This is a genomic window from Pontibacter russatus (assembly GCF_009931655.1).
In the GTDB taxonomy this organism is placed as follows: Bacteria; Bacteroidota; Bacteroidia; order Cytophagales; family Hymenobacteraceae; genus Pontibacter; species Pontibacter russatus.
The window spans coordinates 3182942-3240612 of sequence record NZ_CP047984.1; the positions used below are offsets into that span (position 1 = coordinate 3182942).

Sequence of the window (57671 nt, forward strand, 5' to 3'; positions counted from 1 at the left end):
AAGTCGAACCAGTTGCGGTTGGTGGTGTTGCTGCTGCCCGCATGCACCTCCAGCACATCCGACAGCGAAGAGCCGACGCCACTGTAGCCGTAGCGGGCGTTGAGGTACAGTTTGGGCAGGTAACCGGATTTTTTGTTGCGCAGGTCCAACTCCGCCAGGTCGCGCTGCGTCTCCAGCAGCGAAAACTCGATGCGGTTGCTGTAGCTGAAGCCCTGCGGGTTTACCTTGTTCATATCCACCTCTATCTCCGCCAGCTCGTCTGTCAGCAGGAGGGGCTGGTTCTGGTCCAGTCCCATCTGGAACTTGAGCAGGCTCTCGCTCAGCTGCATCAGGCGCTGGGCTTTCTGGCGCTCTACCTGCAGGTTGTTCAGCTGCACCCGCAGGCGGTCCACGTCCAGCTTCTCGGCCACGCCGTTTTCGAACATCACGCCCGTCTGGTACAGCAGGGTGTCGAGGCGCACCAGGTTCTGGTTGAGCAGTTCCATGCGCTCGCTGTTCACCAATACGCTGTAGTAGGCCTTGCTCACCTGCTCGGCCACCTCAATCTCGCTCTGCCCAGTGGTTTTGCGCGACAGTTCTGTATAGGTCTTTGCCGCTTTCAGGCCAATCAGGTACGAGCCGTCGAAAAGCAGCTGGCTGCCGGTGATGGCGGCGTTGCCCGTGTAGGGCTGCACGAAGGTGATGGCCTGCAGCCCGCCCTCGCCCGGCTGCGGCTCGGGTGTGGAGTAGGTGGGCGCCAGCGTAATGGGCTGCCCCGATGCCAGCTGTTCCGGTGTTATCACAAAGGGGTCCAGCTCGGAGGGTGGCCCGCCGAAAGAACCGGGGTCTATCAGTGTTTTCTGGAGGATGAAGTTGTTGCCGACTTCCACGGCGGCGTTTATCTGGGGCAGGCCCATCGCCCGGATCTCGCCCACCTGCGCCTCGGCTATCCGCTGTTGGTTGCGGGTGGCCTGCAGGCTGGGGCGGTGCTGCAGGGCATAAGTCACGCTTTCCTGCAGGCTGAGCCGCAGCGGCTCCTGTGCGCGGGCTGTACCCAGCAGCGTAAGCAGGGCAATAAACAGGTTTAAAATCTTTTTCATAATTTATATAGGTAGGGGGTATCGGTACTTATTCTTCTTCATTCACCTGTTTCAGCTCATTTATCAGCTTGTGCCCCTTCAGCGTGGCGATGCCCAGCATATAGTGCTCCAGCACGGCCATCTGCACGCGCCGGGCGTCGTAGTGGTGCGGCGGGAAAACTATGGGGTTGAAGGGCAGCTCTATCAGGACCAGGCGCATGCGCGCCATCACGTCCACGTCCAGATCCTGCCGAAACAACCCTTCCTTCATCCCGCGCCTGATGTTGTCCCTTACTTTTTCCAGTATATAGCCGTTCTTGTGCTGCATCCACAGGTCCCAACTGGCCGGGTGGTACTTCTGCAGGTCATGGAAAATGGAGGGGTGCATGTTGGAGAACACCCGCTTGGAGAGCGCCACCACCTGGAAAAGCTCCTCGATGGCGTTGCCGGATGTCTCGATAAAGCACTCGCAGTCCTGCTGCACGTCGGTCAGGTAGGCTTCGAGGGCCTCATATATCACCTGGTCCTTGTTCCGGAACCACTTGTACAGCGTCTTTTTCGACATAGACAGGTGCTGCGCAATGTCGTCCATCGACACGCTTTTGATGCCCCGCTGGCAGAACATGCCAAAGGCCGCCTGCAGTATCTTGTCCTTTGCTTCCGCTTTTTCTGCTAGTTCTGTGTCCATATGGGCGTAAAACTACGGAAACATTTTTCATTTCAAAAGTTTCCGTATCATGAAATCGTTAACAGAACTTCCCGCTAAAAGTTTGCTTCTGTTTAAAATACAAAGGGTTATGGAAGGGGTGGCGTGCCGAAGGAGCACTGTTGGCAGCGCATATGCTCTATCAACTGCTGTGTTATATATACAGATGGCCTTCTGTAATCGAGCAAAAGCAAGCCGGGCCGCAAGAGAAGAAATCCGGATAGATCGGCAGATTTAAATAAAAAATTTTTTGCTTTGCCAGTCTTTTTTTCTGGCGGAGGCTCCTGCTGCCAGGTCTTACTTGTGAGTCTGCTTCATCGCTGTTCAGTATATATGCTATATATGCCGGTAGCAGAACAAGGCAAGAAATATATTGCATATTATGAAAAAATGAGAAAGCCCCGCAGGCATATGGCCTACGGGGCTTTTTATATATAAAGGAATGCGCCTATGCTACCACTTCCCCATATAGGTCGAAGTCGGAGGAGGCGGTGATTCTGACGTTGGCGAAGTCTCCCAGGCGCACATAGGTGTTAGCGGCGGGCACCAGCACCTCGTTGTCTACCTCCGGGGAGTCGTATTGGGTGCGGCCCACGAAGTAACCGCTCTCCTTGCGGTCGAAGAGCACTTTGTAGGCCTTTCCTATTTTTGCCTCGTTCAGCTCCACCGAAATGCCCTGCTGCAGCTCCATGATGGCGTCGGCGCGCTCCTGTTTCACCTCCTCTGGCACGTTGTCCTCCAACGTAAACGAGTGCGTGTTGTCCTCGTGCGAGTACGTGAAGATGCCCAGGCGGTCGAATTTTGTTTCCTCCACCCAGTCATACAGCTCCCGGAAATCCTGGTCTGTCTCGCCGGGGTGGCCCGCAATCAAGGTTGTTCTCAAGGCAATGTCCGGCACGCGCTGGCGGATAGTGTCGACCAGCTCGATGGTGCGGCGCTTGCTGATGCCGCGGCGCATCGTCTTCAGCATGCTGTCGGAGATGTGCTGCAGCGGCATGTCGAGGTACTTGCAAATGTTGTCGCGCTCGTTCATCACGTCAAACGCCTCCATCGGGAACTGCGACGGGTAAGCGTACTGCATTCTGATCCACTCAATGCCCTCCACATCCGACAGGTTGCGCAGCAGGTCCGCCAGTTTGCGCTCGCCGTAGTGCTGCAGGCCGTAATAGGTCAGGTCCTGGGCAATCAGCACCAGTTCTTTCGTGCCCATGCCAGCCAGGCGCTTTGCCTCCTTCACCAGGTCTTCAATGGGGCGGTCCACGTGCTTGCCGCGCATCAGCGGAATGGCGCAGAAGGAGCAGGGGCGGTTGCAGCCTTCGGCAATCTTAAAATAGGCGAAGTGGGATGGCGTGGTGAGCAGGCGCTCCCCGATCAGCTCGTGCTTGTAATCCGCCTCCAGCGTTTTGAGCAGGCGCGGCAGTTCCAGCGTGCCGAAGTAAGCGTCCACCTGCGGTATCTCTGCTTCCAGAGAGTCTTTGTAGCGCTGCGACAGGCAGCCGGTGACATATAGCTTGTCTATCCGGCCCGCCTCTTTGGCGTCGGCGTAGCGCAGAATGGTGTCGATGGACTCCTGCTTGGCGTTGTCGATAAAGCCGCAGGTGTTCACGATGATGATGTTGGAGTCGTCCTTCTCGGACTCGTGCGCCACGTCAAAATCGTTGGCGCGCAGCTGCCCCATCAGCACTTCCGAATCCACCACATTTTTGGAGCAACCTAACGTGATGACGTTTACTTTATCTTTTTTGAGCGATCTTACTTTCACTTATATACGATTAAGGGGTATGCCATAATAGCTTAGAACCCACACAGGCTCCGATTGGTTCGTTCTGGAAACCAGCCGCAAAGGTACGATATGTTTGGCAAATAAAAGGCGGGAGCCTCCAGATACGGGCTGTACCTGAACCTGCGAATTCTTCGCGGTACAAGATATGGTGGCCTGCAAGCGTATCACGGATGGCCTTAAACGGCCTTGTCTTCCGCGCATTGGCAGCAGAGGCTGGCAATCCACTCTTTGCCGACGGCCCGGCTTGCTGCCAGTTTAACCGAAATGGGCAGTTGGAAAGTGCTGACGAGCAGCGTAATGACCTTGTATAAGTTGTCGTCCCAGAGGTAGTCCGGCGATTCTAGGATGGCAATGTGCTTAAGAGGGGTGTCAGGAATTTGCCGGATGAAGTAGTTGATTACTTCTTCGGTGAGCACGCCGCCGGACGGGATGCCCGAGCTTACGAGCAGGTTCGTCACTCTTTTTTCGTGGATGGTGGCGAACAAGGAGACGATGGTTTCAAAAAATAGGGGAGACTCTACGCTCAAATCATCCGACCATCCTACGCTTAAGGTGCTGGTGGCGGCTTCATAGGCCAGCTCCATAAAGGGGCTCTCTGTTAAACTCATGACGGGTGCAAATTTATATATGGGGGAGGTGTGGCTAACAGATAATTTAAGCTGGTGAGAGGCTTGGCGGGAATAGCGGCGCGGGCATCAGCACTTTCTGGCTCGCGGCTTTTCAGAATCAGTTTGGCTTCACTGGCATTATATCCTCTTTTTAGCTTAACCGACCACTTGTCCTTTACCTCATTTCAGCTCAGGGGCATTCCATTGTCGCATATAAATTTTTAATTTACTATATAGCTCGAGCAAGGTAAATGATAAATGACATTATTCAAATTTTTGTATCAGATGAAGGCAATTGAACGCGGGGAAAAGGCAGGTTCAGGCTCTAAGGAATTATACCTGTGTTAACCTGCATGAACGATGGATTTACCCGGAGCGAGGACAGCGGGAAGGCGCTTTATAAGCTAACGCAAAGGCAAGGATGCAAGAATCCTTCCTTCAAAGGGAGCCATAACGAAGCAACAGGCGGAGGGATCAGTAACTTGCCTCGTAATTAATCAGGAACTCGACGTGGGTCACCTGCCCCTCCTGCACCTCCACCGGGTAAATGTTGTTCTCCCCGTCGAAGAGGTTGGCGTACAGTCCTTTCTCCTCTTTGGTGAAGAGGCTATAGACGCCGGGCTCCAGGCGGACCGCGAAATTGCCGTCAGCGTCTGTTTCGACCTCGGTCACTAAATCAGTCTGGATGTTGGCGTGGAACACGCCGTCGGTGGTGGTGGCCTGGCTGCCGTTGGTGAGCTTGTATATATACACCGTGCGCTGCACGCCCCTGCCTTTGCGGGGCGGCGCATCCGGCGAGGGCATCTGGTTGCCCGCCTGCCACAGCACTTTGCCGCTTATGCCCTGTTCAATGGGAGTTTGCTGCGCCTGTGTGTCGGATTGCGCCACCTGCTCCTGGTTGCTTGTGGTTTGATGGGAGCCGTTGCAGCAAAAGAGCAGCAGCGCCAGCGGTAGCAGCAAAAGCTTCTCCATCGTTATTCGTCACTTGCGCGAGAAGAAAGACTCCACGAATTCGTGCTTGTCGAACAGCTGCAGGTCCTCGATTTTCTCGCCCACGCCGATATACTTCACCGGGATTTTAAACTCGTCGGAGATGCCGATTACCACGCCGCCTTTGGCGGTGCCGTCCAGCTTGGTGATGGCCAGGGCCGTCACGTCGGTGGCTTTGGTAAACTCGCGGGCCTGCAACAGGGCGTTCTGGCCCGTGCTGCCGTCCAGCACCAGCAGCACCTCGTGGGGTGTGTCCTCGGTTACCTTCTGCATCACGCGCTTTATTTTGGAGAGCTCGTTCATCAGCCCCACTTTGTTGTGCAGGCGGCCGGCCGTGTCGATGATCACCACATCGGCGCCCAGTTCCACGCCCTTTTTCACGGCGTCGTAGGCGACGGAGGCCGGGTCGGTGTTCATGCCATGCGATACCACCGGCACGCCCACGCGCTCGCCCCATATGATCAGTTGGTCTACGGCGGCGGCCCGGAAGGTGTCGGCGGCGCCCAGCACCACTTTCTTGCCCGCCTTGTGGAACTGTGCGGCCAGTTTGCCGATGGTGGTGGTTTTGCCCACGCCGTTTACGCCCACCACCATGATCACGTAGGGTTTGATGCCCTCGGGCAGCTCGAAGTCGGCGCCGTCGCCGGAGTTGTTTTCCTCCAGCAGCGCGGCAATCTCCTCGCGCAGGATGCGGTCCAGCTCGTCGGTGCTCACGTATTTGTCCTTCGCGACGCGCTTCTCGATGCGGTCAATGATTTTCACCGTCGTTCCCACGCCCACGTCGGCCTGCACCAGTATTTCCTCCAGCTCGTCGAGCACCTCCACGTCTACCGTCGATTTGCCGATGACCGCTTTGCTTAACTGACCAAAGAAATTGCTCTTGGTTTTCTCCAGGCCTTTGTCCAGCGACTCTTTTTTCTTCTCTTTGCTGAAAAAGTCAAAAATGCCCATACCGATGCGTTTGTGAGGGTGAAGACTTCCGGTGATACGGTAATATACTAAAAAAGTCCCGTTAAAGGGACTTCTTCGTGTAATCTATATATAGCAGAGGAGGCTGTTACTTTTTCAGGAACTCCTGCACTTTGTCTACAGGCACCATTTCTTCTTTAAAGCTATAGGCACCCGTTCTCGGGGACTTAACAGCCTTGATCACTTTAGCCCAGTCTTTGCCTGTGGCGGTTTTTAGGGTTGCTACGGTTTTCTTAGCCATGGTTATTTAATCTCCTTATGTACGGTTACTTTCTTCAGGTTCGGGTTATACTTCTTCAGCTCAAGGCGCTCGGTCGTATTCTTTCTGTTTTTGGTAGTGATGTACCTTGAAGTCCCAGGTATGTCAGTAGTCTTCTGCTCTGTACACTCCATAATAACCTGGATTCTATTACCTTTTGCTTTTTTAGCCATCTCTAATGTAATTTTTTTATTTGGGACTGCAAATATAAAATCTTAATACTCTAATTACAAACAATGTATAATTTTTATTGCGAAACCGTCTGCGGCGGCCTCCCAACAATTTATATATACCTGCAGCCCGCCAATCGCGGTGCCCTGGCCTAAGCTTTAAAAAAACAGCAACGGAGAGAGGTGCTTCGGCTGTGACTGCCGCCTCGCTCCGTTGCCGGTGGAATCTTTATATATAGCTGGTGGTGCGCGCGCTGCCCGTGCTGTGTGCAGGCGGGCGTGCTACCCGAGCCGGAAACCGGCAGCCGCTAAAATACGATATGGCCCTGCTCTACGGCTTTTTTCAGCACGGCGGAGATGCCGTTCTTGTTGATGGTCCGGAGCGCAGACGTGGAAACCTTAAGCGTTACCCAGGCGTCCTCCTCCGGGATGTAGAAACGCTTCTTCTGAAGGTTCGGGTAGAACTTACGCTTTGTCTTATTGTTAGCGTGAGATACGTTGTTACCTACGCGTGGTCTTTTTCCTGTAATGTCGCAAACTCGTGCCATCGTTCTATTCTTCTAATACATTATATCAATAGGGGTGCAAATATCTCAAAAAAGATACACAAAGCCAAAGCTATGGCGAATATTTTTCCCGGGAATATATGGAAGGGAGCTGCGGGGCTCTTTCGGGATAAGTCAATTCATTGCTTTTTCTCCTGCTTCCGGAAACCGTAGGGGCAGTGCCGGCAGCCGTTCTGGCAGCAGTAACCGCGTTTCAGGAGGTACTTCGCCGTAAACACCAGCAGTCCCTGCCCGTTCAGGTAATAGTCCTCGCCTTCTTTCAGCTGTTGGCTCACGCTTTTGTAATTAAGCCGCAAATTACGGAAACGCGCCCTCGCCTGCAAAATCTGCCCGGCCCAACACCTCGGGCCGCCACACGTACGTTATAGTTCCGGGGTTGGCGCAGCACGCACCGGCCTCTATATAAGCAAAAATGCCCATGCCAGCATACAGCACCTTCAGCGAAGCCGTCGAAGCCATGCGCGCCCGCGGATATATCCACACGTTCATCATCCAGAAGGGGGAGATTTACTGCCCGGAACTGAGCGCCGCCGTCCCGCCGGAGCAGCTGACGCTGGTGGAGCACCACCGCGTGCCCTCGCCCGACGCCATCGAGGGGCAGCGGGAAGTCTTCGGCTTCCGCACCAGCGACGGGGTGCTGGGGCTGATGACCAGCACCTATGCCGAGTACGACATGGATGGCTTCAAAAAGGTGTTCACGCGCTGCAAGCTCGGCAAAGGCGTCCAGCTTTGACAGCTGGCTCAGGCCGGCTACTTTTACAGTGCATTGTATGTATCAACCCCTGAAAAGCGGGCAGCAGGCCATATACCGGGCCGCGGCGGCCGGCGCTTCAGAAAAAACAATCCTAAAACCATGAGCACGCCAACCATTACCTCCAGCCAGCAGGCCATCGACACCGAGCACCAGTACGGGGCCCACAACTACCACCCCCTGCCGGTGGTGCTGAACCGGGGCGAGGGCGTTTACCTCTGGGATGTGGAGGGCAAGCGCTACTACGATTTCCTGTCGGCCTACAGTGCCGTGAACCAGGGCCACTGCCACCCCAAAATCGTTGGGGCGCTGACGGAGCAGGCGCAGCGGCTCACCCTTACCTCCCGCGCCTTTTACAACGACAAGCTGGGGGCCGCCGAAGAGTATATATGCGAGTACTTCGGGTACGACAAGGCGTTATATATGAACTCGGGGGCCGAGGCCGTGGAGACCGCCATCAAGCTGGCGCGCAAGTGGGGCTATATGAAAAAGGGCATCGCCCCGAACAAAGCCGAAATGGTGGTGGTGGAGCACAACTTCCACGGGCGCACCACCGGCATTATCTCCTTCTCCACCGACCCCGACTCCACCAAAGGCTTCGGGCCCTACATGCCGGGCTACAAAGTGATTCCCTACAATGATGTAGAGGCCCTGGAGCGGACGCTGCAGGAGAACCCGAACATCTGCGGTTTCCTGGTGGAGCCGATACAGGGCGAGGCGGGCGTGGTGGTGCCGGACAAAGGCTATCTGGCGGAGGCGCATGCGCTGTGCAGGCAGTACAACGTGCTGCTGCTGGCCGACGAGATACAGACGGGCATTGGGCGCACCGGCAAGCTGCTGGCCAGCGACTACGACAATGTGAAAGCCGATATACTCATCCTGGGCAAGGCGCTGTCGGGCGGGGTGCTGCCGGTGTCGTGCGTGCTGGCCGCCGACGAAATCATGCTGTGCATCCAACCCGGCGAGCACGGCTCCACTTTCGGCGGCAACCCGCTGGCGGCCGTGGTGGCCATTGCGGCGTTGGAGGTGGTCAGTGAGGAGGGCCTGACGGAAAATGCGAACAGGCTAGGGGAGATGTTCCGGGAGCGCATGCGCCGCCTGATAACCCAGCGCCCGGAGCTGGTGACGCTGGTGCGTGGCCGGGGCCTGCTAAACGCCATTGTGATCGCGCCGACGCCTGACGGGCGCACTGCCTGGGACGTGTGCGTGGCGCTGAAAGACAAGGGGCTGCTGGCCAAGCCCACCCATGGCGACATCATCCGCTTTGCGCCACCGCTGGTGATGACGGAGGAACAGTTGCACGCCTGCTGCGATATAATTGAGGAGGTGATACTGGCTTTTTAATCGGGGGCAGGCTTTCAAAACGCTTCCTGTATATAATCCTCTCTTCTCTCAGAGGCCCATGAAAAGCCCGGCTCCCGAGCTTAGGGTTATATATAGGTGTAGAGCAGGGTAGCGCCTGTTTGCAACATGGGGTTTCGGCAGGCTAAAGCATATATGGCCTCGCCGCCAACACAAAATGCCGGAAGCAAGGCCATACAACCTGTTACTTTAAAAGCAAGCGGCCGCCACCCGGGGAAGATGGAAACCACCTGCCTGTCAACAAAAACTGCCCGTCCGGCGTGGGGGCTGCACATGGAAGCAGCATCGCCATCAGTGGCAGTGAAAGATTTTCAGGAACAGTTTGTTTTCAGAAAGCTTGAAAAGGGCTTTGGTGCGATGGCTCAAAAGTGAGGTTCCTGGGCCGGTAACACAAGGTATTCTCACAGGCGCTTGTAACATGGGGAAGGCGGTGCCGCAGCGCCCACATTATGGCTAATTCCCGGTATATGGGCATATGCTTGCCGAAAAAGCCTGTCTATATAGGTGCTGTTTGTAACATCAGGTTCGGTGTTTTTTGTTGCGGAACCACTGAATTTTTTCATGCTTTTGCCCCCTTCTCCAGGGGCTGCCCATAGCATTTGTATGCCCATAAAGCTATATTTGGGCGCTGCAGCCTGCAGCAGAAAACCTATGGAGAAAAGCAGACGCAAGTATACCCAATGCCCCAACTGCGGCTACACCTTTGAGGAGGTAAACAACTATTGCCCCAACTGCGGGCAGGAGAACCACGACCTGAACGTACCGGTAAAGCACCTTGTCGCGGAGTTTTTCGAGAGTACCCTCCACTTCGACACCAAGGTGTGGCACACCCTGAAGTTCCTGGTGCTGAAGCCCGGCCTCCTGACGCAGAAGTTCATCATCGGGCAGCGTGCGTCTTATGTTGCGCCGTTCCGGCTGTACGTGTTCGTCAGCATCGTGTTCTTTTTTTTGCTGGCACTGCGGGCGGGCCGCCACGATGCCACGGCGAAAGAAGAGCAGGCGCCGGTTGAATTGTCTGTGGAAGGGCTAGGCAACCCTGTTGCCGATTCCCTGCTAAAGGCAAACGGCGCAGCCGCTGTCACCCCGGAAATAATGTCTGCCTCCGACTCTGCCGTTCAGAACATAGAGAACCCTACTTTCAAATCGGCCATCTCCAAAGTGGTTACTTTTGCCAAGGGCGGGGAGCAGTCGAAGCAAAAGCTGCTGAAGAACACCTCCTTCATGATGTTCTTCCTGATGCCCTTCTTTGGTTTCATCCTTTACCTCTTTTATTACAGGCAGCGGCGCAACTACGTGGAGCACCTCATGTTCTCGGTGCATTTCCACACCTTTTTCTTTCTGTTGACAATGCTGGCCCTGGGGGTCGAGTATATATACAGCGGGTTCGACGTGGATACCTGGGTCTTTGTTGTCTCGCTCCTGTACCTATTCCTCGCCCTGCGGCGGGTATATGGAGGCTCTCCTCTGCGCACGTTTCTGAAGTTGATTCCAATCAGCCTGGTGTACCTCGTATCGCTGACGGTCCTGTTTCTCTGCACCCTCGCCGTCAGCGTGTTGATGGGCTGAGGCTTTCATTTATTTATACTTACTTATGCCACACACTGCCACCTCCTGGGACAGACTTATATCCAAGAAGCGCTTCGAAACCACCGACCCGAAATACAGCACCGACGAATCCGTCCGGGGTGAGTTTCAGCGCGACTACGACCGCGTGGTGTTTTCCTCCGCCTTCCGCAGGCTGCAGAGCAAGACGCAGGTAATGCCCATGCCTGAGAGCGATTTTGTGCATACCCGCCTCACGCACAGCCTGGAGGCCTCGGTGGTGGGCCGCTCATTGGGGCGCATCGTGGGCAAGAGCATCCTGGAGCGGCACCCAGAACTGGCGCAGGAGAAACATATACAGGAGGCCGACTTCGGCGATGCAGTGGCCGCCGCCTGCCTCGCCCACGACATCGGCAACCCGCCCTTCGGCCACTCCGGCGAGGACGCCATCTCCGCCTACTTCCAGAGCGAGGCGGCGCAGCCATACCTCGCCACCCTCACCGACGCCGAGAAAGCCGACCTGCAGCGGTTTGAGGGCAATGCCGCCGGTTTCCGGACGCTCACCTATACCTATCCGGCGCACTGCAGCCTACCCGGCGGCCTCAGCCTGACTTACTCCACACTTGCCACTTTCACCAAATACCCGAAGGAATCGCTGCCGGTTATAGCGGGCACCAAAAACACCAGCGAGAAGAAGTACGGCTTTTTTCAGACGGAGAGGGCCTGGTTCAACACCATCGCCCAGGAACTGGGGCTGCTGAAGAAGGGTGAGACAGACGTGGTGTTCTATCACCGCCACCCGCTGGCTTTTCTGGTGGAGGCCGCCGACGATATCTGCTACCGCATCATTGATTTTGAGGACGGCCTGAAGCTGGGGCTGGTGCCGCATGCGAAAGGGATGGACCTGCTCCGCCAGATCCTCAACGACAACCCGAACCGCAAAACCAGCCTCCACTTCTACGACTGGAAGGAGGAGATCGGCTACCTGCGTGCCCGCATCATCAACAAGCTGATCGAAGAAACAACCGCCATATTTCTGCAGCACGAGCAGGAGATCTTGCAGGGCATATATGACAAGCCGCTCATCAACGAGCTGGAGTGCAAGCCGGTGCTCGACGAGATAAAAGACCTGTCGGTGAGGCTGATTTACCAGAACCGCCCGGTGCTGGAGATAGAGGCGGCGGGCTTCGAGGTGCTGGGCGGCCTGCTGGACGCCTGCGTGAAGGCTGTGTTCCACCCCGAGTCGAAGCACCACCGCAAACTGGCGGAACTCATCCCGCCGCACTACCTGCAGTTACCCGAAGGGGCCTCCGATTATGAGCGCATCATCCACATCACCGACTTCGTGGCCAGCCTCACCGACCAGGCCGCCCTGGGGCTGTACCGCAAAATCAAGGGGATTGAGCTGCCGAGGATGTATTAGCCTGTATCTGTGATGAAGTCTGTTATCAGGAGAGCGGATGTGGTGCTGCTGGCGATGTATATAGCCATCTGTGCTACAATCATATTTCGGGCATTTGCAGATGAGGCAGGCTATACTACGCTCGATTCAGCGTATTATTTAGAATTGGCGGAAAATCTTACAGAGGGCCAGGGCTTTTATATGTCAAATGAATATCCTATCCCCGAAGAGAAAACACCACAGAACCATATGCTCTTCACGGCCTGGCCTGTGGGGTATCCTTTGATGATAGCTTTCGCTTCGGCAATTACCGGGTTAGAGGTATTCTGGGCATCAAAACTCCTGAACTTGTTTCTCTTGGGCTTGAGCTTTTTACTGTTACGTTGTATCAGTAGTACGCATGCTTACCTGCTTTCCTCCGCTTACTGTACGTACACGCTGCTTGCTGTCTACTCCTACACCTGGTCTGAAGCGCCTTTTAACTTTGGGTGCTTGCTGTTAGTTTTTTTGCTCACCCAGCTCTATGCAGGCAGGTATATAAACAGAACGATAGTCTTGCTGTTCCTCTCTGGTATCTTCCTGTTTTTAACACGTTATATAGGGTTCTTCTCGTTCGGGGTTTTAGCGCTTGCAGCCATATGCTTCTGGCGCCGCAAGCAGCTAATAATTAGTTTTAAGCTTTTTACAGCAGCAACTTTGCTTTGCTTTTTGGCAACTCTTTACTTCTTTGTCAACTACTACATCACAGGCTCCTTCTCAGGCGGCGACAGGCTGGCTAACCAGGAACCCGTTGAGGAATTCCTTGTAAGCCACTCCTCTGGCATTGTAAATGAATTCTTTCTGGTGAGAAAACATTATGCTTCCGGTTCTCCTGATATGCTATTCTGGGCAACAATGGCTGTTCAGATTACTGCAATAGGAGCTGTAGTGTTTTTGTTGAGAAACGATTGGGCTAACGTGTATTTCAGAGACGAGGATAAAGTGTTCCCCAGGTTATGCTTCATTGTTGCAGGCATATACTTTGTCGTCTTATTTCTACTCAGGGTTATTTCACCTTTCGACCCACTTGACTTTAGATTGTTGTCTCCCTCTGTGCTTCTGACACTTGTTGCAATGCTGTTCTACATCATCAAATTACCCGCCTCTCATAAACATAAAGCCCCCATTCAAGCTGTTGTTGTTTGGTTTTTCTATCTTTTCTTTACTCATGAATCTCCCCAAGGAGTTTATCTTGAATCATATGGTGCAGTTCCTGCCGTAAAAGCTTGTTGCATTCTCAGAAAAGCGCTCTTAGTTTATAGAGGTGTGGGATAAACGATTAACAGGTAGTGATTGTGTTGAAGGATATAGCAAACCACTCCTGTTCGTCTACAAATATCACTGCTTCATCTGCCGCCTTGCCATCCTGGCCGAATGTAGACATATTTACTTGTACCTGGCTGGCATATTGCTCTATTTAAAGTTATATTTATAGCAGGCATATAGCGGCTCCGTGAGCAGTTGCCATATACCCGCACACGCATCTAAAGCAATCGCTACCATATGAAACGAAAGTTTGTCACCTGCCTTTTGTGGTGCGCCGCCAGCCTGGCTGCGCTGGCGCAGACCGAAGGCAACAGAATAGAATTTACAGAGTACGACCTCCCGAACGGCCTGCACGTGATCCTGCACGAAGACCACTCCACCCCGAACGTGGCCGTGTCGGTGCTGTACCATGTGGGCTCCAAAAATGAAGTGGAAGGCCGCTCCGGCTTTGCGCACTTTTTCGAGCACCTCATGTTTGAGGGCACTGAGAACATCGGCCGCGGCGAGTACAGCTCACTGGTGCAGAAGGCGGGCGGCGCCCTGAACGCCAACACCTCCTTCGACCGCACCTATTACTACGAGTTGCTGCCGTCTAACCAACTGGCGCTGGGGCTGTGGCTGGAGGCGGAGCGCATGAAGCACGCCAAGATAGACGAGATTGGGGTGGAGACGCAGCGCAAGGTAGTGCAGGAAGAGAAGCGGGAGCGCATCGACAACCAGCCCTATGGCTCCATGGGCGAGAATGTGTTTTCCCTTGCCTTCCAGGAGCATCCCTACAAAACCATGCCCATCGGCTCCTTCGAGGATTTGAATGCGGCCAGCATCGGGGAGTTCCGCGACTTCTACAAGACCTTTTACGTGCCCAACAACGCGACGCTTTCCATTGCCGGAGACATTGACACAGAAGAAACAAAGAAGCTGATAGAAGAATACTTTGGCGACATCCCGAAAGGCACCAAAGAGATACCCCGCCCCGATGTGGTGGAGCCGGAGCAGACAGCGGAGCGCCGCAAAACGGTATATGACAACATCCAACTGCCCGCCGTGATCCAGGCCTACCATATCCCGGCGCAGGGTACGGAGGATTACTACGCCCTTTCCATGCTGACTACCCTGCTATCTGGCGGGGAGAGTGCGCGGCTGCCCAAGGCGCTGGTCGACAAGCAGCAGATAGCCGTGGCCGCCGCCTCCATTCCGTTCCCGACCGAGGACCCCGGCCTTTTCCTGACCTTCGCCATTGCCAACATGGGCGTGGAGGTGGACGACCTGGAACAGGCCATGAACGCGGAGATTGAGCGCGTGAAGACGGAGTCGCTCTCGGACCGCGAGTTTCAGAAGCTGCGCAACCAGGTGGAAAGCGACTTTGTGCAGCAGAACAGCACCGTGGCGGGTATAGCCGAGAGTCTGGCCAACTACTCCGTGTACTATGGCGACGCCAACCTGATCAACACAGAACTGCAACGCTATATGAAGGTGACGAAAGAGGATATCCAGCGCGTGGCGAAAGAGTACCTCACCAAAGACAACCGCGTGGTGCTGCATTACCTGCCACAATCCGAAAAGCCGCAGCAATAGGTTTTAGATTAGGATATGAGATACAAGGCGTTAAATGTAAGATGCTGTTATATAGGCCTTTGCGCTAATTCCTGCCTGCCTTAAATCTTGGGTCCTGTGTCTTGCCTCTTGTGTCCATTATAAAAAAGAACAACCATGATAAAGAAACTATATAGCACTGCACTCCTGGCGCTGGCGCTGGTATATATAACCCCGGCCCAGGCGCAACAGACCACGCCGCCGCCGCCGGGACCAGCCCCGCAAATTGAGCTGGGCGAGTACGAGCACTTCACCCTCAAAAACGGGCTGAAAGTATATGTGGTGGAGAACCACAAACTGCCGGTGGTGTCAATGTCGCTGGTGCTGGACCGCGACCCGATTCTGGAGGGCGACAAAGCCGGATACGTGCAGGCGGCCGGGCAGATGATGCGCACGGGCACCACCACCCGCACCAAAGACCAGTTTGACGAGCAGGTGGATTTTATCGGCGCTGACCTGGGCTTCTCTTCTACCGGCTTCAGCGCCTCGTCCCTGAAAAAGCACCTGCCCACGCTGGTGGACCTGACCACCGATGCGCTGCTGCATCCGAAGTTCACACAAGAGGAACTTGACAAGATAAAGAAGCAGATGAAAGCCAGCCTGGCGCAATCGAAAGACGACCCGGATGCCATCGCCAGCCGCACGCGCAACCTGGTGCTATATGGCAAAGACCACCCTTACGGCGAACTGATGACCGAGGAGACGGTGGACAACATCACGCTGCAGGACATCCAGAAGTATTATGACACCTATTTCAAGCCAAACATCGGCTACCTGGCAGTGGTGGGCGACGTGAAGCCGAAGGAGGTGAGGAAGCTCCTGAAGAAATCATTCCGGAAGTGGGAGAAAGGCGAGGTGCCGGAGAAAGAGTATGACCTGCCAGCGCAGCCGGAGCAAACGCAGGTAGTAATTGTGGACAGGCCAAGCGCGGTGCAAAGCTCGCTGGTCCTCACCAACTCCGCCGACCTGGAGCCGGGTGCGCCCGATGCCGTGGCCGCTTCGCTGATGAACAGCATCCTGGGCGGCGGCATGGACTCGCGCCTGTTCCAGAACCTGCGCGAAACCCACGGCTACACCTACGGCGCCTACTCCTCCATTAACAGCGATGAGATACTGGGCCGGTTCAATGCTGGTGCCAACGTGCGAAATGCCGTGACAGACAGTGCCGTGACGGAGTTTATAGATGAACTGAGCAGGATTCGCGACGAACGTGTGAGCGCCGAGGAACTGCGGGACGCCAAAGCCTATGTGATGGGCAGCTTCGGCCGCGGCCTGGAGAACCCCGCCACGGTAGCCGTGTATGCCATCAACACCGCCCGCTACGGCCTGCCCGAGGATTACTACGCCAACTACCTGAAGAAAGTGGAGGCCGTGACGGCAGAGGATGTGCAGCGCGTGGCGCAGAAGTACATCCACCCTGACAAGATGTACATCCTGGCCGTGGGCAGCGCCTCTGAGATAGCCGGCAAACTGAAGCCGTTCGACAAGGATACCATCACCTATTACAACGCCACCGGCGAGAAAGTAGCCCGTGTGGCCATGGGCGTGCCTGCCGGGGTTACTGCGGAACAGGTGATTGCCGATTACATCAAAGCCATTGGCGGGCAGGAGGCCATCGGAAATCTGAAGGATATCACCGTCACTAGCAAGGCCAGCGTGCAGGGCATGCCCCTCACGCTGGTGCAGCGGCAGAAGGGCAACGATAAATTCGTGACGCAGATTATGATGAACGACAATCCGGTGCAGCGCGTGGTCATTAACGGCGACAAAGGCAGAATGGAGGCGCCGATGCAGGGCGTGAACAAGGAACTGACGAAAGAGGAGTTAGTCACGCAAATGCTGGAAGTCAGCCAGTTTCCGGTGCTGCAGTACAAGAAACTGGGTGTCGAAACGAAACTGACGGGCATGGAGAAAGTAGACGGCAAAGAGGCCTACGCGGTAGAGGTAACGCTGCCAAACGGCCAGAAATCCACTCACTACTTTGACAAAGCCACCGGCCTGCGCCTGAAGCAGGTAAATAACTTAGAATCACCGCAGGGTATCATCACCCAAACTAAAACCTACAGCGACTACAAAGAGGTGAACGGGGTGAAGTTCCCTTACGTGGTAGAGACCGTGGTAGGCCCGCAGACAATAAGAGCCGAGGTGCAGCAAATCGAAGTGAACAAAAACCTGCCCGACGACACGTTTAAAATGTAGCTTTTTAAGACTTTAGACACAAGAAGTTAGACATTAAACTGGTGCCATATATAATCAAAGGAGAGGCTGCTCTATATAGTGTGGCCTTCCCTTTGATAAATAGGACCGCGTTATATACAGTTCATTCCAGCTATACCAGCAAGTTGTTCAACAAAACAAGCAACAACCATCACTCAGCAATCAAAACAGCTCCCCCTGCACCGGCTGCACAAATTTCTTCGGGGGCTTCAGGTCAAAGCCGCAGACTTTGTTGAGTTGCTCGATCAGGTATATAGCCAGGTCTGGTGCCAGCGTGTTGTCCGGCTCATGCACGAAAAAGTAGAGCTGGCGCAGGCCGTTGTCAAACCAAAGTTTCAGGCGCTCCACCCAAGCATCGATGCGGGCGTAATCAGTTGGGTGCAGGCCGTTGCCGACAAAGCGGATCATGGCCGAAGGCGTGGTGAGGCGCATGTGCAGCACATCGCGTCGTCCGGCCACATCCGTCAGCACGGTGCCCGCCCTGTGCTTCTCCAGCACCTCGAACAGCGCCAGGCTCGCCACATTGTCCGCAAACCAGTCGGGGTGGCGCAGCTCCACGGCGAGCGGGATGCTCTCCGGTATAAACCTCAGGAAGGCCTCCAGGTCGGGGAGTTGCCGGGGTGCGAAATACGGCGGCAGTTGCAGGAAAGCATCCCCCAACTTGTCTTCCAGCCCGGCAATGGCCGCGCAGAAGGCCGCGGTTATATCGCGTGTGCTGCGCAGGGCGGCCTCGTGGCTGATAAGCTGCGGAAACTTGGGGCAGAAGGTGAAGCCCTGCGGTACAGCCTGCCGCCAGCGGTCTATGGTGTCGGGGCCGGGGATGTGGTAGTGTGTGCTGTTGAGCTCGATGGTGTTAAACTGCCTGCCGTACCAGAGCAGGGCGTCTTTGTCGCGCATGCTGCCGGGGTACAGGCTGCCCACCCACGCTTTGTTCGCCCACACCGGCAGCCCCACATACACGCGCGGTTTTATATAGGAGCCAGCCTGCCGCAACAGGGGCAGCGTGTCGGGGTGGTCAGGGGGAAGCGTAAAATCAACGCGGCTGATGTCTTGGAGTTTCCCGAAGTCCATAGCTGAATTTTGTATTATATATACGTGAGCAGCAGCCAACAGGAGGGCCGGAAGCAGGTGCGTGCCTGGCAATTCTGCCATGTTAACCGGCAAAAGTAAAGCAGTAATCACCCAGAAATCATCTTTTCCGTAAATTTTTTAAAGTTTTTTTCGGCGCGGACCCAAAAGCTCTTCCCCGTCTTAAAGTATTGTTCTACCTACCGGATATACCCTTTTGTTTAAAATCTGACTTACAGCACAAGGCTTGCCAGGGGGCGTATCCCTCCACATCCTTGGCCGCATGTCGCCGTATAAGGCTCTATTTTGCAAATTTTGCCTAACTTTGCGGCTTCACCAACTTTTAACAGATATGATAAATAATAGAAAGTGCTTCATTTTATCAGCAATCATTTTTCTATTTATCGGCATCAGCCAGCCCATCTCTGCACAAAGCACAGACATACAAAAAGGGGAAGCCTCGTGGTACGGGAGCAAGTACCACGGCAGGCCAACCAGCAGCGGCGAACCCTACAACAAGAACGAAATGACCGCCGCCCATAAAACACTCCCTTTCGGCACCAAAGTGAAAGTAACCAACCTCGAAAACAACGAGTCGGTGATTGTCCGCATCAACGACCGGGGCCCGTTCGTGGGAGACCGCATCATCGACGTGTCGGAGGTGGCTGCCCGCAAGCTGGAGTTTCACGACGAGGGCATCGGGTATGTAAAAGTAGAGGTGCTGGAACTGCCCGGCGACTATGATGCGCAGCGTGCCGGTGTCTTTACCATCCAGGCGGGCACCTATGCCAGCATGCAGCACGCGGAGCACCTGAGCCAGAAACTGAAGGCCTTCGACAAGCACCTGGAGGTAGAGTTGAAAGACGAAATCGTCCAGGGCAAAAAAGTGCATCGCATCAGGGCGGGCCGTTTCGAAAACCGCCAGCAGGCCGAGGCATTCAACGATTTGCTGAAAGAGGAAGGGCTGTCCGGCCTTGTGAAAGAGGCGTAAAAACTACAAAGCATTCCTTTACCGAAAGCGGCGGGCGCAGGGCAACACATCCTGCGCCCGCCGCTTTTTTGTGTTTATACGCCTGCTGTTCAGAAGAACGGCCCTGGTGGCAGGCACTGATTTTTCTCGGCCACAGCCGCACCGATATATAGCACGAAGCCGTTATAGAGAATTCGCCAACAGAGCGTCGGCAAAGAACCGCTGCGATACGTAAAACAAAAAAACGTGCCTGCCCCTGCGGAGGCACCGCGCCACAGGGGCAGGCGGAAGAGGGGCGTGTTGACTTGGTGCGGGAAACTACATAAATTTTGAGACTATGCAGGAGGAAGTGGATATAGTCAGGATTTCGGATGAGCAGATAAAGATACTGCGGAACGTGCTGGGCGAAAGGATATACTTTCTGTACTCCGACAAGCTGCAGGTGGAGCACCTGGAGAAAGGGTACGTGTTCTGGGCAAACGGCTTCGCCATCGCACTGTCGACCATCAACCAGCCGCCCGGCAAGTTCAGGACCTACATCAACATCAGCGCCGACTACAGAACCTGCCCGAAGGACGCCAGCACCTACTACGAGTTTGATGTGAACGTGAGCGGCGCCCCGCTGTGGCAGGAGGGCGCCCTGCAGTTCGGGAAGCTCTCCAGCCTGAAGGTCTTCTCGGACCCCATCCTGATGATAGAAATTTACCAGAACTGCAACAAGGCGGGCGAGAAGGGGCGGCTGCACGACTGCGCCATGGTCCTCTATTCACAGCGCAGGAAATACCTGCTGCAGGCACGGCAGGAACTGGTGGGGGGAATCAACATCATGCTGGATGAGGCTTTCATTGAGTCCCAGATAAGGCCCCTGAAGCTGCGCTACACCCTCGTCTGAGAGGAAGCTTTTTTCTGAGACGCTTCAAGGTTATATATACAGGCATATAGGATAGGCTCGCCCGGTGTCAGATGCTGATGGAGCGGCAGGCATATGACAGGCCTTGCGGCAGGCCATATTTCCCGGAGGCAGGCAAATGCCACTGCACGCTCCCTCAAACCAGACATCGCTCCGGCCCTTGCGTCGTCTCCCCGACAGGCAGAAGTGCCACAGGTCTCCGCTTATATTTTGAGGATATTAGCTATCTTGGTCTTCTGAAGACAGCAGACCATGAAGAAAAGTAGAATTGCCTTGCTCGGTGCCCTATGCTTCGTTTCCGGGGCTTTCGTGACCAGGTTGGCAGATGATAAAATAACAGTGGCGGTGCTGCAGGACGCGCAGAAACTGATGGGCCTGCACTTCTCGGATGCGCAGCTGGATTCCACGCTGTCGGAGATGGCGGATTTCAGGGAGAGCTACGAGGAAATCCGGAAGGTGCCGCTGCCGAACGAGGTGGCGCCCGCGCTCGTGTTTAACCCCATTCCGGCAGGGTATCAGTTTGAACAGCAGAAAACACCGTTTGAGGTGGCCCGTCCGGCAAAGGTAAGGCTGCCGAAGAACCGTGAGGAGCTGGCGTTTTACTCCGTTCCGCAACTGGCGGAGCTGGTGCGGACGCAGCAGATTACCTCTGAGGAGCTGACGAAATTCTTTCTCGCCCGCCTGAAAAAGTACGGACCCACCCTGGAGTGCGTCACCACGCTGACGGAGGAACTGGCGCTGCAGCAGGCCCGGCAGGCTGACCAGGAGATAAAGGCCGGTAAGTACAAAGGCATGCTGCACGGCATCCCGTTCGGGGTGAAAGACCTGCTCTCCACCCGAAGATACAAGACCACCTGGGGTGCCATGCCCTACAAAGACCAGGTGATAGACGAGGATGCGACGGTGGTGCAGCGCCTGCAGGAGGCGGGCGGCGTGCTGGTGGCGAAAACAACCCTGGGGGCGCTGGCGATGGGCGATGTGTGGTACGGCGGCAAAACCCGCTCGCCCTGGGATATAAGCCAGGGCTCCAGCGGCTCGTCGGCCGGTTCGGCAGCGGCGGTGGCGGCTGGCTTGCTGCCTTACGCCATCGGTACCGAAACGCTGGGCTCCATTGTCTCCCCGTCCACGGCTTGCGGCACCACAGGCCTGCGGCCGACGTTTGGGCGCGTGAGCCGCCACGGCGCGATGGCCCTGAGCTGGTCGATGGACAAAATCGGCCCGATTGCCCGCTCCGCCGAGGATTGCGCCATCGTGTTCAACGCCATATATGGACCGGACGGAAAGGACCAATCGGTATATGACGCCCCTTTCAACTACAACCCGAACATCGATGCGAAGAAGCTGCGCGTGGGCTATCTCAAAAATGATTTCGCGGGGAAATACGGCTTCAAGCAAAACGACGAGGCCACCCTGGCGGCACTGCGCAAAGCTGGCGTGGAACTGGTGCCCCTCGAGTTGCCCGACCTGCCTGCCGGTGCCCTGGCGCTGACCATATCGGTGGAGGGGGCCGCCGCTTTCGACGAACTGACGCGCAGCGGCCGCGACAGCCTGCTGGTGGCGCAGCACAGGAACGCCTGGCCCAATTATTTCCGGGCGGCCCGTTTTGTGCCTGCCGTGGAGTACCTGCAGGCGCAGCGCGTGCGCAATTTGTTGGTGCAGCAGATGCAGGAAAAGCTGCGGGACGTGGATGTCTATATAAGCCCGTCGTTTGCCAGCAGCAATCTGGTGGTCACGAACCTGACAGGGCATCCGTGCGTGGTGGTGCCGAACGGTTTTCAGGAGAACGGCATGCCCACCACCATCACGTTTATCGGCAAGCTTTTCGGGGAGGCGGAGCTGCTCACCTTCGCCAGGTTCTACCAGGACCTGACGAACCACGAGGAGAAGCACCCGAGCCTGAACTTCGGGAAGAAAAAGAAATCCTGATGCAGCAAAGCCGCCTGATATATAGGATGCGGGCGGCGGCTCCGCTATAGGGCTTCGGCAGCTTACTTATACCTACTACATAACAATCACCCTATATATAAACAGATGCTATTAAATAAGAGAGCCGTGGCCCTGCTGGCTTATCTGATGCTGGGCGCTGGCTCGCTGCTGGCGCAGGAGAAGAAGACGGAGCTGAGCGTGGAGAAGATCATGCGCGACCCCAGGTGGATGGGCACCTCCCCGGGCAACATCTTCTGGTCAGAGGACGGCAGGAAGATCTACTTCAGCTGGAACCCGGACGGCAACAAAGGCGACTCGCTCTACAGCGCGTCAGCCGACGGCAGGAACATCCGCAAGGTGAGCCCGCAGGAGCGCCGCAGCCTGCCCTCGCCTAACGGAGCCTACAATCGCGCCGAGACAAAGAAGGTGTATGAGCAGCATGGCGACATCTACCTGTATGATATAAAAGCGGGCAAGCCGCAGCAGATCACCAACACCGTGGAGCGGGAGAGCAGCCCCTCGTTCAGCCACAGCGAGCAGAAGGTGGTCTATATAAAAGACGGCAACCTATATGCCTGGCATATGGCCAGCGGGCAGACGGTGCAGCTGACGGATTTCAGGAAGGGCAAAAAGGCGGCTGAGGAAGGCAAAAACGCGCAGCGCGAGTGGCTGAAGGCGCAACAACTGGCGCTGCTGCAGACCGTGCGTGACCGCGAGGCGGAGAAAGAAGCGCAGGAAAGACAGGAGAAAAAGGACAAGCCACCCCGGCCAAAAGAGATCTTCATAGAGGAGCAGGAAGTCAGCAGCATCAACCTGAGCCCGGACGAGCGCTTTATATCCTACCAACTGGTGACTAGCCCGAAGAATGCGAAGGTGGCGATTGTGCCGAATTATGTCACCTCCTCGGGCTATACCGAAGACATCAACACCCGCACCAAAGTAGGCGATGCGCAGGCGACCTCCGCTTTCTATATATATGACACGCAGCGCGACACGGCCTTTGCTGTATCGATGAAGGATGTGGCCTGTATATATGAGCAGCCGGCTTATATAGCGGAGAAGGCAGCCAAAGCCGGTGCGGCGAAAGAGCCCACAGGAAGCAAGGCAAAAAAGCCAGCAATGCGTGCCACGGTTATATATGGCCCCTACTGGTCAGGCAACGGGAAGCAGGCCGTGGTGGTGGCCCGCTCCGAAGACAACAAAGACCGCTGGATTCTGAAGCTGGACCCGGCCACCGGCAAGCTTTCCCTGCTGGACCGGCAGCGCGACGAGGCCTGGATCAACGGCCCCGGCATTGGCTACGGCCCCGGCGACATCGGCTGGATGCCCGACAACGGGCATATATGGTTTCAGTCGGAGGAGAGCGGCTACTCGCATGTATATACCCTAAACGTGAACAGCGGGAAGAAGAAAGCCCTGACAAGCGGCAAGTTCGAGGTGTCGGAGCTGCGGATGTCAGATGATAAGAAGCATTGGTACTTCACCGCCAACAAAACGCACCCGGGCGAGCGGCACTTTTACCGCATGCCGTTGCAGGGCGGAGAGATGGTGCAACTCACCACCCTGCCCGGTGCGCAGGAGGTAACGCTGTCGCCGGACGAGAAGACGCTGGCTGTGCTGTCCTCTACCAGCAACACGCCCTGGGAGCTGTTTGTGATGGACAACAAAAGAAGCGCAAAGCCGAAGCAGGTGACGCACTCGCTCACGGAGGAATTCAAATCCTATGACTGGCGCGAGCCGGAGGTGGTGACGTTTAAGGCGCAGGATGGAACCGCCGTATATGCCCGCGTATACCGCCCGGAGAATCCCGAAAGCAAAGGCCCGGCCGTGGTGTTTGTGCATGGCGCCGGTTACCTGCAGAACGCGCACAAGTGGTGGAGCAGCTATTTCCGGGAGTATATGTTCCATAACTTCCTCGCCGACCAGGGCTACACCGTGCTGGACATCGACTACCGGGGCAGCGCCGGCTATGGCCGCGATGTGCGCACCGGCATCTACCGCTTCATGGGCGGCAAAGACCTCAGCGACCATATAGATGGGGCAAAGTTTCTGGTGGAGCAGTATGACGTGGACCCGGCGCGTATCGGGATATATGGCGGCTCTTACGGCGGCTTTATCACCCTGATGGCCATGTTCACGGAGCCGGGCGTATTTGCCGCCGGTGCTGCGCTGCGCTCCGTCACCGACTGGGCGCACTACAACCACGGTTATTCCTCCAACATCCTCAACACGCCCTACACCGACAGCACCGCCTACGCCAAAAGCTCGCCTATCTACTACGCGGAAGGCCTGAAGGGTGCCCTGCTTATTTGCCACGGCATGGTAGACACCAACGTGCATTTCCAGGATGTGGTGCGCCTGACGCAGCGCCTGATCGAATTGGGAAAAGAGAACTGGGAACTGGCCGTGTACCCGGTAGAGAGCCACGGTTTCACGGAGCCCTCCAGCTGGACGGACGAGTACAAACGGATTTTCAAGCTCTTCGAGGAGAACCTGAAGAAAGCTCCGAAAGACAGGAGCTGACCACTCATCCTCCACTCTATAAAAAAGCGCGGGCTATCGTATGACAGCCCGCGCTTTTTTATAGAGTGGATAACCCCAGACTTAGAAACGGCGGCCTTCCATATATGCCTAAAAGGTATAAGTAAATTGCGCGCCGCTGTAGTAGCGCCCGGAAAATGGCACGAGGCTGATGTTGGTGGTATTCGTCTTCTTGTGGAGTTGCGGCACCAGAATGCCCGCGGCCGCGCCCATGGCATAGCCCAGGATATTGTCGCTCAGGAAGTGCTTGCCTGCCCGCAGCCGCAGGTAGCCCACCGTGGCGGGCACGGCAGCGGCAGCGGCCCACACATAAGGCCTGGCGGGAGAGTCGGGGTTGAAGTCATGAAAAATTTTGGCGGCGAAGAAAGAGGCAGCGGCAGAGGCCGCTGTGTGCCCGGCATAAAACGAGTTCTGCGCATTCGCCCTCGTCTTCTCGGAAAGCTCTACTTCCGGGCTATAGGTCAAAGGCCGGTCGCGGGGCACAATGCCATTGGCCATGGTAAAAAGAGCGCCCGTAATAGACATAGTTTCCAGATACAGCACAAACACCTGCCCGGCTTTGCCCCGTATGTTGTCGTTGAGCAGCATGAGGGCCGGGGCCACGGCAAACGAGCCGTAGAAGGGGAAGTCGCTGGTCTTCTTGGCCGACTCGGAGTGCCAGCCCGCCGAGAAGCGGTCGAAGCGGTTCACCTCGTCTTTGCTCTGTGTCATGGCCTCTTCTTCCGTCAGGCCCTCCTTGTCCTGCATCAGAGTCAGGCCGTAGTAGCTGAGGCCCATGCCGGCGGCAATAATGGGCGCGTCCACTTTCAGGCTGGTTTCATAGGGGGAGTCGTTTTCCTGGCCGAAGGCGTTGCCCGTGAGCACAGTAAGGATGGCAAATACAGTAAGAATGCGTTTCATATATAGATTTTGCGGGTGATATGATTTTATCTTCAAACGGAGCGCCATTTCAAAAGTTATGGCACTTCCTGTGTTGTTTTTCGGCTTTTAAGGGCTGGCGGCAGCCAGTAGGTCTGGAAGGCAGCATTATTTTTAATTAGATTTTCCACCCATTTTTTCCGGCGGGGGCAGATTGCCCGCTGGGCCAGTGTGTTTTAAGTGTGGCAGAATTGTTTTAGCTTTGCAGCCGCTGCCGGTGCAGGCGGCCGGTTTATACTTTGTACCTAAACTCATACAATATGCCTTATTTATTTACGTCGGAGTCTGTGTCAGAGGGGCATCCCGATAAAGTGGCGGATCAGATATCGGATGCGCTGTTAGACGAGTTTCTGAAGCAGGACCCACAGTCCAAGGTAGCCTGCGAAACGCTGGTGACGACAGGCCTGGTGGTGCTGAGCGGCGAGGTGAAAACAGAAGCCTACGTAGACGTGCAGAAGGTGGCCCGCGAGGTGATCAAGCGCATCGGCTATACAAAGTCTGAATACAAGTTCGACGCCGATGCCTGCGGCGTGATCTCGGCCATCCACGAGCAGTCGGCGGACATCAACCAGGGCGTGGAGCGCACTAACCCCGAGGACCAGGGCGCGGGCGACCAGGGCATGATGTTCGGCTACGCCACCAACGAAACCGACAACTACATGCCGCTGGCGCTCAGTATCTCGCACCTGCTGCTGCAGGAGCTGTCTGCTATCCGCAAGGAGGGCAAGGAAATGACCTACCTGCGCCCGGACGCCAAGTCGCAGGTAACCATCCGTTACAGCGACAGCCACGTGCCCGAGAAGATCGACACCATCGTGATCTCCACCCAGCACGACGAGTTTGTGACAGCCAAAGACGACAGCGCGGAGGCAAAAAACGAAGCAGAGAAGCAGATGGTGCAGCAGATTAAAGAAGACGTGGACGCCATTCTCATTCCGCGCGTGCTGCAACTGCTGCCGGAGCGCATCCAGAAACTGTTCAACAGCGACATCACCTACCACATCAACCCAACAGGCAAGTTCGTGATCGGGGGGCCGCACGGCGACACGGGCCTGACAGGCCGCAAGATCATCGTGGACACCTACGGCGGAAAGGGCGCGCACGGGGGCGGGGCCTTCTCCGGCAAAGACTCTTCCAAGGTAGACCGCTCGGCTGCCTACGCAGCCCGCCATATCGCCAAAAACCTGGTGGCCGCCGGTGTGGCAGACCAGGCGCTGGTGCAGGTGGCCTACGCCATTGGCGTGGCAAAGCCGGTTGGTTTATATGTCACCACCTACGGCTCTACCAACGTGAAAGACAGCAAAGGCGACACCATGAGCGACGGCGAGATCTCCGAGAGAGTGAGCAAGCTGTTCGACATGCGCCCCTATGCCATTGTGCAGCGCTTCGGCTTGCAAAACCCGATTTTCGCGGAGACGGCGGCTTACGGCCATATGGGCAGAACGCCTTATTTGAAGCGGGTGGAGGTAGGCAGAAACGGCCATACCGAAGTAAAGGAGTTCGAGACCTTCACCTGGGAGAAACTGGACTACGTAGACAAGATAAAGGCTGAGTTCGGCCTGTAGTGTGCAGACACAAGACATCTTATATATAAACAGAACGGCCTGCTATTTTTAGCAGGCCGTTCTGTTTATATGTGGTCAGTTTATAGATGGTTTACAAACTCGGAACTCGGAATTATGGTGGAAGCGCAGCTTCCGTCAGTGGGCCGCCAGTTTCTGCTTGTGCTTCTTCAGCTGGCGGCGCATTGCATCCACGGCGGCGTCGGCGGCAGCCTCGAACGAAGGGGCATCCTCCTGCGAGAAGAGCGTGGAGCCCGGCACAAACAACCGGATCTCGACTGTCTTGTTATCTATTCCGTCTTTGTTGTTGTTCTTGAGGAACACCTCGCCATTCACTATTCTGTCGTAGAACGTCTCCAGTTTATTCACCTTCTGCTGAATAAAGGAATTCAGCTGCTCATCAGCCTCTAAGTTCACGGAATACATTTGTAGCTTCATAGTTTTTACATTTAATGATTAAACTTACGCTTTTGGGTGGGCTTTCTCGAAAATTGATTTCAGCTTCTCAATGGAGTTATGGGTATATACCTGCGTGGCCGCAAGGCTCGCGTGGCCCAGCAAATCCTTGATTGCGTTCAGGTCGGCGCCTTTGTTCAGCAGGTGCGTGGCAAACGAGTGGCGCAGCACGTGCGGGCTGTTATGTTCGGAGGACGTAATCAAGCTGATGTACTTTTTAACGACGCGGTAAACGAATTTAGGATACAGGGGACGTGCCTTATTAGTAACGAGCAAGTTTGCCGAATTGTTATCGCCAAAATAGCGCTTCTTCTGCTCCGTGTAGGCGCTGATGCTGCCCAGCAGCGAGTCGTTGAGGGGGACGATGCGCTCCTTGTTGCCCTTGCCCAGCACGCGCACCGTTTTGGCACGGTGGTCAATGTCAGCGTGTTGCACGCCCAGGAGCTCCGCCAGCCGGATGCCGGTGCCGTACAGGAACTCCAGGATCAGGCGCTCGCGCTGCCCCTCAAAATTTTCCTCGAACGTGAAGCTGTCGAGCAGGGTGTTAAAGGGCTCCTCCAGCACAAAGCCTGGCAGCTTTTTGGAGGCTTTGGGCGCTTTGATTCGCAGCATCGGGTTCGCCCCGATGCGCTGCTGCGCCAGCAGGAACCGGTAGTACGAGCGCAGGCAGGCGATTTTCCGGTTGATGGAGCGCGGCTGTATGTTTTGCTGCACCAGTGTCAGAATCCAGGACCGGATAATGGCGTGATTGGCCTCGGCGGCGTCGGTGATGCCGTAGGTGTGCTGCAGGTACTGGGCAAACTGGCCGAGATCGGTGTGGTAGGAGGTAAGCGTGTGCGGGCTATACCGCTTCTCGTACTGGAGGTACTTAAAAAATAAATCCATAATTTGGTATACCCGCTGTTGTGGAGCGGGTATACCAAATTATGGAAAAATAAAGTATGTTGTTAGAAAGCCTAGTAGTTTTCGTTAGCAAACATCTGTTGCTTATATACCGCTCTCTCTTTTTGCTTTCTTTTAGAAACAGACGGCTTCTCGAAATAAGCTCTTGAACGCAGCTCTTTCAAAACGCCTGTTCTCTCAAACTTCTTTTTGAATCTCTTCAAGGCCCGGTCTACTGACTCGTTATCTTTTACGTTGATAATAATCATATTTCTCTCTTTTCTCTTTGAATTAAGGATGCAAATTTAACTAAGCTTATACTTAAAAATCAACATATTGGCTGAATATATTTTCACAATGCCGGATTTTTTATAAGGAAGGCGGCGAAAGGCGGTTTTTGCAGCCTGTGCGGCCCTTACTTCAGTATTGCTCTGGATATAACAAGCTTTTGTATCTCGCTTGTTCCCTCTCCGATGGTGCAGAGTTTGGCGTCGCGGTAATACTTCTCGGCCGGGTAATCTTTGGTGAAGCCGTAGCCGCCGAAAATCTGCACCGCTTCGTTGGCCACGCGCACCGCCACCTCAGAGGCGAAGTACTTGGCCATCGCTGACTCCTTGTTCACGTCCAGCCCCCGGTTCTTCCTGTCGGCGGCCTGGTAGGTGAGCAGGGCGGCCGCCTCTATCTCGGTGGCCATGTCAGCCAGCTTAAAGGCGATACCCTGAAAGCTGGAAATCGGTTTGCCGAACTGGCTGCGCTCCTGCGAGTAGGCCAGCGCCGCGTCGAAGGCGCCCTGCGCGATGCCCAGCGAGAGGGCGGCAATGGAGATGCGGCCGCCGTCCAGTACTTTCATGGCCTGCACGAAGCCCTCACCCACGTTGCCTATTAGCTGGCTTTTGTGTACGCGGCAGTCCTGGAAGATAAGCTCGGTGGTTTCGGAGGCGCGCATGCCCAGTTTGTCCTCTTTGCGGCCAGCGCTGAAACCAGGGGTGCCTTTCTCGACAATAAAGGCCGACATGCCATGCGAGTCGCCCACTTCGCCGGTGCGCACAATCACCACCGCCACATTGCCCGACTTGCCGTGGGTGATGAAGTTCTTGGCGCCGTTAAGCACCCACTCTTCGCCGTCCTGCACGGCCACGGTGCGCATGTTGCCCGCGTCGGAGCCGGTGTTGGGCTCCGTTAAGCCCCAGGCGCCAATCCACTCGGCCGTGGCCAGTTTGGGCAGGTACTTTTGCTTCTGCTCCTCGCTGCCGAACTGCAGGATATGGCCGGTACACAGGGAGTTGTGCGCCGCCACCGAGAGCCCGATGGAGCCGTCTGTCCTGGAGATTTCGGCAATGGCAGTCACGTACTCCAGGTAGCCAAAGCCAGACCCGCCGTATTCCGCAGGCACCAGCACCCCCATCAGGCCCAGGCCACCCAGTTTTTTGAACACTTCTATGGGAAATTCCTGGCTCTCGTCCCATTGCCGCATGCTGGGCTTGATGTGCTTTGCGCTGAAGTCACGGACCATGTCCGCTATCATACGCTGGCTTTCAGTCGTTCTTAACTCCATTTATCTTTTTGCGTGTAGCAGATGTATTTATCTAGTATCCCGTATAACGGCAATATGTATACGTAGTTTGCAAGGCTATATAGAAGACCGGTTGTTGCAGCATGTGTTTTTTACAGAGTGGCAGTGGCAGCCCCTTTTATGGCGCTATAATTGTTGCATTGTGAAAGCGCGGGGCCCTGTGCCGGTGCAATGTCAAAACCCATGGCGCCTCCGCAGGGGCTCGGCCAAAGGCAGTGCCTGAAATATAGCAGAATAGTGAGCGGCGGGTATATAGGACGGGCAAAGCAAAATTTCCTTTTCAGGTGTTAAAACCCTTTGCCTGACAGAGCGGTATGTGAGATATGGCTTTATTTTGACGGCGCTATTTATTTGCGTTATTTTGAAGATTGGCTGCTCCTGAGTAGCCCGGGTATGGCCAAAGTGCCGAAACGTTGCAGATGATACAGTTCTTGAAGAACCTTTTTGGAGACAGCACGCCGTTGGAAGAGTCTTTCAGCGGCCTGGGCGTGGACATGCACTCGCATATCCTGCCCGGCATCGACGACGGCTCCGAAAACATAGAACAGTCGCTGGAGCTGGTGCGGGCCATGCAGGCGCTCGGCTACCGCAAACTCATCATGACCCCCCACATCATGAGCGACTTCTACAGAAACACGCCGGAGATCATCCGCGAGAAACTGGAACTGCTGCGCGGGGCGTTGGAGGTGGCGGGCATCCCGATGGAACTGGGCTGCGCCGCAGAGTATTACTTGGACGAGGGCCTGCTGGAGAAGCTGGAAAACAATGAGGAACTGCTGACCTTTGGCGACAGGTACCTGCTGTTCGAGACATCGTTCCTGAACGAGCCCCTGAACCTGCGGGATGCCATCTTCATGATGCGAACCAAAGGCTACAAGCCGGTGATGGCCCACCCCGAGCGGTACACTTATTTTTATGGTAAGTTTGATGCCCTGGCCTCGCTGCGGGAGCAGGGCGTGCTGTTTCAGCCCAACCTCAACTCCCTCACGGGCTATTACTCGCCGGGGGCAAAGGACTATGCCGAGCGCCTGATAGAAGAGGGGCTGGTCGATTTTCTGGGCTCTGACACGCATAGCCTGAAACACACCGGCAACCTGCAGAAGGTGCTTTGCAGCAAACACCTGAGCAAGGCACTCGCGCTGCCGCTGCGCAACAACCTGCTTTAGATTTATATCAGCTTATATATACTCCTCACTTTATATATCCTCATACATGGTATTCGTAACTGGCGGCAGCGGCCTGGTCGGCACGTTCCTGATTCCGGCGCTGCTGCAGCGGGGGCACCCGGTAAAAGCGCTTTACCGCGGGCAGGTGCCAGCCATGCCGGGCGCGGACCAGGTGCAGTGGCTGGAGGGTGATGTGCTGGACCCGTCCTTTCTGCGGGAGGCGCTGCAGGGGGTAAGCCATGTGTTCCATTGCGCAGGCGTGGTGTCTTACGCGCCGCAGGACGAGGACCTGCTGAAGCAGGTGAACATCGAGGGGACCGCCAACATCGTGGATGCGTGCCTGGAGCAACCCGCCGTAAAGTTGTGCCACGTCAGCTCCATTGCCGCGATTGGCCGCCCGCAGGGGGCTACGCTGCTGAACGAGGACTGCAAATGGGACCCCGCCGCAGAGCACTCTGCCTATGCCAGTTCCAAGTACTGGGGCGAGCTGGAGGTGTGGCGCGGCGTGGCCGAAGGACTGGATGCGGTGATCGTGAACCCCTCTGTCATACTCGGGCCCGCCGACTGGAACCGCAGCAGCACCCGGCTCTTTAAGTACGTGTACCGCGAGCGGCCTTTCTACACCGGGGGCAGCGCCAACTTCGTGGATGTGCGGGATGTGGTGGAGGCCATGCTGCAACTGGCCTTCTCGGATATATCGGGAGAAAGGTATATATTGAATGCCGGGCTCCTGAGCTATAAGTCGTTTTTTGAGCAGGCCGCCCGCTGCTTCGGCAAAAGAGCGCCTGGCACGCGGGTGCCGTCGCTGGTGGCCGAGGCGGTGTGGCGCTTCGAGCACGCCCGCGCCTGGCTCACCGGCGCCCGCCCGCTCATCACCAAAGACACGGCCCGGGTTTCGGCGAAGCGCCATGAATTCAGCAACAGCAAGATCCGCTCGGCCCTGGGCTTCTCGTTCAGACCAGTCTCTGAATCAATTGCTTGGGTTTGCGGGCAGTTGCAGCCCGCCGCATCGGGCGTGGCGGCGGAGGGCCGGGAATAAACTATTTGCCCCTTAATAATGTAGTAAAGCATGGGCTGTTTTTAGGGCAGCTTGTTGGATATTGGAGATGAAAGAAAACTTTGAGGAACATAACGAGGAACTGGAACTGATACAACGCTTCGAGCGCATGCTCGGCAGCAACGAAACTGTTTTCTTCGACCTGACGGATTTTGAATATATAATTGACCACTACACCGCTAATTTTGAATACAAGAAGGCGCTGGCCGCCTGTGAGTCTGCCATTGCCCAGTACCCCTTCTCCACAGAGCTGCAGATAGACAAGGCGCAGCTGCTGGCCATGGCTGGCAGCTTCGAGGATGCGCTGGTGCTGATAAACCGCGTGGCGGAGACAGACCCCGAGAACGCCGATGTGCAGCTCACGCGCGGCATTATCTTCACGCAGCGCGGCGAGTTCCGGGAGGCCATCGACCATTTCAAGAAGGCCCTGGCCTACGCCCCGGACGACCGCGACGACATCTACTTCAACATCGGGCTGGCGTACCAGACGTGGGGCAAGTTCAGCTCTGCCGTAAAGTACTATAAAAAGTGCATCGAGCTGAACCCGGAGAACGAGGCGGCCATGCAGGAGGTCCTGTACTGCCTGGAGGTGACGAACACCATCAGCGAGAGCGTACCTTTCTTTCAGCAGTTCGTGGACAACGAGCCTTACTCTGCAGTGGCGTGGTTCAACCTGGGCAACATGTACAACAAGATGGGCGCCTACGACAAAGCCATCGCCGCCTACGACTACGCCACCATCATCGACCCCAAGTTTATCACCGCCTACAACAACATGGCCAATGCGCTGGTGTTTGTCGGCGACTATGCAAAGGCCATTGAGGCGTTTAACGCGATGGTGGAGCATAGCAGCCCCTCTGCCGAAGCGTACTGCAACATCGGCGAGTGTTACGAGAAGCTGGAGCAGTGGGACCTTTCGCGCCGCTACTACCAGAAATCCGTGGACCTGGACCCGGAGATGGACGAGGCCTGGTTCGGCATCGGGATGATACTGGATGCGCAGAACAAGTGGCACGAGGCGGTGCATTTCTTTAAAAAGGCCGTGGATTTGTACGACGACAGCGCCGACTACTGGGTGGCGCTGGCCGCCGCAGAGTACCATGTGGGGCATGTGGTGTCGGCGCTGGAGAGCTACGCGCGCGCCGCCGACATCCGCCCCGACGACAAGGACATCTACCTCAACTGGTCCATCATCCTGTATGAGCAGGGCAATTTCGAGGAGGCCACGGATATTATCCTGAATGCTATCGAGATTCAGCCGAAGGAGGCAGAGCTGTATTACAGGGCCTGCGCCTACATGCTTTCGGCAGGAAAATACCGCGAAGCTTACAATTATCTGGAAAATGCGTTAGTTTTGGACTTCGATAAGCACCGGCTGCTCTTCGAGTTCTTCCCCGAACTGGAGTCGCAGCGTGCCTTATCCCGTTTAATTGACCAGTATCGCAAATAAAAGTAGATGAATTATTCGCTGAACAGCATTCCAGAGCGGGCGCCGAAGCCACGCGAGCGCGGTTATACCATGGCCATGGACAAGGGCCTGAGTGTACGTGAGGTAGAGGACTTTATAGAGGTTGCCGGAGACTACGTGGATATTGTGAAGCTGGGCTGGGCCACCTCGTACGTAGTGCCGAACCTGCAGCGGAAACTGGACGCGTACCGGGCCGCCGGCATACCGGTTTATTTTGGGGGCACCCTTTTCGAGGCCTTTATCGTGCGCAACCAGTTTGAGGACTACCGCCGCGTGCTCGACAAGTACGAGATGACGTTTGCGGAGGTGTCGGACGGCTCGCTGGAGATGGACCACGGTGTAAAGTGCGACTACATCAGGAAGCTTTCGGAGCAGGTAACAGTGCTGTCGGAGGTTGGTTCCAAGGACGCGGAGAAAATCATACCGCCCTATATGTGGATCAGGCTGATGCAGGCGGAACTGGACGCGGGTGCCTGGAAAGTGATCGGCGAGGCCCGCGAGGGCGGCAACGTCGGCCTGTTCCGTTCTACCGGCGAGGTGCGCAGCGGCCTGGTGGAGGAGATCCTGACGAAAATCCCGTTTGAGAAAATCCTGTGGGAAGCCCCGCAGAAATCGCAGCAGGTGTGGTTTATCAAGCTGCTGGGCGCGAACGTGAACCTGGGCAACATCGCCCCGAGCGAGGTGATTCCGCTGGAGACCATCCGCCTGGGCCTGCGCGGCGACACCTTCAGCCACTTTCTGGATATGGAAAAGTCGAACCTGAAGGGTTAAATTGTAAACACAATACTATAAATTGCCCGTCGGTGTGGCCGTACGGGCAATTTTGCTTTTTACCGCTGCTTGCCACCATTATTTATATATGCAAAGACGATCTTTAAAGGAATACCTGTTACTCTTCTCAAAGGGCGTGGCCATGGGCGCCGCCGATGTGGTGCCCGGCGTGTCGGGCGGCACCATTGCCTTCATCACAGGGATATATGAGGAACTGCTCGGCTCCATCCGCTCCGTGAACGGCGAGGCCGTGAAGCTGCTGCTGCGCTTCCGGTTGGCAGATTTCTGGCGGCACATCAACGGCAATTTCCTGGTGGTGCTGCTGTCGGGCATCGGGCTCTCCATCGCTTCGCTTTCGCGCCTCATCCTGTACCTGCTGGAGTTCCACGGCGAGTTGCTCTGGTCCTTCTTCTTCGGGTTGATAGTGGCCTCGGCCGTGGTGGTGGCCAAAAAGATTCCGCGCTGGACGCCCGGCGTCGTGCTGTTTGGGCTGATTGGGGCGGCCATAGCCTATTATGTGACCATTGCCACGCCCACGCAGACGCCGGAGGCCTACTGGTTTATTTTCCTTTCGGGCGCCATTGCCATCTGCGCGATGATTCTGCCGGGCATTTCCGGCAGCTTCCTGCTGGTGCTGCTGGCCAAGTACGAGTTTATCCTGGGTGCCGTGCGGGACCTGCGGATCAGCGTCGTGGCTGTTTTTGGTCTTGGTTGCCTGATAGGCATCCTGGCCTTCTCGCATGTGCTGAACTGGGCGCTCAAGAACTACCACAACGTGACGGTGGCCCTGCTCACTGGTTTTATGGTGGGCTCCCTGAACAAGGTGTGGCCCTGGAAACAAACTATAGATACATATACCGACCGGCACGGCGAGGTGAAGCCGCTGGTGCAGGAAAACGTGCTGCCGGGCACCTACGAAGCCCTGACGGGGCAGGATGCTTACCTGCTGTACGCCGTGCTGCTGGCCATCTTCGGCTTTTTGTTCGTGTACCTCATCGACCGCTTTACTGACGACGACACTACCCAGGTATAACCACCATGCGCAAATTCGGACTTATCGGCAAAAAGCTGGGGCACTCCTTCTCCAAAAAATATTTTACGGAGAAGTTTGAGCGGGAGGGCATACCGGATGCCCTATATGAGCTGTACGAACTGCCGTCGGCGCAGGAACTTGGGGCATTGCTGCAGCGGGAACCGGAACTGGTGGGCCTGAACGTGACGGTGCCTTACAAGCAGGACGTCCTACCGCTGCTGGATGAGTTGGATGAAACTGCCGCGAAGATTGGCGCCGTGAATACCATCAAAATCAGCGAAGGGAAAACAAAGGGCTACAATACGGATTACATTGGGTTCAAGATATCGCTGGAGGAGTTTTACCCGCAGCGGGAGCGGGGAAAGGCGCTGGTGCTGGGCACGGGCGGGGCCGCCAAGGCAGTTTGGGCGGCGCTGGAAGCCCTGCAGACACCCTATATGGCTGTGTCGCGCACGCCTGCGCCGGGGCAACTGCCCTATGCCCAACTGACGCCGGAGTTGTTGCAGTCCTATAACCTCATCATCAACACCACGCCCATCGGCATGCACCCGCACCCGGAGGCGGCCCCGCCCGTGCCCTATGAAGCCCTCACCGCCCGGCACTACCTCTACGACCTGGTCTATAACCCGGAGGAGACGCAGTTCCTGAGAAACGGCGCGGCGGCAGGCGCAAAGACCTGCAACGGGCTGGGCATGCTCTACCGCCAGGCCGACGCCGCCTGGGATATATGGAACAGCTGACACAAGAGAGTACGGCCTCTTCCTCTGCTGCTATTTAAAATGCCTGCATCTGCTGGCATTTGATGCCTTGTACTCCCTATCGTATCATAACCATACCATAAAGTTGATTTAGTACAAGTATTCAGGGTATTACCTTCGTAAAAAGTACAATATCAATGACGGAGACGATGACGCAGCTACATGCCCTGAAGCAGAAGACACACAGCATCAACACTAACATATATGCCCTGTACCTCGCCTACCGCGACGGCCGTGTGGCCTGGTATGTGCGCGTGCTGCTGGCGCTGGCCATCGGTTACGCCCTCAGCCCCGTGGACCTGGTGCCGGATATGACGGCGGTATTCGGATATATAGACGATGTGGTGGTGGTAGCGGCGGGACTGCGGCTCTCTTACAAACTGCTGCTGAAGGACGTGCGGCAGGAGGCGCGGCTGCAGGCCTATGAGGAAATGAGCGCCTCCTCCGACACCTCGGCGGCCGCACTGAAAGTAGTGGGGTACACGTGGCTGCTGCTGGCCACGCTGCTGCTGCTGTTTGGCTATAAACTGCTGCACCTGCATATGTTCTGACAGTCGGGCGATATAAACTCATGTCTACTACACACAGCGAAGCCTTCCAGACCAGGAGGCTTCGCTGTTTGTATACAGCCGGTAAAACCCTCCTGTTTCCCCTGATTTTTTAGCCGAAGGGCTGCTGCTTAGCTGCAACGGCCGGAATTCCATATATTTACAGAGGCCATGTAGCCCCTATATGAATGGACCTATACCGGCGGGCGTGGCTTTGAAAAATATTTTCTGGGCGCTTGCAACCAATTGGTGCAGTAAGGTATCATGTGGATGTGTAGGGCAAACTAAACAGGCAGTTTTTGAAGCTTTTTACGAAACAAAAGTCAGACGAGGACAAACTCATAGAGGGCTGCATTGCGGGCAAACGCGACATGCAGCAGCTCCTGTATGACCAGTACTCCAGGAAGATGATGGCCGTTTGCCTGCGGTATGCCCCTACCACGTTCGAGGCCGAAGACATGATGCAGGAGGCGTTTGTGAAGGTGTTCACCCACATCGGGAATTTTAAGCGCGACTGCCCGCTGGAGTTCTGGATACGGAAAATTATGGTGAACACCGCCCTGAAGCACCTGCGCAGCAAGCAACTGCTCACCGTGTCGCATGAGGCGGACGAGGTGAGCAACCTTGCCTCCGACAGCTTCAGCCTGACAGGCTATTCCCTCGACGAACTGCTCAGCATGGTGCAGAGCCTGGCTCCCCGCTACCGCATGGTGTTCAACCTGTATGCCATCGAAGGCTACAACCACAAGGAGATAGGGGAGATGCTGGATATTTCGGAGGGAACGTCTAAGTCACAGTATTCACGCGCGCGAGCCATCCTGCAGAGCATGATCTCCCGCCAGGAAAATAACTACAACAAGGAAAATGTCATCAGCAGCTAACGATAAGCGCGGCAAACTCGAGGAAGAGTTCAGGAACCGCATGTACGATGCTGAGGCGTCTCCGTCTCAGCAGCTCTGGGTCCGCATAGACCACCGCCTGACGGTGCAGGAAAACGGCGAGTACAAGAAGCGCGCTATATATTACCGCCAGCTGGCCGCCGCCTGCATTGTGCTGCTGCTACTGGTGGGCGGGGCAGGCGCCTATTACTTCGGCGGCGCCCCGGCAGCACAGCAGCCCCTGTCCACCGTGTCTCCCGCATCTCCTGCGCCTGCTGCCCCAGGCCAGCAAAATAACAACCCGGCACAAACAGAAGCCGCCATCGCCGCTGCCGAAACTGCAACAGAACAGGAGCCGACAGCGGAAGGCGGGCCCGATGATGCCAGCAGCCAGGCTGCCGGACGTGCGGTGAGGGCAGTGGCTGCCGCCGAAGCAGGGTCTGAAACCGGAACAGATACGTCCATTGGCTATATAGAGGCAGCGCCCGGTAACGGAGCGGCAACGGAAAATCCCATCGCCCTCACAACACCTGCGACTGCGGGCGGCTCTGAATCGGTAACCGGAACAAGGCCGCTTTCTATATATAAATCCATCCGGAACACCATCGCCGCGATGTCCGAGGCAGCGGAAGCGCCTGCGTTTCCTATTCGAGGGGTGACCCGCCAGTCTTTTTCCTCCCCAGCCGCCACGCAACAGCCTGTTGCCGACGGTTTTGTAAAGCAGAATGAGCAGGTAATGGCGCGCGCCAGGCAGCAGGAGGAAGCGCGGAAGGCGCTGGCTATAGCCCGCAGCGAGACCGCCGCCGCTGACGCAAAAAAATCAAAGAAAGAGGACCGGGAAGAAAGCGGCCGGTGGTCGCTGGGGATGGCGTACGCGCCGAGCTACTTCGACCAGAACATTGGCATGTCGAACCCGATGATGGGGGCTTCCAGCAGGCAAACCTTCATGGCGGGCGGTCCCGCCACTGCCCTGTCGTCTTTATATATGGACCAGGCCAGCGAGGAGTATGACGAGAACTCCGACATGGGCTTTTCTTATGGCGTGGAGATGAAAACCAGTTTCAGGCTGGGCAAGAAGCTGAAGCTGCTGACAGGGCTTGGTTTCCTGCAAAACACCTCCCGCTCCAAATCAAGCTACGTGGTGCAGCAGTTCTGGGGAAACGCCTACGCCGATGCCTATAGCTCCAGCGGGCCTTCCTCCATCTTCCTGCCCTCCATCAGCAGAAGCTCTGGAACAGACTCGCTGATGGTGGCCAGAGCGCCTGAGTACAAGGTGAACCACCGCTACCGCTACCTCACAGTGCCCGTAGGCCTGCAGTACGAAGGCAACATGGGCAAAGACTGGTTCTGGTACGGCGGGGCGGGCGTGGCGGCCAACATCCTGCTGCAGACCACCATCCTCGCCTCCGCCTCCGACGTGAGCGACGTGGAGTACGACGTGAACGAGAACTCGCCTTTCCGCAAACTGCAGTGGTCGGGCAACCTGTCGGCAGGTGTGGGCAAGCGCCTGGCCAGCCATATATCTGTAACCCTGGGCCCCGAGTTCCGAAGCTACTTCGCCACGCTGCTGGCGGATCCGGAGAACACGCAGGCCCCGCAGGGCAGGCCTTACACCGTCGGGGTGAACATGGCCGTGAACTACGAGCTGGGCTCGGGTAAAAAAGACAGGTGATTTTTGTGCTGCCGTGCAACCCTTCGGCCGCAGGACGGGTCATCCATACGAGTGCAAGCTATACTTCCTGCCGCCATGGACACCTTACGCGATGCTTTTTACATGCTGCACCTGGTGCTGCGGCAAAACCTGTATGGATGGTACGCGCTCCTGCTGCTGCTCGTGCTCGCCCTGCTTGCCTGAGTCGGCGGCGCAGCTAAGCCAGTTTAATTTCCCGCTCAAAATAAAGCTATGAAAAAACTGCCTTTCAGGTAGCGGCACCCCGGCGGGTGCCCTTCCTGGAGGCAGCAAACTTAAATTACAGCCAGAAAAGTAGAATGAGAGGCTTCCTGTACATCGTGCTGTTTTACCTCTGCCTGTCGCTGCTGGTGGTGAGCTGCGCTGAGCGCAACGACCCAGCGCCAGCCTGCCTGCAAGCAGAGGTAATAGGGCCCGACAACTGCCAGAGTGGTTGGTATGTGCTGAAGCTGCTGGACAATGCGGCCGCGACAGCCAGCCAGAGCAACAGCTATATAGGGCAGTTGCACGAAGGCTACGTCACCACGCACAACCTGCCCGGGGAATACCGGCAGCCCGGCCGCCGCCTGCGCCTGTCGCTGGAGGTGGACGACGAGCCCACCCAGGTCTGCGAGGCGGTGCATGTCATATACCCCACCGTGCGCGTGGTGCGCGTGTGCGGCGACGGGGGAGGGGCTGAAAGGGATATATAGGTCGCAACGGAAAAAGATAGTACCTACGGTTTGAGTTTAGTGTGTTGTTTGATTAAGAATGGTTGATTAAAGCAGAAGGCCTGTCATGTTTGGCAGGCTTTTCTGTTTCTCCGCTTCCTATATATGGATAGGACCGGGGGCTGTTACGGGAGTTACTGCATATAGGATGTGCGCTGTGCATCACCCTGCTGAAACAGCCTGGGTTATATACCTTGAGTTGCGCTATATATAAATGGTTTCTGATGGCCGTAAACTTTAGGAATGCTCTTTCGGATTTCTTAATCCGGAAGGTAGCTGTTGGGGATTTCCTAATCCTATAAGGGTTCATGTGGATTAGCAAACTCGCTCCGGACAAAGTTTCGGGTAAAGAAATCCGGAACAGTGATGGCATCAGGGGTTGGGGTGGGTTATGTTTCCATTTCGTAAGCAAGTTGCAGCTTGGTTTATATATACGGCGGCATATATAAACCGCCGCCTGCCACACGACTGCGGCGAAGCAGCCGGTGCCGCAAGCGTACAATAATCAATAAAGAAAGAAGTTTACTATAGGATATTATCTTTCTGATAGCGGAAATATAGTGTTATATTTGAGGCTGATTAAAAAAACAGGCCTCAGAAACTGCCCAACGGAGATTTATATATGAACCTCATGAGTTCCGCAGCGGTGCGCCGGGCCTCCGGCAAGGCGTAATAGCAGGCCCGCCACAAAAATCCTGTAACCAAACCCAGAGGAATAGCTGCTTCAACAGTACACAACCATATGCAATTTTCAAGAATCAAAACGCTACTGCACCATAAAGTTACCTTGTTCCTTTGCTGCTGCGTGGCCCTTGTCTCCTGCGAAGACCCGAACGAACTGGGCCTGGGACTGGTGGACGACAACATCGCCGGGAAGTACACCGACACGCTCACCGTAAACGTGTCGACGGTATACCTCGACTCCCTCGCGACCTCGGCCACCGGCAACATGCTGGCAGGGCAATACACTGACCCACACAGCGGCACCGTTCTGGCCAGCACTTTTTTCCAGGTGGGGCTGGGCAGCGGCACCTGGACCGTGGCCGCAGACGCCACCTTCGACTCCCTGACGCTGCTGCTGCCTTACTCCGGCTACAGCTACGGCGACACCACCCAGGCTGTGACATACAACATACACCAGCTTGCCGAAACCATCACCCCCCGCAAACTGTCGCCTTACTTCTTTAACGAGGAGCCTTATTCTGTGCTGTATGCCGACAATGCGCTCTACAACACAAGCGCCACCGACACCGTGCCGGAGGCGCTGAGTTCCTTCACTATTGTGCCGAGGCCAGCAACCAAAGACACCCTGGAAATAGCGCTGTCCGATGAACTGGGGCAGGAGTGGCTTAGCCTGAAAAAAGCAGGCGATACGAACCTGACAGACGCCACCAACTTCCTGAGCTACTTCCCCGGCCTGAAGATTAAGGGCACCGGCGGGAACGCCGTGCTGGGTTTTCCGGTGGGCGCTACCAAAGTGCGGCTTTATTATACTGAGACCGTAAACGGCACCGCCACAGCCCAGACAAGAGACTTCGCAATCGTGAACCCGAACCTGCAGTACAACCAGTTCCTGACCAACCTCGAAGACTCCGAACTGGCGGCCCTGGTGCAGGGCGGCGAGCCGCAGCCAGCCAGCCAGACAGGCGGCGTGAGCGTGTCACAAAGTGGCTCGGGGCTGATGGTCAGGATAGAGGTGCCGCACCTGGCCAGCCTGAAGGGGCAGGTGCCGCCGGACCTCATCAACAGGGCGGTGCTGGTGGTGGAGCCGCTGAGCAACACGGCGCAATACCCGTACCCCGCACCGCTGGAGATGGGCCTGTACAGCACCAATAGCTCTAATGTGCCGCTTGCCCCGCTTATGGCTGGTACGGAAGTGCTGAAAGCAAAATATGAGGCTCCGGACCAGCAAAACCCGAGCGGCCGCTACGACTTTAACCTGACCCCCTACCTTGTAGAACTGCTGAAGCAGGAGGATGTGCCTGCCCTGACGCTCTTGCTGGCGCCTCCCGTTTCGCCGTACAGGCAGGGGGTAAACAGGCTCGTGGTAGACGGGCAGCAGAGCATCAAGTTGAAAATTTACTACACGACCATTAAATAAGGACCACGGGCTATGAGAAATATATATAAGCGCATGCGCCTGTTTGCGAGTCTGTTTTTCCTGTTGGCGGTGTGCGTGCTTACCTCGTGCGACAGCGACCCTGAAGTGGATCTAACCACGCTCTGGACACCGAAAGCTGACTTTGAAGGCGTGGCGCGTACCGGGGCCGTCGTGTTTACCATCGACGGAAAGGCATATGCAGGCACCGGCTTCGACGGCGAAAACCGCCTCAGCGACTTCTGGCAGTACAATGCAGCAGACGACACCTGGACCAGGCTGGCCGATTTCCCCGGCGCGGGCCGAAGCGGCGCTGTCGGCTTTGCCGCGAATGGCAAAGGCTATATAGGCACCGGCTACGACGGCACCCAAAACCTGAAAGACTTCTGGGAGTATGACCCGGCTACAGATATCTGGACGCAGATAGCAGATTTCCCTGGGTCGGCGCGCTACGGTGCCGTGGCCCTGTCGCTGGAGGGCAAAGGCTATATAGGCGCAGGCTTCGACGGGGAGTACCTGAAAGACTTCTGGCAGTATGACCCTGCCACGGGCGCCTGGGCTGCGAAGCCTGATTTCTCTGGTGCCAAGCGTGTGAACGGGTATGCCTTTGCGGTAAATGGCAAAGGCTACGTGGGCGGCGGCCGCAACAACGGTATATTAGAGGCTGACATTATGGAGTACAACCCCGCCACCGAATCGTGGAGAAACCTGAGAAGCCTGACGAGCGTTGACCGTGACGGCGAACCGGGCGAGGACTTCCCCATGCCGCGGGCTTACGCCGCTGTATTCGTGCTGAGCAACAAAGCCTATATAGCAGGAGGCTCCCTGACAGCGGCTCCGGCTAACACGGCCCCGCAAAGCGATGTGTGGGAATTCGACCCGGCCGCCGATACCTGGCGTTTGGTGGATGAGTCGAGCCGCGCCGCCAGCAGAGAGAGCGGGATTGGTTTCACCGTCGGCGATTTAGGGTACATTGGCCTGGGCCGCAGCGTCTCAACATGGCACGACGATGTATGGCAGTTCGACGTTGCCACAAGCGGCAACTGAGCGCCTGTTGGTATATGCGTTGAAACAGCAAAGCCTGCCCTTCCTGAGCAGGCTTTGCTGTTTATATATAGCAGCTATCTGCTGCTGCCGTACAGCAAGTCGAAGTATGCAAAGCTGTAAACTTACTGCCCGCTTTTCGTGTTATAGTTTATCTTTAATTTCCGCAAAATCAACAGATGGATTTTCAGCTAACATCCGAATTCAAACCGACCGGCGACCAGCCGAAAGCGATACAACAACTCACCGAGGGCATCAACAACGGAGAGGCGGCGCAGGTGCTGCTGGGGGCCACCGGCACGGGCAAGACCTTCACCATGGCCAACGTGATTCAGAATGTGGGCAAGCCCACGCTGGTGCTGTGCCACAACAAAACGCTGGCCGCGCAGCTCTACGGGGAGTTCAAGCAGTTTTTCCCCAACAACGCTGTCGAGTACTTTATATCCTATTACGACTATTACCAGCCCGAAGCCTATATAGCCTCTTCGGATGTGTTCATCGAAAAGGACCTTCAAATAAACGAGGAGATCGAGAAGCTGCGGCTGCACACCACTTCGGCGCTGCTCTCGGGCCGCCGCGACATTGTGGTGGTGGCGTCGGTGTCGTGTATATATGGCATCGGTAATCCGGAGGAGTTTGGGAAGAACGTGCTGTACCTGGCCCCGGGACAGCGCTACAGCCGCAATAACCTCCTGTATACCTTTGTGCAGATCCTCTACAGCCGCACCGAGGCCGAGTTTACACGTGGAACATTCCGGGTGAAGGGCGACACGGTGGACATCTTCCCTGCCTACGCCGATTTTGCCTACCGCCTTTACTTCTTCGGCGATGAGTTGGAGCAGATACACCGCATTGACCCGGCTTCGGGCAAAAAGCTGTCGGATGAGAAGGCGATCACGCTGTACCCGGCCAACCTCTTCGTGACCGGCAAAGACACCCTGCACCAGGCCATCAATGAGATACAGTTTGACCTGGTGGCGCAGCACGAGTACTTCCTGAAAGAGGACCGTCCGGCGGAGGCCAAACGCATCAAAGAGCGCACCGAGTTTGACCTCGAGATGATCCGCGAGCTGGGATACTGCTCCGGCATCGAGAACTACTCCCGCTACTTCGACCGCCGCGCCCCCGGCACACGGCCGTTCTGCCTCCTCGACTATTTCCCGGACGACTATATGATGGTGATTGACGAGAGCCACGCCACGCTGCCGCAGGTGCGCGCCATGTGGGGCGGCGACCGCTCACGCAAAGTGGCCCTGGTGGAGTACGGCTTCCGGCTGCCCGCCGCCATGGACAACCGCCCGCTCACGTTCAACGAGTTTGAGAGCATGGTGCGCCAGGTGGTCTATGTGAGCGCCACCCCCGGCGATTACGAGATACAAAAATCAGAGGGCGTGGTGGTGGAGCAGATCATCCGCCCTACCGGCCTGCTGGACCCGGAGATAGAAGTGCGGCCTAGCACCAATCAGGTAGACGACCTGCTGGAGGAGATAGACGAGCGTGTGAAGGAAGGTGCCCGCGTGCTGGTGACTACGCTGACCAAGCGCATGGCCGAAGAGCTGACCAAATACCTCGACCGTCTCCATATCAAAGCCAAGTACCTGCACTCGGAGGTGAAGACGCTGGATAGGGTAGAGATTCTGCGGGAGCTGCGCCTGGGCCTGATTGACGTGCTGGTGGGCGTAAACCTGCTGCGCGAGGGCCTCGACCTGCCGGAGGTAAGCCTGGTGGCGATACTGGACGCAGACAAAGAGGGCTTCCTGCGTGACCAGCGCTCGCTGATACAGACCATGGGCCGGGCTGCCCGAAACGAGAAAGGTAAAGTGATTATGTACGCCGACCGCATGACGGGCTCTATGCAGCGTGCCATCGATGAGACAAACCGCCGCCGCGCCACGCAGATGGCCTACAACCAGGAGCACGGCATCACACCGCGCACCATCCTTAAATCGAATGAGGAGGTGTTTGAGCAGACCGCTGTAGCTGACGCCAGGAAAAAAGAAGTGAAGATGTACGCGGGCGCGGGAGAAGTGTCTATTGCTGCCGAGCCGGTGGTGCAGTTGATGAAGCGCGAAGAACTGGAAAAGCTCATCAAGTCAACAGAAAAACAAATGGAAGCCGCCGCCAAGGACCTCGACTTTTTGCAGGCCGCCAAGTACCGCGACGAGATTGCGGAGCTGCGCAACCTGCTGAAGACGAAGCGGGACTAACGGCAAAGCCACAACCACTGCTAAGGCACCTGGGGTATATACCTGCAGGTGCCTTTGCTTTTTCAGGAACCTCGCCTTCCTTGAACCTCGCAGCGTGCGCAGCTCCTGCGAGCGTTTGGGGTGCAGACACTCGCAGGAACTGCGCACGCTGCGAGGTCAGGAAACCGCCATAGGATATATAAGTGAATGGCAAAGGCAGCGGGGGCTTATGTGCGTTTTGCCAGCACGGACAAGGCTGGATATCCCAAAATATTCTTTATATTGTAGTAGCTATATGCTATGGAGAAGGCGATAGATAAAGGAAAGTAGTTTTGAAAGCTGAAGCCTCCACACATATTGCAGATAACCGTAAGTTCACGTAAAGCCACACGTTGGCGGTAAATGTAGAACGACACAACAAACATTGAAATAAATGAAATTATTTATAAGCTGGTCAGGAAAATTAAGCCATCAAATAGCGAAAGAACTTAAAGAATGGTTTCCGTTAGTAATCAATCAACTAGAACCTTTTGTATCAAGTGAAAGCATCAAAAAAGGTGACAGATGGATGATAGATGTTTATTCGGAACTTGAACAATCAAATTTTGGTGTCATATCTCTAACTAAAGAGAATTTAACTGAACCTTGGATAATGTTTGAAGCGGGGGCATTATCAAAGAACGTAAGCCAATCAAGAGTAAGTAGTTTGCTTTTTGACAACTTGAAACAAAATGACGTAAAAAGTCCTTTATCGCTTCTCCAAAATACAGAATTTGAAAAGGAAGATTTTAAAAAGCTTGTTGCATCAATTAACAACACGTTAGGTGACAAAAAAATAAGTGAGACAATTCTTAATCGTTCATTTGAAAAATGGTTTCCTGACTTGGAAGAAAAAATTAAAAAAATTGAAGAAAATTACAGACCAGAATTGCCTCCGAAACAAAAAGACGCAGACGCAATAGATGAAATTTTAAGAACAACAAAGTATATATCGAATGTTGTTGCAAGATTTAATTTAAAATTACCAACCGACACTTTAGACTTTGTAAGATTTACGGAAGAACAAACAATAGAATATGCAACCAACGGAAATAATCATCCTGTCTTTATTCGAGTAAATCCAATAAATGACAATGATGGGGTTTTAAAGGAACTGACAATTTCAAAAAAAGGAATAGACATAAGTCCATCAAGCGGAGCAACTGGAAGGGGTGTTTTAATTGAAATTTTATTTTATTCAGAACACGATGTTTTCTGGACATTAACTTTTCATTTCCACAAAGGAGACACTTATGTAACAACAAAACTGGCTGACATACCAGTTGAAGAAGCAAAAATATTGCAATGGGAAACAATTTGGCGTGACTAATGAACGGATGAAACACAGACAAGAGAGAAAGACCTACTGCTAACACGGGTTTTGCGTCAGGCGGGGTGACGTGCAAACTTGGAGCTTTGTGCTTCTACTCAAGTTCAGTGCTGGTTGACAGTTTTGTGCTCCGAAACCCGCCCGAACGCAAAGCCCGTGTTAGCAGGTACGCATAGAAATCTGAAATAATTTATATATGATTATGAACTGGCAAGAATATATAATAGAAGACGAGGATATTCTAGTTGGTAAGCCAACTATCAAAGGCACTAGAATATCGGTAGAGTTTATAGTCGGACTTTTAGCCCAAGGTTGGTCAGAACAACAAATACTTGAAAATTATCCCCGATTAAACAAGGAACACCTTAAAGCGATATTCTCATATGTTCAGGATTGCTTTCGGGACGGATTAATGTATAAAAGAACCTATACTGATTAATGAGATTGCTGGCGAATGAAAACTTTCCTAAAGCCTCCGTGATGGCTTTAAGAGAGAAAGGCTATAATGTGTTGTCGATTGGGGAAGACAATCCAAGCATCCGGGACCATGAAGTAATTGATATAGCCATAAAAGAAGGACGGCTCATATTAACCTTTGACCGAGACTATGGAGAATTAGTTTTCAAAAAAGGATTAAAACCACCTAAAGGAATCATCTATTTGCGAACAGACACCTTTGCTCCTGAAGAACCGGCTGAAATAGTCGAAAAATTGGTAAAATCTCAAAAGTTTGATTTCGACAGACATTTAACCGTCGTTGACAATAATTTTGTAAGACAACGGAAATACTGAAAAAGCAATTTGCCCAACAACAGCCAAAGCATTCATAAAACTTTCAGCCACTATGAAGCACCACCACAAGATTGTAACATGCCTGAGCGCTGCCTTACTACTTCTCTGGCCAGCGCTGGTTTCCGCACAGATCGTAGACAAGGAATCGATAGTAGCCAAAGGGGCGAAGGTAGAACTACTCGGCGATGGGTACAAGTTTACAGAAGGCCCCGCGGCAGACGCGGAAGGCAATGTGTACTTCACCGACCAGCCCAACGACAAGATCATCCGCTGGTCGGCGGGCACGGGCGAGTTCAGCACGTTCTCTGATAAACCGGGGCGCTCCAACGGCCTGTACTTTGATAAAGAAGGCAACCTTATCGCGGCGGCAGACGAGCACAACCAACTGTGGTCCTTCGACAAGTCCGGAAACCACACCGTGCTGATCAAGGACTATGAAGGCAAGTTGCTGAACGGGCCGAACGATATATGGATTGCCCCCTCGGGCGGCATGTACATCACAGACCCGCTCTACGAGAGAGACTACTGGACGCGCAACCCGGAGATGCAGCAGGATGGCCAGTACCTCTACTACCTCAGCCCGGACCGCCGCCAGTTTTACAGGGTTGACGAAGAGCTGACACAGCCAAACGGCATCATCGGCACGCCAGACGGAAAGAAACTGTACGTAGCCGATATCGGGGCAGGCAAAACCTATGTGTACGACATCGGAGCGGACGGTAAACTCTCCAACAAGAAACTGTTCGCCCCGATGGGCTCTGACGGCATGACCATCGACAACAAGGGAAATGTATACCTCACCGGGAAGGGGGTGACCGTTTTCAACAAAAAGGGGGAGCAGATAGCCCATATACCCATCGATGAAGGCTGGACGGCAAACGTGACATTCGGAGGCAAAGACCGGAAGACGCTTTTCATCACGGCCATGGACAGCGTATATGGCTTAAAAATGAACGTGAAAGGCGTGAAATAGCTGCCTATATATAAACATGTAAGACTCTCCTCCTTGCAAAGAGGGAGGGGAGTTAGGCTTAAGATTTGGGCTGGCTCATATGGGGCTCATCAGCCTGTGCTTTATATATGGCCATATATGGCACGCGCGTCCTTGCTCGTGACTTGCTATCCTTGGGCCTCCGGCCCACTTGCCTGTCAGCTCAACTTTATAGTGAGGCACAAGTTGCAAACTCGCGCCAGCGTGGGAAAATGCTGCGCACCATCTACTCCTGCGCCGCGTCGGAAACCCCGGCATAGGTCTGGCTGATGATTTTGCCGTCTCTGATGATGAAGGTGTCGGTGGCGTAGGAGAGGTTGAAAGCGGGCGTTTTCGCCTGCCAGAGGATATAGGCCACATCCCCCTCTACCACCGATTTATCTAACTGGAAGGTAGTCTGGTCCTTTGGGAAGGCCTTGAACGCATTTTCAAAGTTAGTTCGTATCTCCTCCATCCCCTTGTAGGTTCTATCCGGCGTTATCAACACGGATTCCTCGGTATAGTCCGCCATCACGGCTTCCATGTCGTTCTGACTGAAAGCCTCCCAATGGTGGTCCAACACTTCCTGTGTCCTGTCTTCGCTTATGGCGGCAGCAGGTGCATCCTGGCTGATGGCTGTTTTCTGGGCATCCGGTGTGTCCTGCACGGCGGTGGAGGCATTGTCTGAACAGCCCCACGCCAGAAAGAGGAGCGCTACTGCGGGATAGATTTTGTGCTTCATAAAGAATGGCTTTTCGTTTCGACAGGAACTCAAGTTATCGAATTCGCGGCGCAGTGCAAAGCCCTTCGGCAGAGATATTGCGGGCCCGGCATTCCCGCAGGAAACAGTAAATAAGGACGGCGGCTATATATAAAACCATATAGCCGCCGTCCTTATTATATATAGAAGGTTTCTATTACAGAAGCAGCAGCCCTTTTTCGCGCAGCTCGAACCAACTTGGGGAACTCAGGAACTCGGTGAAGCTGAGGTGGGCGTCTGTCGGGAATGAGGCTTCCAGTTGTTTCAGCAGCACGGTTTCGGTACTGTCGGTGTTTACCTGCTGCAGCACGCCGAACAGCCACTGGCCGATGCTGGCGGTCGTCTTCACCTGAAAATCCTCGCCTTTCTCATAAAAGGTAAGCACGCAGCGCTCAATCGTCTGCCCCTTCTTCGCCATCATGGTAAATTCTATCTCCGGCCGGTTGCCCAGCCACAGCACCCGGGCGTTTCGGCGCTCGGCGTCGGGCTTGGGTGCTTGCTGGATGGCGTTATATATCAGGTCGGGTTTGGTCTTCACACGTGGAACCTTGAAATCGAACCAGAACGAAGGCGGCTGCTCCAGCCCCACGCCGTGCATATAGTTATAGATGGCCTTTGCCAATCCCGGCCCGAACAGCTCATGGTCGGTGCCGGTGGGGTCGTCGTGCCAGAGGTCGTTGTTGGCAAAAAGCCCCTCTTCCGGACCCGACTTCACCACGCCGTATTTCTCCGGGCTTTTCCCCACGGGGCTATGCGCCGTCATACTAAAGCGGTGCCAGTAGCCGGACTGAATCACGTTGTTTACGAACAGTTGCCGCACCACCTCCAGCGAGTCAATCGTTTCCTGGGCCGTCTGCGTCGGGAAGCCATACATGAGGTAGGCGTGCACCATGATGCCTGCCTGCGTAAACGCATCCGTTACCCGCGCCACCTGGTCGATGCTCACGCCTTTCTCCATCAGCGCCAGCAGCCGGTCAGAGGCCACTTCCAAGCCACCCGACACAGCGATGCAGCCCGAGGCGGCCAGCAGGCGGCAAAGGTCCGGCGAAAATGTCTTCTCAAAACGGATGTTCCCCCACCACGAGATTTTCACGCCCCTTCGGATGAGTTCGATGGCCATGTCGCGGAGCGGGGCGGGCGGGGCTGCCTCGTCCACAAAATGGAAGCCCGTTTGCCCCGTCTGCGCGATAATCTGCTCGATGCGGTCAACCAGCAGCGCGGCCGGGGCCACCTCGTAGCGGTTTATATAGTCCAGGGTGATGTCGCAGAAAGAGCAGCGTTTCCAGTAGCAGCCGTGCGCGATGGTGAGTTTGTTCCAGCGTCCGTCGCTCCAGAGGCGGTGCATCGGGTTGATGACGTCTATGACCGATAAATAATCAACCAAAGGCAAGTCGCTGTAGTCGGGTGTGCCGATTTCGGTGTGCGGCACGTCGGCGTCGGTACAGTTGTTTATATAGACCACTTCGCCCTGCTGCAGCAGGAACGTGCGCTGCAACTGGTTTTGCGGCCGCTGCCCCTGCAGGTGCTCCAGCAGTTTCAGCCAGGGGCCTTCGCCGTCGTCCAGCGTCACAAAATCGAGGTACTGAAACAGGCGCGGCTCGCGCAAGGTGCGCAGCTCGGTGTTGGGGTAGCCGCCGCCCATCACCGTTTTTATATGCGGGTGTTGCTGTTTGATGTACTGCGCCATCCGGAGCCCGCCATACAGGTTGCCGGGGAAGGGAACAGAGAAGCCCACTACATCCGGTTGAGCCGCCTGCAGTTGCTCCTCCAGCAGTTCCAGCAGCAGTTGGTCCACCAGGTTGGGCGCTGTCTGCAGGGCCTCCTCCAGCGGGTCGAAGTGGGTGGCCGACATGGCCAGGCTCACGGCGTAGCGGCTGAAGGCGAAGTACGGGCACACGGTTTCCTTGATCAGGTCGCCGAGGTCCTCCAGGTACAGCGTGGCGAGGTAGCGGGCGCGGTCTGAGATGCCCATGCTGCCAAAGGCCCAGTCGATGTCCTCCACCTGGTCGAAGCGCGCCGCCTCCGGCAGAAAACGGCTGTAGCTGATTTGCTGGGCCAGGGTACTGTCTTTGTTCTGCAGGAACCGGATAACGGGCTCTATCGTCTGCAGATACTCCCGCTTCAGGCGCAGCATCCGCAGGCTGTTGTCCGATAATTCGTAATCCCCGGCCTCAATGGCGTTGAAAATCTGCTGCAGCCCCTGGCGGCTAAACATCCGCAGCACCAGCTCAATGCCCATGTCGGCTTGGGTTACTTTGTAGCCACGGCCGGTCAGGAAGCCCTTCAGATAGGCGGTGGCCGGGTAGGGCGTGTTGAGCTGCGTGAGCGGTGGCGTCAGGAGCAGGATGGATGGTTTCTCCAAGGTATAAAGATCAGGTAAAACGTCGGGCCTTTGCAGGCCCGTAGAGCAAAGCTACATATAAATGGGGCAACTACCGGCAGGGAAAGTGCCGGAAGGCCGCTCTCCCGCAACAGCCGCGGCCGGAGGCAAGTTCAAGAATTACCCATGGTTCAGAATTTAGATTATATATAACGGGATAAATATAGGATCGTAAAGATTAAATAAAATAAATATTTCTTGGGATATATCGGTTATGAAAGATATTTATATATATTTGTAACATTATATATAATGAAAGAACATTAACATCGCCTTCAGCTTTACGAACACCGCCAAACTTACCCTTTATATGCACAAGCCGAAGAATTTCCAGATGATTGTGACCCTGGCCCTGCTGGTAATGGCCGCCTCCTGCTCCCTCTTCCAGAAAAACGTGCATACGCCGCAGACATTTGAGCTGCGCATAGACCGCCCGGCCGGTGCCGCCTTACATTTCTCAGTGCTGAAAGACGTGGACACGAACACCAGGGCGCTGCAGGAAAACGCCGCCAGCCGGGAAAGCCTTTCCATCAACAGCATCACCTATACCGTCAGTGACTACAGCGGAAACAGCGACGCCGTTATTTCCGGAAACATCGAGTTCGCGCTTTCCGGCAGCAGTGACTTCACGGTGCTCGACTCCATTACGGACCTGCACCTCGGGAAAATGGAGGAAAGCGGGCAGGAAAACACCATCCGGCTGCAGGGCAGCGCCGTAGAGCAAAAGCTTGCGCAACTGCTGCAGCGCGGCAGCATGGTTACTTTCCGGCTGAACGCCACCACCACAGACAGCCCCATCGCCGCCAGCCTGCTCGTTACCATAGATGCCCAGATGACGGTGGAGCTTTGAAATATCAATGACCGCCCCTTTCCGCTTTAAACCCTCATAAGACAAACGCCTGCCTCAGTGGCAGGCGTTTGTCTTAATATACAGCACGGGGCACAGGTTGCCTCATCGCAACATAGGTTATATATGGGCGTGCGCCGTCCCGTTATTTCGTTAGCTTTTTGACGATATAGTTCACCGCGGGCACAATGGCCAGCACCGTGGCTGAGATCAGCACAAAGAACACGAAGAAGCTGCGCATCCACCGCACCACAAAGCCAGAGGTGAAGCCAAAGGTGTAGATTTCCAGGGCGGAGGCCAGCAGCAGGCTGATCACGGCCAGCAGGAGTAGCCTTCGTTTGAGTTGCGGCGCCAGGAATCGTTTTTTCATAAGCTTTTACGGGGCGCAATTTACGGAACCGGCTGCCATATATGGCTATCAGGAATGGCCTTTTTCCGCTTCCTCCGCTTCCTGGTCAGCGCTGCCGGGTGTGCGCTGCCCAGTCCGGGGCTGCGGCGGCGGGCCTTTTTTGTCCTGCTTCACGCGCTCCACATCCGACGAATCGTCTTTTGTCGTCTCCTGCATCGGGTCTCTCGGTTTGTTCTCTTTCATGGCGGCTGTTTCCGGATGGTGTCTTTTTGCTTACGGGGCAAGGGCCGCCTTGGTGCCGCCCATTCAACATTAAACCTGCTGCAGACGTACATGAAGGGGCTGGCTGTAAGGGAAACAGCCGGATTATGTTTAACCGGAAAGAACTGAACCAGATGAATAAGAAGAGCATAAGATCATCAACTTTGTTTGCATTGGGCGCAGCCGCCGTCGCCACATTCGGGCTGGCCTCCTGCAACACAGGCACTGAGCCGGGCGATGTGAACGTGGACAGGGGCGAAATACATGAGGAAGGCTCAATGATAGGCGACGAGCCCGGCAACACCACCCGCTACAGCGACACCGCCGACACCGGAGAAGAATACTATGAGAACGGGAATAAGGAAGGCAGCGCGGTTAATACCGGCGACGGCGAGGAAGGCACAGAACGCGGCGAAGAGCAATAAGCTATATAGGGAAAAGGACACAAGTGTCAAGACATTAGACACAAGGCTTTTTATGCTATATATAGTTGACATGCAGAAGGTAAATGTACGTCATGCTTTTATGAATAGTGCAAGCTAATTTTATCCTTTACTCTAAAGCGTTATATATTACAAGATTTTGAAAGCAAGCAAGGTGTGATGCAAAGAATCTTGTGTGCCTTTGCCTTTTAAACCATCGGCGCCTGCTTCCGTTTCGGAAGCAGGCGCCGATGGTTTAAAAGCAGTAGCAGGCTTAGTTGAACACGAAGCCGCTCGGCCCGATTCCTGCCTTGAACTCGCTGACCTGCGTGCCGTCAGGCTGGTATATATAAACTGTGCCCTCACCGGAAAAACCGTTGGTGTCGCTGCCATACAGGTAGCCGTTGTCCGGGTCCACGCCCAGGCCATAGAAGTTGCGGCCGATGAAGGGCGAAGCGGCAAGGCTGTTCAGGCTCGGGTTGTGCGCGTACGTGGCGCCCTGGTAGTTATAGTACAGCTTGCCGCCGTCACTCGTAATCGCCAGGTTATCGGGGGTATGCTGGTTGCTGCCAAAGGGGAGGGTGTTCACCACGGCATTGTTGGCTGTGTTGACGGACACCAGCGCGCCGGGCGTCGTTTCGTCGTAGTTCACGCTCCAGTCCGCGTTGTATACCGTTTTTCCCTTCGCCAGCACCCAGAGCCTGTTCTTGATGCCCACTTCCAGCTCTGCCGGCCCGTCGCTTACCTGGATGTCTGTTTCCACGGCATCGGTGCCTGTGTTGATCACGGTGATTTTATCGCCGCCGCTGATGGCGACGTACAGCTTTCCTTCCACCACCAGCAACTCCTCCGGCTGCGGCCCCACCGCGATGGTCTTCACCACCTGCAGCGATTTCAGGTCAATCACGGACACTTGCCCCGGCTGCCCGAAGGTGACCCACTCCGACACGTAGGCTTTGTCGGGGGTGGCCGCCGTGAAGTGGCGTGGCTGCTTTAAGCCCACTACGCCCTCTGTTTCCATGGTATAGGCGTTCACCACCTCCAGTTTGTCGCTGTTGTTGGCCACGATATAGGCGCGATCGCCTACTATATCCATATCCATCACCACATCGCCCAGCAGGCGGTCATCGTTTGCTTTCTGGGTGATGTTGTTCACCACCTCGTGCCCGGCGCTGTCGCTCAGGAAAGAGATGGAGCCGTTGGGGGTACCGTAGTTGCCCTCGTTCAATATAAAAACACCCTGCTGGTCGTAGGGGCCGCGCACTTCGGTGTCGGCAACCGGGTTTACTTTTTCCTCGTCGCTGTCGCAGCCCGTGAAGCCCAGGGAACCGGTCAGCAGCAGGGCAGCTATATAGAAGCTGCGGAATGGGGTACTTCTTTTCATGAGTTGGTGTATATGTAAATTAAGGAATGATAAAGCGTATGCTGAAGGTATAGCCGCGGGGCGGCATGGCACGGTAAGCCATTGTCTGGTACTCCGCACTGGTCACGTTATCGGCGCGCAGTGAGAGGAGGAGCGTGTTGTCCTGTAGTTTCAACTTCCGGCTCAGGGCCAGTTGCAGCAGCAGGAAACTGTTCAGACTGGTCGTTTCGGAGTTGCTGGTGTAGCGCGGGCCCGTGTAGTTCAGATTGCCCAGCACGGTCCAGTGGTGGTAATTCATATCTGCCGCGAGCGTGGCCTTGTGCAGCGGCACATACATCAACTGCTTGCCTTTGTCGCCTGCCGTGCCTTCATAGATAGCCACCTGCTCCGAGGAGGTGTAGGTGTAGCCGGCGGTGCTGCTCAGTTTTATTTCGCCCAGCGTAGCGGTGGCCTGGCTGCTGAGTTCGATGCCCTGCGAGCGCACTTTCTGCAGATTGTAAGGCCGCCAGTTGCCGGTGTGGTCGGGTGTCCATTGTATCCAGTCATCGATTAGCATATGGTAGGCGGAGGCCTCTGTCTCCAGCAGCAGCGTGTTGCCCAGCACCAGCAGGTGGCGCAGCCCGGCTTCGTAGCTCCAGCCCTGCTCCGGTTTCAGGTCCGGGTTGCCCGCGCCCACCCAGAAGCGGTCGTTGAGGGTGGGCACGCGGTAGCTGCCCGAGGCATTGCCCTTCAGCGAAAGCTGGTGCCTGTTCCGGCGGTAAAACTTCCAGTCGAAGCCCAAGGCGGGCGTGGGCAAGGGGTTATATCCCTCCACCAGCGCCTGCCGCACGTTCAGGCTCAGGGCCAGCGGCGCAACCGGGTTGTAGCGGAAAAGCGCGAAGGCTGACGCTCTGTTTTCCTCCTGCTGCCCGGCGTAGCCATCGTTTTCGGCTATATAGTGCTGCAGGTTGAGGCCGCCGCGCAGGCTCCAGTTGTCGCCCCGGGTGTAGGTTTGCTCCGCCTGTAGCTGGTAGGTATGCACATCGGCTACTGAGTTGATGGAGCGGTCGGTGTAGTGGAGGTAATCTTTGAAATAGGCTGCTTTTATATCCGTCTGGCCCCAGTGGCTGCTGTGTTTCAGTTCCGCCAGCAGGCGCAGGTTCTCGTCCCGTTGCTTTGCCTCGTTGTAGGCGGAGCCCATGGCTGGCTGCAGTTCCCGGTCGGCATAGGTGTACCAGCCGTGGAAAGCCACCTGCGTTTTTGGAGAGAATTTATATATAAAGTCCTGGGTGAACCCCTGGAGTTGCTGCCCGGCGTGCTGCTGCCTTACCTCCGGTGTGTCGAAGCGGGAGATGTCTTTGTAAGGGAAATCGTTTTCGGCAAAGCGAACGTAGGCGCTGGTACCAATTTGCAGTTTTTCGTTGCCGTAGCTGACGCGCCCGCTGCTGAAGTAGCGGCCAAAGCTGCCCGCCTCCTGCTGCACCTCCAGCCCAAAACCTGTACCCTTATATATGGGAGAACCCAACAGCACCGCGCCGCCAATCGCCCCGCTGCCATATATAGCCGCCGCCGAGCCGTACTGCACCGCCACTTCCCCAATCCCGCTGAGCGGCAGCGTGGAGAAATCGGACTGGCCCAGGGTGGCAGGCGCGATGTTCAGGCCGTTCCAGAGCACAACGGTTTGCGAGGCGCTGGTGCCCCGGAACGCGACAGAAGAAATGCCGCTCGCGCCGTAGCTTTTAAAGTAGATGGGAGTGCGGGCCTGCAGGGCGTCTGCCAGCGAGCCGGAGGCGTAGGTGCTCAGGTAGCTGCTGTCGAGGGCGCTGACGCGGCTGCCCGCCGCATATACCTCGGCGGGTTTGCCGAACACCTCCACGGTGCGCAGCTGGTGCAGCGTGGTGTCCTGCTGCGCCACAGCAGGCGCGGCCAAGCCCAGCGAGCAGGCAGCCATCGCCCAAAACGTACGGAAAGAAGATAATGCCACGTCCACGGTTGCTTTAGTCCCGAAGCATGCTGGCAGGTAAAAGGCAGGAACAGCAGGCGCCCTAACGGCGGAGGCCGTGCAGCTTTTTACCCGAAAGCATACGACAAATAGGTGTCGGACTGGCAGGTCTCCTGGCTCTCTTCGGTCAGCCCGCCTTCCCACGCGGCAGATGCCGCACAGTGGCCGTTGGTATGGGCTGACTTTTTAATGAAGATGACAGTTGCGGGAACAGCGCAGGATTTACACCTGCTTCCCTTTTAAGGCCCTTACCACGGCAGTAGTAAGCGCCACCAATCTGGCACGAAGGTAATTATTAATTCCGAATTACGAGTTATATATAGGATAAGAGAAAGAAGGAGCCTAACCCGGTAGTCAACTCGTCGTACCAACCAAACACGAACAACAAAACACAATAAACGAGCAACAAACTTGAAGCTTTCGAAATCATTCTATACCCGGCCTGATGTGGTGCAGGTGGCGCAGGAACTCATCGGCAAGTATCTATATACCAATATTGGCGGCATCCTGACCGGCGGCATGATTGTGGAGACGGAGGCGTACGCCGGGGAGAACGACCGGGCCTGCCACGCGCACCTCAGCCGTCGCACCCGGCGCACCGAAATCATGTACCACGAGGGCGGCGTGGCCTACGTGTACCTGGTGTATGGCATCTACCACCTGTTCAACATCATCACAAACGT

At 55.6% G+C, this 57671-nt stretch carries 55 protein-coding genes and 1 riboswitch (2 of these 56 running past the window's edge); of the genes, 33 read left to right on the top strand and 22 right to left on the bottom strand.

The window, feature by feature from the left end; genetic code table 11:
• From GSQ62_RS13050 to GSQ62_RS13095, 10 genes are all read right to left on the bottom strand, one after another.
• Positions 1-1079, bottom strand: partial view of a TolC family protein gene (locus GSQ62_RS13050; protein WP_161889909.1) — the 5' portion only. The gene continues 391 nt to the left of window position 1, outside the view; the window shows 1079 of its 1470 coding nt (coding positions 1-1079); it begins with the start codon at positions 1077-1079; the stop codon falls past the left edge of the window.
• Positions 1080-1107: 28 nt separating this feature from the next.
• The gene (locus tag GSQ62_RS13055) at positions 1108-1746 is read right to left on the bottom strand and encodes a TetR/AcrR family transcriptional regulator (protein ID WP_161889910.1); all 639 of its coding nucleotides are present in this window, start codon (positions 1744-1746) and stop codon (positions 1108-1110) included.
• Positions 1747-2212: 466 nt separating this feature from the next.
• Positions 2213-3526 carry a 30S ribosomal protein S12 methylthiotransferase RimO gene (rimO, locus tag GSQ62_RS13060; protein WP_161889911.1) on the bottom strand — a complete coding sequence of 438 codons (1314 nt, stop codon included), beginning with the start codon at positions 3524-3526 and terminating at the stop codon, positions 2213-2215.
• A gap of 197 nt (positions 3527-3723) precedes the next feature.
• Positions 3724-4155 carry a hypothetical protein gene (locus GSQ62_RS13065; protein WP_161889912.1) on the bottom strand — a complete coding sequence of 144 codons (432 nt, stop codon included), beginning with the start codon at positions 4153-4155 and terminating at the stop codon, positions 3724-3726.
• A 474-nt stretch (positions 4156-4629) separates the two neighbouring features.
• Complete coding sequence (locus GSQ62_RS13070; protein ID WP_161889913.1) at positions 4630-5127, bottom strand: carboxypeptidase regulatory-like domain-containing protein; 498 nt, start codon at positions 5125-5127, stop codon at positions 4630-4632.
• 9 nt (positions 5128-5136) lie between these two features.
• On the bottom strand, positions 5137-6096 hold the full coding sequence (gene ftsY, locus GSQ62_RS13075) for a signal recognition particle-docking protein FtsY (RefSeq protein WP_161889914.1): 960 nt from the start codon (positions 6094-6096) through the stop codon (positions 5137-5139).
• 106 nt (positions 6097-6202) lie between these two features.
• Positions 6203-6355 carry a DUF4295 domain-containing protein gene (locus GSQ62_RS13080; protein WP_161889915.1) on the bottom strand — a complete coding sequence of 51 codons (153 nt, stop codon included), beginning with the start codon at positions 6353-6355 and terminating at the stop codon, positions 6203-6205.
• A gap of 2 nt (positions 6356-6357) precedes the next feature.
• A complete protein-coding gene (rpmG, locus tag GSQ62_RS13085) occupies positions 6358-6546 on the bottom strand; it encodes a 50S ribosomal protein L33 (protein ID WP_115566930.1) in 189 nt (62 codons plus the stop codon).
• 305 nt (positions 6547-6851) lie between these two features.
• Entirely contained in the window at positions 6852-7091 is a 240-nt protein-coding gene (gene rpmB, locus GSQ62_RS13090) for a 50S ribosomal protein L28 (RefSeq protein ID WP_161889916.1), read from the bottom strand.
• 137 nt (positions 7092-7228) lie between these two features.
• Positions 7229-7384 (bottom strand): DUF5522 domain-containing protein, encoded by a 156-nt coding sequence (locus GSQ62_RS13095; RefSeq protein ID WP_202621783.1) that lies wholly within the window; start codon positions 7382-7384, stop codon positions 7229-7231.
• A 143-nt stretch (positions 7385-7527) separates the two neighbouring features.
• Between GSQ62_RS13095 and GSQ62_RS13100 the strand changes: the two genes are divergently transcribed.
• The 8 genes from GSQ62_RS13100 to GSQ62_RS13135 all read left to right on the top strand — a co-directional run bounded on the left by GSQ62_RS13100 (position 7528) and on the right by GSQ62_RS13135 (position 17263).
• Positions 7528-7842: a hypothetical protein gene (locus GSQ62_RS13100; RefSeq protein WP_161889917.1), complete on the top strand. Its 315-nt coding sequence runs from the start codon at positions 7528-7530 to the stop codon at positions 7840-7842.
• Positions 7843-7962: 120 nt separating this feature from the next.
• Complete coding sequence (gene rocD, locus GSQ62_RS13105) at positions 7963-9204, top strand: ornithine--oxo-acid transaminase (protein ID WP_161889918.1); 1242 nt, start codon at positions 7963-7965, stop codon at positions 9202-9204.
• A gap of 153 nt (positions 9205-9357) precedes the next feature.
• Positions 9358-9594 (top strand): hypothetical protein, encoded by a 237-nt coding sequence (locus GSQ62_RS13110; RefSeq protein WP_161889919.1) that lies wholly within the window; start codon positions 9358-9360, stop codon positions 9592-9594.
• Positions 9595-9873: 279 nt separating this feature from the next.
• Positions 9874-10788 carry a DUF3667 domain-containing protein gene (locus GSQ62_RS13115; protein ID WP_161889920.1) on the top strand — a complete coding sequence of 305 codons (915 nt, stop codon included), beginning with the start codon at positions 9874-9876 and terminating at the stop codon, positions 10786-10788.
• Between the two features lie 25 nt (positions 10789-10813).
• Entirely contained in the window at positions 10814-12187 is a 1374-nt protein-coding gene (dgt, locus tag GSQ62_RS13120) for a dGTP triphosphohydrolase (protein ID WP_161889921.1), read from the top strand.
• A 9-nt stretch (positions 12188-12196) separates the two neighbouring features.
• Positions 12197-13480: a hypothetical protein gene (locus tag GSQ62_RS13125; protein WP_161889922.1), complete on the top strand. Its 1284-nt coding sequence runs from the start codon at positions 12197-12199 to the stop codon at positions 13478-13480.
• Between the two features lie 228 nt (positions 13481-13708).
• Positions 13709-15046 carry a M16 family metallopeptidase gene (locus tag GSQ62_RS13130; protein ID WP_161889923.1) on the top strand — a complete coding sequence of 446 codons (1338 nt, stop codon included), beginning with the start codon at positions 13709-13711 and terminating at the stop codon, positions 15044-15046.
• A gap of 135 nt (positions 15047-15181) precedes the next feature.
• Positions 15182-17263 carry a M16 family metallopeptidase gene (locus GSQ62_RS13135; protein WP_161889924.1) on the top strand — a complete coding sequence of 694 codons (2082 nt, stop codon included), beginning with the start codon at positions 15182-15184 and terminating at the stop codon, positions 17261-17263.
• A gap of 180 nt (positions 17264-17443) precedes the next feature.
• On the opposite strand, the gene GSQ62_RS13140 is transcribed toward GSQ62_RS13135, so the two are convergent.
• Positions 17444-18352 (bottom strand): DUF72 domain-containing protein, encoded by a 909-nt coding sequence (locus GSQ62_RS13140; protein WP_161889925.1) that lies wholly within the window; start codon positions 18350-18352, stop codon positions 17444-17446.
• 349 nt (positions 18353-18701) lie between these two features.
• On the opposite strand from GSQ62_RS13140, the gene GSQ62_RS13145 reads away from it, so the two are divergent.
• The 4 genes from GSQ62_RS13145 (at position 18702) to GSQ62_RS13160 (ending at position 24678) form a co-directional block, all read left to right on the top strand.
• On the top strand, positions 18702-19340 hold the full coding sequence (locus GSQ62_RS13145; protein ID WP_161889926.1) for a septal ring lytic transglycosylase RlpA family protein: 639 nt from the start codon (positions 18702-18704) through the stop codon (positions 19338-19340).
• A gap of 316 nt (positions 19341-19656) precedes the next feature.
• A complete protein-coding gene (locus GSQ62_RS13150) occupies positions 19657-20211 on the top strand; it encodes a hypothetical protein (RefSeq protein ID WP_161889927.1) in 555 nt (184 codons plus the stop codon).
• Positions 20212-20481: 270 nt separating this feature from the next.
• A complete protein-coding gene (locus GSQ62_RS13155) occupies positions 20482-22155 on the top strand; it encodes an amidase (protein WP_161889928.1) in 1674 nt (557 codons plus the stop codon).
• Between the two features lie 105 nt (positions 22156-22260).
• Entirely contained in the window at positions 22261-24678 is a 2418-nt protein-coding gene (locus GSQ62_RS13160; RefSeq protein ID WP_161889929.1) for a prolyl oligopeptidase family serine peptidase, read from the top strand.
• A gap of 108 nt (positions 24679-24786) precedes the next feature.
• On the opposite strand, the gene GSQ62_RS13165 is transcribed toward GSQ62_RS13160, so the two are convergent.
• The gene (locus tag GSQ62_RS13165; protein ID WP_161889930.1) at positions 24787-25596 is read right to left on the bottom strand and encodes a phosphatase PAP2 family protein; all 810 of its coding nucleotides are present in this window, start codon (positions 25594-25596) and stop codon (positions 24787-24789) included.
• A 278-nt stretch (positions 25597-25874) separates the two neighbouring features.
• Between GSQ62_RS13165 and metK the strand changes: the two genes are divergently transcribed.
• Positions 25875-27179 (top strand): methionine adenosyltransferase, encoded by a 1305-nt coding sequence (gene metK, locus GSQ62_RS13170; RefSeq protein ID WP_161889931.1) that lies wholly within the window; start codon positions 25875-25877, stop codon positions 27177-27179.
• Between the two features lie 135 nt (positions 27180-27314).
• Here metK and hpf read toward each other — a convergent pair whose 3' ends face one another.
• The 4 genes from hpf to GSQ62_RS13190 all read right to left on the bottom strand — a co-directional run bounded on the left by hpf (position 27315) and on the right by GSQ62_RS13190 (position 30069).
• Positions 27315-27614 carry a ribosome hibernation-promoting factor, HPF/YfiA family gene (gene hpf / locus GSQ62_RS13175; protein WP_161889932.1) on the bottom strand — a complete coding sequence of 100 codons (300 nt, stop codon included), beginning with the start codon at positions 27612-27614 and terminating at the stop codon, positions 27315-27317.
• Between the two features lie 24 nt (positions 27615-27638).
• Complete coding sequence (locus GSQ62_RS13180; protein ID WP_161889933.1) at positions 27639-28517, bottom strand: tyrosine-type recombinase/integrase; 879 nt, start codon at positions 28515-28517, stop codon at positions 27639-27641.
• Positions 28518-28588: 71 nt separating this feature from the next.
• On the bottom strand, positions 28589-28783 hold the full coding sequence (rpsU, locus tag GSQ62_RS13185; protein WP_161889934.1) for a 30S ribosomal protein S21: 195 nt from the start codon (positions 28781-28783) through the stop codon (positions 28589-28591).
• Positions 28784-28929: 146 nt separating this feature from the next.
• On the bottom strand, positions 28930-30069 hold the full coding sequence (locus GSQ62_RS13190; RefSeq protein WP_161889935.1) for an acyl-CoA dehydrogenase family protein: 1140 nt from the start codon (positions 30067-30069) through the stop codon (positions 28930-28932).
• 437 nt (positions 30070-30506) lie between these two features.
• Between GSQ62_RS13190 and GSQ62_RS13195 the strand changes: the two genes are divergently transcribed.
• The 17 genes from GSQ62_RS13195 (at position 30507) to GSQ62_RS13275 (ending at position 48628) form a co-directional block, all read left to right on the top strand.
• Positions 30507-31253, top strand: a complete 747-nt coding sequence (locus GSQ62_RS13195) for a tyrosine-protein phosphatase (protein ID WP_161889936.1) — start codon at positions 30507-30509, stop codon at positions 31251-31253.
• 46 nt (positions 31254-31299) lie between these two features.
• Complete coding sequence (locus tag GSQ62_RS13200; protein ID WP_161889937.1) at positions 31300-32292, top strand: NAD-dependent epimerase/dehydratase family protein; 993 nt, start codon at positions 31300-31302, stop codon at positions 32290-32292.
• A gap of 67 nt (positions 32293-32359) precedes the next feature.
• Entirely contained in the window at positions 32360-33760 is a 1401-nt protein-coding gene (locus GSQ62_RS13205) for a tetratricopeptide repeat protein (protein ID WP_161889938.1), read from the top strand.
• 6 nt (positions 33761-33766) lie between these two features.
• Positions 33767-34549 (top strand): phosphosulfolactate synthase, encoded by a 783-nt coding sequence (locus GSQ62_RS13210; RefSeq protein WP_161889939.1) that lies wholly within the window; start codon positions 33767-33769, stop codon positions 34547-34549.
• A gap of 88 nt (positions 34550-34637) precedes the next feature.
• Positions 34638-35582 carry a DUF368 domain-containing protein gene (locus GSQ62_RS13215; protein WP_237586622.1) on the top strand — a complete coding sequence of 315 codons (945 nt, stop codon included), beginning with the start codon at positions 34638-34640 and terminating at the stop codon, positions 35580-35582.
• Positions 35583-35587: 5 nt separating this feature from the next.
• A complete protein-coding gene (locus GSQ62_RS13220; protein WP_161889940.1) occupies positions 35588-36322 on the top strand; it encodes a shikimate dehydrogenase family protein in 735 nt (244 codons plus the stop codon).
• Between the two features lie 167 nt (positions 36323-36489).
• Entirely contained in the window at positions 36490-36891 is a 402-nt protein-coding gene (locus GSQ62_RS13225; RefSeq protein WP_161889941.1) for a YkvA family protein, read from the top strand.
• A 296-nt stretch (positions 36892-37187) separates the two neighbouring features.
• The gene (locus GSQ62_RS13230; RefSeq protein WP_161889942.1) at positions 37188-37769 is read left to right on the top strand and encodes an RNA polymerase sigma factor; all 582 of its coding nucleotides are present in this window, start codon (positions 37188-37190) and stop codon (positions 37767-37769) included.
• Positions 37753-39438, top strand: a complete 1686-nt coding sequence (locus GSQ62_RS13235; RefSeq protein WP_161889943.1) for an outer membrane beta-barrel protein — start codon at positions 37753-37755, stop codon at positions 39436-39438. Before GSQ62_RS13230 ends, GSQ62_RS13235 begins: the two co-directional genes overlap by 17 nt.
• Positions 39439-39755: 317 nt before the next feature.
• The gene (locus GSQ62_RS13240) at positions 39756-40148 is read left to right on the top strand and encodes a hypothetical protein (protein WP_161889944.1); all 393 of its coding nucleotides are present in this window, start codon (positions 39756-39758) and stop codon (positions 40146-40148) included.
• A gap of 760 nt (positions 40149-40908) precedes the next feature.
• A complete protein-coding gene (locus GSQ62_RS13245; protein WP_161889945.1) occupies positions 40909-42267 on the top strand; it encodes a DUF4270 family protein in 1359 nt (452 codons plus the stop codon).
• Positions 42268-42279: 12 nt separating this feature from the next.
• Positions 42280-43311, top strand: a complete 1032-nt coding sequence (locus tag GSQ62_RS13250; RefSeq protein WP_161889946.1) for a Kelch repeat-containing protein — start codon at positions 42280-42282, stop codon at positions 43309-43311.
• Positions 43312-43487: 176 nt separating this feature from the next.
• Positions 43488-45515 (top strand): excinuclease ABC subunit UvrB, encoded by a 2028-nt coding sequence (gene uvrB / locus GSQ62_RS13255; RefSeq protein WP_161889947.1) that lies wholly within the window; start codon positions 43488-43490, stop codon positions 45513-45515.
• A gap of 412 nt (positions 45516-45927) precedes the next feature.
• Positions 45928-46863, top strand: coding sequence for a hypothetical protein (locus tag GSQ62_RS13260; RefSeq protein ID WP_161889948.1), 936 nt, complete (start codon positions 45928-45930; stop codon positions 46861-46863).
• A gap of 202 nt (positions 46864-47065) precedes the next feature.
• Positions 47066-47302: a DUF433 domain-containing protein gene (locus GSQ62_RS13265; protein WP_161889949.1), complete on the top strand. Its 237-nt coding sequence runs from the start codon at positions 47066-47068 to the stop codon at positions 47300-47302.
• Positions 47302-47655: a DUF5615 family PIN-like protein gene (locus GSQ62_RS13270; RefSeq protein ID WP_161889950.1), complete on the top strand. Its 354-nt coding sequence runs from the start codon at positions 47302-47304 to the stop codon at positions 47653-47655. The genes GSQ62_RS13265 and GSQ62_RS13270 overlap by 1 nt, the downstream gene beginning before the upstream one ends.
• Before the next feature lie 52 nt (positions 47656-47707).
• A complete protein-coding gene (locus GSQ62_RS13275; protein WP_161889951.1) occupies positions 47708-48628 on the top strand; it encodes an SMP-30/gluconolactonase/LRE family protein in 921 nt (306 codons plus the stop codon).
• A 244-nt stretch (positions 48629-48872) separates the two neighbouring features.
• On the opposite strand, the gene GSQ62_RS13280 is transcribed toward GSQ62_RS13275, so the two are convergent.
• On the bottom strand, positions 48873-49367 hold the full coding sequence (locus GSQ62_RS13280; protein WP_161889952.1) for a nuclear transport factor 2 family protein: 495 nt from the start codon (positions 49365-49367) through the stop codon (positions 48873-48875).
• A gap of 175 nt (positions 49368-49542) precedes the next feature.
• Positions 49543-51747, bottom strand: coding sequence for a B12-binding domain-containing radical SAM protein (locus tag GSQ62_RS13285; RefSeq protein WP_161889953.1), 2205 nt, complete (start codon positions 51745-51747; stop codon positions 49543-49545).
• A 328-nt stretch (positions 51748-52075) separates the two neighbouring features.
• Between GSQ62_RS13285 and GSQ62_RS13290 the strand changes: the two genes are divergently transcribed.
• Positions 52076-52615: a hypothetical protein gene (locus GSQ62_RS13290; protein ID WP_161889954.1), complete on the top strand. Its 540-nt coding sequence runs from the start codon at positions 52076-52078 to the stop codon at positions 52613-52615.
• Positions 52616-52757: 142 nt separating this feature from the next.
• Here the strand turns inward: GSQ62_RS13290 and GSQ62_RS13295 are convergent, their stop codons facing one another.
• Entirely contained in the window at positions 52758-52982 is a 225-nt protein-coding gene (locus tag GSQ62_RS13295; protein ID WP_161889955.1) for a DUF2798 domain-containing protein, read from the bottom strand.
• Positions 52983-53030: 48 nt separating this feature from the next.
• Complete coding sequence (locus GSQ62_RS13300; RefSeq protein ID WP_161889956.1) at positions 53031-53204, bottom strand: hypothetical protein; 174 nt, start codon at positions 53202-53204, stop codon at positions 53031-53033.
• A gap of 125 nt (positions 53205-53329) precedes the next feature.
• Between GSQ62_RS13300 and GSQ62_RS13305 the strand changes: the two genes are divergently transcribed.
• Positions 53330-53647: a hypothetical protein gene (locus GSQ62_RS13305; protein ID WP_161889957.1), complete on the top strand. Its 318-nt coding sequence runs from the start codon at positions 53330-53332 to the stop codon at positions 53645-53647.
• A gap of 271 nt (positions 53648-53918) precedes the next feature.
• Here GSQ62_RS13305 and GSQ62_RS13310 read toward each other — a convergent pair whose 3' ends face one another.
• Positions 53919-55028 (bottom strand): YncE family protein, encoded by a 1110-nt coding sequence (locus tag GSQ62_RS13310; RefSeq protein WP_161889958.1) that lies wholly within the window; start codon positions 55026-55028, stop codon positions 53919-53921.
• A 19-nt stretch (positions 55029-55047) separates the two neighbouring features.
• The gene (locus GSQ62_RS13315; RefSeq protein WP_161889959.1) at positions 55048-56970 is read right to left on the bottom strand and encodes a TonB-dependent receptor plug domain-containing protein; all 1923 of its coding nucleotides are present in this window, start codon (positions 56968-56970) and stop codon (positions 55048-55050) included.
• Positions 56971-57074: 104 nt separating this feature from the next.
• Positions 57075-57280, bottom strand: a riboswitch (cobalamin riboswitch).
• Between the two features lie 119 nt (positions 57281-57399).
• Between GSQ62_RS13315 and GSQ62_RS13320 the strand changes: the two genes are divergently transcribed.
• Positions 57400-57671 carry the start of a DNA-3-methyladenine glycosylase gene (locus GSQ62_RS13320; RefSeq protein ID WP_161889960.1) on the top strand. It continues 328 nt past the right edge of the window, so only the first 272 of its 600 coding nucleotides appear in the window; it begins with the start codon at positions 57400-57402; the stop codon falls past the right edge of the window.

Coding starts and splice junctions, on each gene's coding strand:
- GSQ62_RS13245 (WP_161889945.1), top strand. CDS start 40,909: ATGCAATTTTCAAGAATCAAAACGCTACTGCACCATAAAGTTACCTTG.
- GSQ62_RS13270 (WP_161889950.1), top strand. CDS start 47,302: ATGAGATTGCTGGCGAATGAAAACTTTCCTAAAGCCTCCGTGATGGCT.
- rpmG (WP_115566930.1), bottom strand. CDS start 6,546: ATGGCTAAAAAAGCAAAAGGTAATAGAATCCAGGTTATTATGGAGTGT.
- GSQ62_RS13070 (WP_161889913.1), bottom strand. CDS start 5,127: ATGGAGAAGCTTTTGCTGCTACCGCTGGCGCTGCTGCTCTTTTGCTGC.
- GSQ62_RS13195 (WP_161889936.1), top strand. CDS start 30,507: ATGATACAGTTCTTGAAGAACCTTTTTGGAGACAGCACGCCGTTGGAA.
- GSQ62_RS13275 (WP_161889951.1), top strand. CDS start 47,708: ATGAAGCACCACCACAAGATTGTAACATGCCTGAGCGCTGCCTTACTA.
- GSQ62_RS13100 (WP_161889917.1), top strand. CDS start 7,528: ATGCCAGCATACAGCACCTTCAGCGAAGCCGTCGAAGCCATGCGCGCC.
- GSQ62_RS13130 (WP_161889923.1), top strand. CDS start 13,709: ATGAAACGAAAGTTTGTCACCTGCCTTTTGTGGTGCGCCGCCAGCCTG.
- GSQ62_RS13055 (WP_161889910.1), bottom strand. CDS start 1,746: ATGGACACAGAACTAGCAGAAAAAGCGGAAGCAAAGGACAAGATACTG.
- rpmB (WP_161889916.1), bottom strand. CDS start 7,091: ATGGCACGAGTTTGCGACATTACAGGAAAAAGACCACGCGTAGGTAAC.
- uvrB (WP_161889947.1), top strand. CDS start 43,488: ATGGATTTTCAGCTAACATCCGAATTCAAACCGACCGGCGACCAGCCG.
- GSQ62_RS13155 (WP_161889928.1), top strand. CDS start 20,482: ATGAAGAAAAGTAGAATTGCCTTGCTCGGTGCCCTATGCTTCGTTTCC.
- GSQ62_RS13220 (WP_161889940.1), top strand. CDS start 35,588: ATGCGCAAATTCGGACTTATCGGCAAAAAGCTGGGGCACTCCTTCTCC.
- GSQ62_RS13225 (WP_161889941.1), top strand. CDS start 36,490: ATGACGCAGCTACATGCCCTGAAGCAGAAGACACACAGCATCAACACT.
- GSQ62_RS13210 (WP_161889939.1), top strand. CDS start 33,767: ATGAATTATTCGCTGAACAGCATTCCAGAGCGGGCGCCGAAGCCACGC.
- GSQ62_RS13295 (WP_161889955.1), bottom strand. CDS start 52,982: ATGAAAAAACGATTCCTGGCGCCGCAACTCAAACGAAGGCTACTCCTG.
- hpf (WP_161889932.1), bottom strand. CDS start 27,614: ATGAAGCTACAAATGTATTCCGTGAACTTAGAGGCTGATGAGCAGCTG.
- GSQ62_RS13290 (WP_161889954.1), top strand. CDS start 52,076: ATGCACAAGCCGAAGAATTTCCAGATGATTGTGACCCTGGCCCTGCTG.
- GSQ62_RS13115 (WP_161889920.1), top strand. CDS start 9,874: ATGGAGAAAAGCAGACGCAAGTATACCCAATGCCCCAACTGCGGCTAC.
- GSQ62_RS13160 (WP_161889929.1), top strand. CDS start 22,261: ATGCTATTAAATAAGAGAGCCGTGGCCCTGCTGGCTTATCTGATGCTG.
- metK (WP_161889931.1), top strand. CDS start 25,875: ATGCCTTATTTATTTACGTCGGAGTCTGTGTCAGAGGGGCATCCCGAT.
- rpsU (WP_161889934.1), bottom strand. CDS start 28,783: ATGATTATTATCAACGTAAAAGATAACGAGTCAGTAGACCGGGCCTTG.
- GSQ62_RS13150 (WP_161889927.1), top strand. CDS start 19,657: ATGCAGGAGGAAGTGGATATAGTCAGGATTTCGGATGAGCAGATAAAG.
- GSQ62_RS13250 (WP_161889946.1), top strand. CDS start 42,280: ATGAGAAATATATATAAGCGCATGCGCCTGTTTGCGAGTCTGTTTTTC.
- GSQ62_RS13240 (WP_161889944.1), top strand. CDS start 39,756: ATGAGAGGCTTCCTGTACATCGTGCTGTTTTACCTCTGCCTGTCGCTG.
- GSQ62_RS13065 (WP_161889912.1), bottom strand. CDS start 4,155: ATGAGTTTAACAGAGAGCCCCTTTATGGAGCTGGCCTATGAAGCCGCC.
- GSQ62_RS13140 (WP_161889925.1), bottom strand. CDS start 18,352: ATGGACTTCGGGAAACTCCAAGACATCAGCCGCGTTGATTTTACGCTT.
- GSQ62_RS13180 (WP_161889933.1), bottom strand. CDS start 28,517: ATGGATTTATTTTTTAAGTACCTCCAGTACGAGAAGCGGTATAGCCCG.
- GSQ62_RS13145 (WP_161889926.1), top strand. CDS start 18,702: ATGATAAATAATAGAAAGTGCTTCATTTTATCAGCAATCATTTTTCTA.
- GSQ62_RS13260 (WP_161889948.1), top strand. CDS start 45,928: ATGAAATTATTTATAAGCTGGTCAGGAAAATTAAGCCATCAAATAGCG.
- GSQ62_RS13215 (WP_237586622.1), top strand. CDS start 34,638: ATGCAAAGACGATCTTTAAAGGAATACCTGTTACTCTTCTCAAAGGGC.
- GSQ62_RS13305 (WP_161889957.1), top strand. CDS start 53,330: ATGTTTAACCGGAAAGAACTGAACCAGATGAATAAGAAGAGCATAAGA.
- GSQ62_RS13165 (WP_161889930.1), bottom strand. CDS start 25,596: ATGAAACGCATTCTTACTGTATTTGCCATCCTTACTGTGCTCACGGGC.
- GSQ62_RS13235 (WP_161889943.1), top strand. CDS start 37,753: ATGTCATCAGCAGCTAACGATAAGCGCGGCAAACTCGAGGAAGAGTTC.
- GSQ62_RS13205 (WP_161889938.1), top strand. CDS start 32,360: ATGAAAGAAAACTTTGAGGAACATAACGAGGAACTGGAACTGATACAA.
- GSQ62_RS13080 (WP_161889915.1), bottom strand. CDS start 6,355: ATGGCTAAGAAAACCGTAGCAACCCTAAAAACCGCCACAGGCAAAGAC.
- GSQ62_RS13265 (WP_161889949.1), top strand. CDS start 47,066: ATGAACTGGCAAGAATATATAATAGAAGACGAGGATATTCTAGTTGGT.
- GSQ62_RS13190 (WP_161889935.1), bottom strand. CDS start 30,069: ATGGAGTTAAGAACGACTGAAAGCCAGCGTATGATAGCGGACATGGTC.
- GSQ62_RS13135 (WP_161889924.1), top strand. CDS start 15,182: ATGATAAAGAAACTATATAGCACTGCACTCCTGGCGCTGGCGCTGGTA.
- GSQ62_RS13280 (WP_161889952.1), bottom strand. CDS start 49,367: ATGAAGCACAAAATCTATCCCGCAGTAGCGCTCCTCTTTCTGGCGTGG.
- ftsY (WP_161889914.1), bottom strand. CDS start 6,096: ATGGGCATTTTTGACTTTTTCAGCAAAGAGAAGAAAAAAGAGTCGCTG.
- GSQ62_RS13310 (WP_161889958.1), bottom strand. CDS start 55,028: ATGAAAAGAAGTACCCCATTCCGCAGCTTCTATATAGCTGCCCTGCTG.
- dgt (WP_161889921.1), top strand. CDS start 10,814: ATGCCACACACTGCCACCTCCTGGGACAGACTTATATCCAAGAAGCGC.
- rocD (WP_161889918.1), top strand. CDS start 7,963: ATGAGCACGCCAACCATTACCTCCAGCCAGCAGGCCATCGACACCGAG.
- GSQ62_RS13200 (WP_161889937.1), top strand. CDS start 31,300: ATGGTATTCGTAACTGGCGGCAGCGGCCTGGTCGGCACGTTCCTGATT.
- GSQ62_RS13300 (WP_161889956.1), bottom strand. CDS start 53,204: ATGAAAGAGAACAAACCGAGAGACCCGATGCAGGAGACGACAAAAGAC.
- GSQ62_RS13110 (WP_161889919.1), top strand. CDS start 9,358: ATGGCCTCGCCGCCAACACAAAATGCCGGAAGCAAGGCCATACAACCT.